Annotated in this window: 44 protein-coding genes and 1 pseudogene (2 of these 45 running past the window's edge); 24 read left to right on the top strand and 21 right to left on the bottom strand. The window is 70.8% G+C overall.

Features of this window, described 5'->3' with window-relative positions; all coding sequences use genetic code 11:
* The 3 genes and pseudogenes from ACIHAX_RS08300 to ACIHAX_RS08310 form a co-directional block, all read left to right on the top strand.
* A pseudogene (locus ACIHAX_RS08300) lies at window positions 1-386 on the top strand (SDR family NAD(P)-dependent oxidoreductase); it begins 201 nt to the left of the window's first position.
* Complete coding sequence (locus ACIHAX_RS08305) at window positions 383-886, top strand: VOC family protein (RefSeq protein ID WP_397276526.1); 504 nt, start codon at window positions 383-385, stop codon at window positions 884-886. The pseudogene ACIHAX_RS08300 and the gene ACIHAX_RS08305 overlap by 4 nt, the downstream one beginning before the upstream one ends.
* A 127-nt stretch (window positions 887-1,013) precedes the next feature.
* Window positions 1,014-1,889 carry a TIGR03619 family F420-dependent LLM class oxidoreductase gene (locus tag ACIHAX_RS08310; protein ID WP_355078038.1) on the top strand — a complete coding sequence of 292 codons (876 nt, stop codon included), beginning with the start codon at window positions 1,014-1,016 and terminating at the stop codon, window positions 1,887-1,889.
* A gap of 13 nt (window positions 1,890-1,902) precedes the next feature.
* On the opposite strand, the gene ACIHAX_RS08315 is transcribed toward ACIHAX_RS08310, so the two are convergent.
* The 5 genes from ACIHAX_RS08315 to ACIHAX_RS08335 form a co-directional block, all read right to left on the bottom strand.
* Window positions 1,903-2,760 carry a fructosamine kinase family protein gene (locus ACIHAX_RS08315; RefSeq protein ID WP_397276529.1) on the bottom strand — a complete coding sequence of 286 codons (858 nt, stop codon included), beginning with the start codon at window positions 2,758-2,760 and terminating at the stop codon, window positions 1,903-1,905.
* The gene (locus ACIHAX_RS08320) at window positions 2,757-3,536 is read right to left on the bottom strand and encodes a helix-turn-helix transcriptional regulator (protein ID WP_355078040.1); all 780 of its coding nucleotides are present in this window, start codon (window positions 3,534-3,536) and stop codon (window positions 2,757-2,759) included. The genes ACIHAX_RS08315 and ACIHAX_RS08320 overlap by 4 nt, the downstream gene beginning before the upstream one ends.
* Before the next feature lie 155 nt (window positions 3,537-3,691).
* Window positions 3,692-4,315: a hypothetical protein gene (locus tag ACIHAX_RS08325; RefSeq protein WP_364434969.1), complete on the bottom strand. Its 624-nt coding sequence runs from the start codon at window positions 4,313-4,315 to the stop codon at window positions 3,692-3,694.
* Between the two features lie 92 nt (window positions 4,316-4,407).
* On the bottom strand, window positions 4,408-4,971 hold the full coding sequence (locus ACIHAX_RS08330) for a TetR/AcrR family transcriptional regulator (RefSeq protein ID WP_397276531.1): 564 nt from the start codon (window positions 4,969-4,971) through the stop codon (window positions 4,408-4,410).
* Window positions 4,968-5,909 (bottom strand): esterase/lipase family protein, encoded by a 942-nt coding sequence (locus tag ACIHAX_RS08335; RefSeq protein ID WP_397276533.1) that lies wholly within the window; start codon window positions 5,907-5,909, stop codon window positions 4,968-4,970. The genes ACIHAX_RS08330 and ACIHAX_RS08335 overlap by 4 nt, the downstream gene beginning before the upstream one ends.
* 178 nt (window positions 5,910-6,087) lie before the next feature.
* Between ACIHAX_RS08335 and ACIHAX_RS08340 the strand changes: the two genes are divergently transcribed.
* From ACIHAX_RS08340 to ACIHAX_RS08350, 3 genes are read left to right on the top strand one after another with little or no spacing between them, the layout of a single operon-like run.
* Window positions 6,088-6,468 (top strand): inorganic diphosphatase, encoded by a 381-nt coding sequence (locus ACIHAX_RS08340; RefSeq protein ID WP_364434960.1) that lies wholly within the window; start codon window positions 6,088-6,090, stop codon window positions 6,466-6,468.
* A gap of 49 nt (window positions 6,469-6,517) precedes the next feature.
* Window positions 6,518-6,634, top strand: a complete 117-nt coding sequence (locus tag ACIHAX_RS08345; RefSeq protein ID WP_355078045.1) for an LPXTG cell wall anchor domain-containing protein — start codon at window positions 6,518-6,520, stop codon at window positions 6,632-6,634.
* A gap of 9 nt (window positions 6,635-6,643) precedes the next feature.
* Complete coding sequence (locus ACIHAX_RS08350; protein ID WP_355078046.1) at window positions 6,644-6,874, top strand: DUF6480 family protein; 231 nt, start codon at window positions 6,644-6,646, stop codon at window positions 6,872-6,874.
* 67 nt (window positions 6,875-6,941) lie between these two features.
* On the opposite strand, the gene ACIHAX_RS08355 is transcribed toward ACIHAX_RS08350, so the two are convergent.
* The 4 genes from ACIHAX_RS08355 to ACIHAX_RS08370 form a co-directional block, all read right to left on the bottom strand.
* Complete coding sequence (locus tag ACIHAX_RS08355) at window positions 6,942-7,781, bottom strand: SDR family oxidoreductase (protein WP_355078047.1); 840 nt, start codon at window positions 7,779-7,781, stop codon at window positions 6,942-6,944.
* A gap of 38 nt (window positions 7,782-7,819) precedes the next feature.
* Window positions 7,820-8,380: a hemerythrin domain-containing protein gene (locus tag ACIHAX_RS08360; RefSeq protein ID WP_355078048.1), complete on the bottom strand. Its 561-nt coding sequence runs from the start codon at window positions 8,378-8,380 to the stop codon at window positions 7,820-7,822.
* 166 nt (window positions 8,381-8,546) lie between these two features.
* Window positions 8,547-13,151, bottom strand: a complete 4,605-nt coding sequence (locus ACIHAX_RS08365) for an HAD-IC family P-type ATPase (RefSeq protein ID WP_397276536.1) — start codon at window positions 13,149-13,151, stop codon at window positions 8,547-8,549.
* 92 nt (window positions 13,152-13,243) lie between these two features.
* Window positions 13,244-14,434 (bottom strand): alcohol dehydrogenase catalytic domain-containing protein, encoded by a 1,191-nt coding sequence (locus ACIHAX_RS08370; protein WP_364434950.1) that lies wholly within the window; start codon window positions 14,432-14,434, stop codon window positions 13,244-13,246.
* Between the two features lie 170 nt (window positions 14,435-14,604).
* Here ACIHAX_RS08370 and ACIHAX_RS08375 point away from each other — a divergent pair, with 170 nt between their 5' ends.
* Window positions 14,605-16,080: an ornithine decarboxylase gene (locus tag ACIHAX_RS08375; RefSeq protein WP_364434947.1), complete on the top strand. Its 1,476-nt coding sequence runs from the start codon at window positions 14,605-14,607 to the stop codon at window positions 16,078-16,080.
* A 12-nt stretch (window positions 16,081-16,092) separates the two neighbouring features.
* The gene (locus ACIHAX_RS08380) at window positions 16,093-16,704 is read left to right on the top strand and encodes an NAD(P)H-dependent oxidoreductase (RefSeq protein WP_355078052.1); all 612 of its coding nucleotides are present in this window, start codon (window positions 16,093-16,095) and stop codon (window positions 16,702-16,704) included.
* A 142-nt stretch (window positions 16,705-16,846) separates the two neighbouring features.
* Here the strand turns inward: ACIHAX_RS08380 and ACIHAX_RS08385 are convergent, their stop codons facing one another.
* Window positions 16,847-17,347, bottom strand: coding sequence for a hemerythrin domain-containing protein (locus ACIHAX_RS08385; protein WP_364434943.1), 501 nt, complete (start codon window positions 17,345-17,347; stop codon window positions 16,847-16,849).
* A 135-nt stretch (window positions 17,348-17,482) separates the two neighbouring features.
* Here ACIHAX_RS08385 and ACIHAX_RS08390 point away from each other — a divergent pair, with 135 nt between their 5' ends.
* Window positions 17,483-17,971, top strand: coding sequence for a CinA family protein (locus ACIHAX_RS08390; RefSeq protein WP_355080571.1), 489 nt, complete (start codon window positions 17,483-17,485; stop codon window positions 17,969-17,971).
* A 7-nt stretch (window positions 17,972-17,978) separates the two neighbouring features.
* Here ACIHAX_RS08390 and ACIHAX_RS08395 read toward each other — a convergent pair whose 3' ends face one another.
* The 4 genes from ACIHAX_RS08395 to ACIHAX_RS08410 all read right to left on the bottom strand — a co-directional run bounded on the left by ACIHAX_RS08395 (window position 17,979) and on the right by ACIHAX_RS08410 (window position 20,323).
* Entirely contained in the window at window positions 17,979-18,188 is a 210-nt protein-coding gene (locus tag ACIHAX_RS08395) for a CDGSH iron-sulfur domain-containing protein (protein WP_355080570.1), read from the bottom strand.
* On the bottom strand, window positions 18,166-18,819 hold the full coding sequence (locus ACIHAX_RS08400; protein WP_397276540.1) for a HemK2/MTQ2 family protein methyltransferase: 654 nt from the start codon (window positions 18,817-18,819) through the stop codon (window positions 18,166-18,168). Before ACIHAX_RS08400 ends, ACIHAX_RS08395 begins: the two co-directional genes overlap by 23 nt.
* Window positions 18,820-18,854: 35 nt before the next feature.
* A complete protein-coding gene (locus ACIHAX_RS08405) occupies window positions 18,855-19,874 on the bottom strand; it encodes an iron-containing redox enzyme family protein (protein WP_397276542.1) in 1,020 nt (339 codons plus the stop codon).
* Between the two features lie 113 nt (window positions 19,875-19,987).
* A complete protein-coding gene (locus tag ACIHAX_RS08410; protein ID WP_355080564.1) occupies window positions 19,988-20,323 on the bottom strand; it encodes an Lsr2 family protein in 336 nt (111 codons plus the stop codon).
* A gap of 654 nt (window positions 20,324-20,977) precedes the next feature.
* Here ACIHAX_RS08410 and ACIHAX_RS08415 point away from each other — a divergent pair.
* The 6 genes from ACIHAX_RS08415 (at window position 20,978) to ACIHAX_RS08440 (ending at window position 27,685) form a co-directional block, all read left to right on the top strand.
* Window positions 20,978-22,117: an ABC transporter substrate-binding protein gene (locus ACIHAX_RS08415; RefSeq protein ID WP_355080562.1), complete on the top strand. Its 1,140-nt coding sequence runs from the start codon at window positions 20,978-20,980 to the stop codon at window positions 22,115-22,117.
* An 82-nt stretch (window positions 22,118-22,199) separates the two neighbouring features.
* Window positions 22,200-23,153, top strand: a complete 954-nt coding sequence (locus tag ACIHAX_RS08420) for an ABC transporter permease (protein WP_397276545.1) — start codon at window positions 22,200-22,202, stop codon at window positions 23,151-23,153.
* Window positions 23,147-23,998 (top strand): ABC transporter ATP-binding protein, encoded by an 852-nt coding sequence (locus tag ACIHAX_RS08425; RefSeq protein ID WP_355080558.1) that lies wholly within the window; start codon window positions 23,147-23,149, stop codon window positions 23,996-23,998. The genes ACIHAX_RS08420 and ACIHAX_RS08425 overlap by 7 nt, the downstream gene beginning before the upstream one ends.
* Window positions 23,995-25,419: a PLP-dependent cysteine synthase family protein gene (locus tag ACIHAX_RS08430; protein WP_397276547.1), complete on the top strand. Its 1,425-nt coding sequence runs from the start codon at window positions 23,995-23,997 to the stop codon at window positions 25,417-25,419. Before ACIHAX_RS08425 ends, ACIHAX_RS08430 begins: the two co-directional genes overlap by 4 nt.
* A complete protein-coding gene (locus ACIHAX_RS08435; protein WP_397276549.1) occupies window positions 25,416-26,117 on the top strand; it encodes a YcnI family protein in 702 nt (233 codons plus the stop codon). The genes ACIHAX_RS08430 and ACIHAX_RS08435 overlap by 4 nt, the downstream gene beginning before the upstream one ends.
* Window positions 26,114-27,685, top strand: a complete 1,572-nt coding sequence (locus ACIHAX_RS08440) for a copper resistance protein CopC (protein WP_397276551.1) — start codon at window positions 26,114-26,116, stop codon at window positions 27,683-27,685. Before ACIHAX_RS08435 ends, ACIHAX_RS08440 begins: the two co-directional genes overlap by 4 nt.
* 94 nt (window positions 27,686-27,779) lie before the next feature.
* On the opposite strand, the gene ACIHAX_RS08445 is transcribed toward ACIHAX_RS08440, so the two are convergent.
* Window positions 27,780-28,520, bottom strand: a complete 741-nt coding sequence (locus ACIHAX_RS08445) for a class I SAM-dependent methyltransferase (protein WP_364434915.1) — start codon at window positions 28,518-28,520, stop codon at window positions 27,780-27,782.
* Window positions 28,521-28,927: 407 nt separating this feature from the next.
* Between ACIHAX_RS08445 and ACIHAX_RS08450 the strand changes: the two genes are divergently transcribed.
* The 5 genes from ACIHAX_RS08450 (at window position 28,928) to ACIHAX_RS08470 (ending at window position 44,897) form a co-directional block, all read left to right on the top strand.
* Complete coding sequence (locus tag ACIHAX_RS08450; protein ID WP_364434912.1) at window positions 28,928-30,220, top strand: glycosyltransferase; 1,293 nt, start codon at window positions 28,928-28,930, stop codon at window positions 30,218-30,220.
* Window positions 30,221-30,308: 88 nt separating this feature from the next.
* Complete coding sequence (locus ACIHAX_RS08455) at window positions 30,309-40,292, top strand: HAD-IIIC family phosphatase (RefSeq protein ID WP_397276554.1); 9,984 nt, start codon at window positions 30,309-30,311, stop codon at window positions 40,290-40,292.
* On the top strand, window positions 40,289-42,565 hold the full coding sequence (locus ACIHAX_RS08460) for a thioester reductase domain-containing protein (RefSeq protein ID WP_364434906.1): 2,277 nt from the start codon (window positions 40,289-40,291) through the stop codon (window positions 42,563-42,565). The genes ACIHAX_RS08455 and ACIHAX_RS08460 overlap by 4 nt, the downstream gene beginning before the upstream one ends.
* On the top strand, window positions 42,565-43,656 hold the full coding sequence (locus ACIHAX_RS08465) for an esterase (RefSeq protein ID WP_364434903.1): 1,092 nt from the start codon (window positions 42,565-42,567) through the stop codon (window positions 43,654-43,656). Before ACIHAX_RS08460 ends, ACIHAX_RS08465 begins: the two co-directional genes overlap by 1 nt.
* Window positions 43,653-44,897, top strand: a complete 1,245-nt coding sequence (locus ACIHAX_RS08470) for a glycosyltransferase (protein ID WP_397276557.1) — start codon at window positions 43,653-43,655, stop codon at window positions 44,895-44,897. The genes ACIHAX_RS08465 and ACIHAX_RS08470 overlap by 4 nt, the downstream gene beginning before the upstream one ends.
* Here the strand turns inward: ACIHAX_RS08470 and ACIHAX_RS08475 are convergent.
* Both ACIHAX_RS08475 and ACIHAX_RS08480 read right to left on the bottom strand, forming a co-directional pair.
* The gene (locus ACIHAX_RS08475) at window positions 44,880-45,878 is read right to left on the bottom strand and encodes a Gfo/Idh/MocA family protein (protein ID WP_379255809.1); all 999 of its coding nucleotides are present in this window, start codon (window positions 45,876-45,878) and stop codon (window positions 44,880-44,882) included. The two genes, ACIHAX_RS08470 and ACIHAX_RS08475, sit on opposite strands and share 18 nt — an antisense overlap.
* Window positions 45,879-45,924: 46 nt before the next feature.
* Complete coding sequence (locus ACIHAX_RS08480; protein WP_356965982.1) at window positions 45,925-46,569, bottom strand: TetR/AcrR family transcriptional regulator; 645 nt, start codon at window positions 46,567-46,569, stop codon at window positions 45,925-45,927.
* Between the two features lie 169 nt (window positions 46,570-46,738).
* Between ACIHAX_RS08480 and ACIHAX_RS08485 the strand changes: the two genes are divergently transcribed.
* Both ACIHAX_RS08485 and ACIHAX_RS08490 read left to right on the top strand, forming a co-directional pair.
* The gene (locus tag ACIHAX_RS08485) at window positions 46,739-48,151 is read left to right on the top strand and encodes an NAD(P)/FAD-dependent oxidoreductase (protein ID WP_397276559.1); all 1,413 of its coding nucleotides are present in this window, start codon (window positions 46,739-46,741) and stop codon (window positions 48,149-48,151) included.
* Window positions 48,144-49,934, top strand: a complete 1,791-nt coding sequence (locus ACIHAX_RS08490) for an FAD-dependent oxidoreductase (RefSeq protein WP_397276561.1) — start codon at window positions 48,144-48,146, stop codon at window positions 49,932-49,934. Before ACIHAX_RS08485 ends, ACIHAX_RS08490 begins: the two co-directional genes overlap by 8 nt.
* A 51-nt stretch (window positions 49,935-49,985) precedes the next feature.
* Here the strand turns inward: ACIHAX_RS08490 and ACIHAX_RS08495 are convergent, their stop codons facing one another.
* Complete coding sequence (locus ACIHAX_RS08495) at window positions 49,986-50,765, bottom strand: alpha/beta fold hydrolase (protein WP_397276563.1); 780 nt, start codon at window positions 50,763-50,765, stop codon at window positions 49,986-49,988.
* A gap of 217 nt (window positions 50,766-50,982) precedes the next feature.
* Entirely contained in the window at window positions 50,983-51,396 is a 414-nt protein-coding gene (locus ACIHAX_RS08500) for a hypothetical protein (protein ID WP_355080529.1), read from the bottom strand.
* 221 nt (window positions 51,397-51,617) lie between these two features.
* Here ACIHAX_RS08500 and ACIHAX_RS08505 point away from each other — a divergent pair, with 221 nt between their 5' ends.
* Both ACIHAX_RS08505 and ACIHAX_RS08510 read left to right on the top strand, forming a co-directional pair.
* A complete protein-coding gene (locus ACIHAX_RS08505) occupies window positions 51,618-54,230 on the top strand; it encodes a LuxR C-terminal-related transcriptional regulator (protein WP_397276565.1) in 2,613 nt (870 codons plus the stop codon).
* A gap of 57 nt (window positions 54,231-54,287) precedes the next feature.
* Window positions 54,288-55,943, top strand: a complete 1,656-nt coding sequence (locus ACIHAX_RS08510) for an alkaline phosphatase D family protein (protein WP_397276567.1) — start codon at window positions 54,288-54,290, stop codon at window positions 55,941-55,943.
* Window positions 55,944-55,959: 16 nt separating this feature from the next.
* Here ACIHAX_RS08510 and ACIHAX_RS08515 read toward each other — a convergent pair whose 3' ends face one another.
* Window positions 55,960-57,102 (bottom strand): metallophosphoesterase, encoded by a 1,143-nt coding sequence (locus tag ACIHAX_RS08515; RefSeq protein WP_397276569.1) that lies wholly within the window; start codon window positions 57,100-57,102, stop codon window positions 55,960-55,962.
* Between the two features lie 76 nt (window positions 57,103-57,178).
* Window positions 57,179-57,671 carry the end of a tryptophan synthase subunit beta gene (trpB, locus tag ACIHAX_RS08520; protein ID WP_397276571.1) on the bottom strand. 749 nt of this gene lie beyond the right edge of the window, so the window shows 493 of its 1,242 coding nt (coding positions 750-1,242); its start codon lies beyond the right edge, outside the window; the stop codon is at window positions 57,179-57,181.

A 57,671-nucleotide genomic window follows, 5' to 3' on the forward strand; every position in this document is an offset into this window, starting at 1 on the left:
GGGCTCCACTGATGCGCGCGCAGGGCTCCGGCCACATCGTCAACGTGGCGTCGCCGGCCGGATTGACACCGGTGGCGCCGTCGGCCGCGTACGCGATGACCGAGCACGCGGTGGTCGGGCTCAGCACCGCGCTGCGCGTGGAAGCGGCCGCCGCCGGTGTCCGCGTGAGCGTGGCCGTGCCCGGCGGGGTCGCGACCGACATCGTCGATTCCGGGATCGACCTGCCCGGGTACTCCTATCGCGAACCGTTGCGCCGGACGCCGATCGGGATGACCGGCTCCGAACGGGCCGCGCGGCACATCCTGCGTGGCATGCGGAAGAACCGGCCCTACATCGCACACCGGTGGTGTCCGGGTCTGCTGAGCCGTCTCGGAGGCCGCCGATGATCACAGGCGGCCCGATCTTCCAATTGTGCTGGGTGGTGGGTGATCTGGCTTCGGCTCGTGAGACGTTCACCACCCGATACGGAGTCGGTGAATGGTTCACCATTCCGGAGGTCCGCTTCGGGCCCGATGCGGCCGAATTGCGCGGGGCGCCGGCCGATTACACGATCGGTGTGGCGCTCGGTTATGCGGGTGGCCAGCAGTTGGAGCTGATCGAGCCGCGTGGCGGGGTGAGCCTGTACGCCGAGCATCTCGATCGGGTCGGCCCCGGACTGCATCACGCCGCGTGGGTGCCCGAGGACTACGACGCCGCGCTCGCCGAGGCCGCCGCGGCCGGTATCGAGATCACCGCGCGCGGCCGGTTCGATGGCGTCGGGATGGAGTTCGCCTATCTCGAGGGCGGGCCGATCGGCTCGCACATCGAACTGCTGCGGTTGTCACCGCAGATGCGAGCGCTGTTCGACCATTTGATTCCGGAAGGATTCACCAACCCATGGCAGTAGGCGGCGACCCACGGCAGTCCGCGATGCCGTCGCGGCGCCACGGTCGCGCCTGCGGCAGTTCCCCTCACGTCTCGGCAACCGCCCGGGACCCGCGCGGCGCGCTCGACGCGCCAGGAAGGCAGGCACCATGCGTTTCACCTACGCCGAGACGATGACCGACCCGTCGTATTACCTCGCTCTGGCCAAGGCCGCCGAGGAGGCGGGCTACACCTCCATGGCGGTCGCCGACAGCGTGGCGTACCCGAAGGAGTCCGACGCGAAATATCCCTACACCCCCGACGGGAACCGGGAGTTTCTCGAGGACAAGCCGTTCGTCGAGGCATTCGTGCTCAGCGCGGCGATGGCGGCGGTGACCACCACGCTGCGGTTCACGCCGTTCGTGCTGAAGCTGCCGATTCGCCCGCCCGTGCTGGTGGCCAAGCAGGCCGCGTCGGTGGCCGCGCTGAGCGGCAACCGGTTCGGGCTCGGTGTCGGCATCAGCCCGTGGCCGGACGATTTCGAGATCATGGGGGTGCCGTTCGACAAGCGCGGCGCGCGGATGGACGAATGCATCGACATCGTGCGCGGACTTTCGGCAGGCGGGTACTTCGAATACCACGGGCAGTTCTACGACATTCCGCCGATCAAGATCAGCCCGGTGCCGACCGAACCGGTACCGATCCTGATCGGCGGCCACAGCAGGCCCGCGTTGCGCCGGGCCGCGCAGCGCGGCGACGGGTGGATGCACGCCGGTGGCGACGGCGCCGAATTGGACCGGCTGCTGGGCGAATTGGACACGTTGCGCGCGGAGTACGGCACCCGCAAGGACTTCGAGGTGCACGTCATCTCGCTGGACGGTTTCACTGTCGACGGGATCAAACGTCTCGAGGACAAAGGGGTCACCGATGTGATCGTCGGCTTCCGGCTGCCCTACACCACCGAACAGGACACCGAGCCGCTGGAGACCAAGATCGCCAACCTGTCCCGCTTCGCGGAGAAGGTCATCGCCCGGGTCGACGGGTGACGCCGGGTGCGGGTCAGGACCCTAGCGCGGCGGCGGCCGCGGCGAGGGTCCGCGCTCGGTAGCCCGCGCCGAACAGCGCGACGTGCACCAGCAGCGGATGCAGCTGGTGCAGCGGCGTGCGGGTGCGCCATCCGTCGGCCGGCGGGTGGGTTTCGTGGTAGGCGGCGCGGATACGGTCCAGGTGTGGAGCGCCGAAGAGGGCGAGCATGGCCAGATCGGTCTCGCGGTGGCCCGCGTGCGCGGCGGGGTCGACGAGCATCGCCCGTTCCCGCGTCCACACGATGTTGCCCGACCAGAGATCGCCGTGGATGCGGACCGGTGGTTCGGCGGGGCCGGCCAGCTCATCGATGCGATCGATGACGCGTTCGATCAGGCGGGTGCCGTCGGCGCCGAGCGCCGCCGACGCCCGAGCGAGGTAGGGCGCGAGGCGCTGCTCGGCGTACCACCGCGACCACGGGCCGTCGGTCGGGGTGTTGGGCAGTGGCAGGCTCGCGATCCAGCCTTCCCACGGGGCCCCGAACTGCTCGGCGCGGGCGGCGTGCAACGCGGCCAGTTCACGGCCGAATCGCTCGGCGGCCGCTGGGGTGGGTCCGGTCTCCTCCAGCCAGGGCAGCACCAGGGTCCGGTCGTCGGCGGCCAGGACCTGCGGCAGCAAGGCCCCCGCCGGGTCGGGCGCGGTGGCGCGCAGCCAGGACAGGCCCGCAGCTTCGGCCGCGAAGACGGATGTCGGCTCGGCCGAAGCCTTCACGAAAACGGTTCTGCCGTCGGCTGTTTCGGCGCGGTGCAGCGTCCACGCGTGGCGGGCGCCGAGATCGGTGACGGCGCGGACGGGCGCGTCCAGCAGGGCCGACAGCTGGGCCGCGCGGCTCACCGGGCGCCCGCGGTGAGCCGTTTCATGGTGTCCTCGTCGGCGGGGAAGAACGACTCGATGGCCAGTTCGGCGACGGTGACGTTCATCGGGGTGCCGAACACCGTCGTGACGCTGAGGAAGGACAACTCGTTGCCGTCGTGCTCGATCCGCAGCGGCACCACCGCCTGGTCGGGTTCGGGCACGGTGAGCTCCACTTCGCCACCGGGGTAGGACCGCAGCTCCTCGAGCAGGTCGGCCAGGTCTCTGGCGCCGGTGACCTCTACTTGGCGCGTCAGACGGGCGAGGATGTGGCCACGCCATTCGGCGAGGTTGCGGATGCGGCCGGCCATACCGTCGGGGTGCAGGCTCAGCCGCAGCGCGTTCACCGGCGGTTTCGTCAGTGCCGGATCGATGTCCGCGATGAGCACGGCCACGCCGCTGTTGGCGTCGATCATCGTCCAGTTCTGGTCGATGGCCAGCGCGGGGTAGGGCTCGTGGCCCGCGAGGATCTGGCGCATGGCGCCGCGGACGGCGTTCATGGCCGGAGTGTCCAGACCGGGCTGCGCGTAGGCGGGCGCGTAGCCCGCGGCCAGCAGGACGCGGTTGCGTTCGCGCAACGGGATCTCCAGATGCTCCGACAGGTGCACGATCATGGTGCGGCTCGGGGTGGCGCGCCCGGTTTCGATGAAGCTCAGGTGCCGCGCCGAGGTGTCGGCCCGTCCGGCCAGCTCCAGCTGGCTGAGCCTGCGTTCCAGGCGCCAATGTCGCAGCAGGTCACCTGCCGTTGGGGTAGTCACGCCCCGATCCTACGAACGGCCGGCCGTCGCGGCCATTACCTCTCGGGTAAGGGCCGCCGATACCTGCGGCGTCCCGGCCGTTCCGGTCGCCGTGCCCGCGCGGGAACACGAATGTCCGGCCGGAAGCGTGTGCTCCGGCCGGAACTCGGGCGCTGTCAGGCCATTTCGGGGACGCGCAGATGCGCGAACGCCAGCTCGAACTCCCCGACCTCGAGCACGTTGGCGCCGACCCGCTGAGTCGCCGCGCTCCTGATCCGAGTGCTGTGCTCGCGGGTGGCGTCCATCGCCTCGCGAGTCGCCCACACCATCGCGCCCACCCCTCGGCCGCTGTCCCGGTCGACGAACAGGCTGGCGCTGCAGAATCCGTCGAGCGTCTCGATCTGCGGCAGCACTTCCATCCGGAATGTGTCGATCAGGCGCTCGACCTGCCCTGGGTCGACCTGCACCCAACTGCACCTGGCGCAGGCGGCGTCGCCGGCGGGATGGTCGCGGTGCATCGCCGCGATGTCCCATTCCTCGACGCGCTCCACCTCGCCGCCGAGTCGGCGGGCCAGGCCGTCGCGCAGTTGCTGGGCCCGTCCTCTGCTGGCATGCAATGCCTCCTGCGATTCCCACGAGGTCGTAGCGATGCAACGTCCCGTCGACCGGTTCACCAGCAACGACATGCCGACCCACCCCTGCAGCTCAGGCAGATTCGACATCACTTCATCGCGGAGGTATGCGATCCCGTCGTCCATCGATGACGGCTGGGCCGCGATTGTGCTGGAACGTGCGTACACGGGCCACCTCCCGAATGCTCATGGCGGCGCCCCGGTGGCGCCACCGGACATACTCACCTTCCTCCAGCCCACGCCCACACGCAATGCCTCGGCTACCGTTCGGCTATCCCGTTGCCGCGGTGTCCGGTGGCCAGGCGTACCAAGGCCGCACGCAGGTCCGGGCGGGTCCGCGAGGCGGTCAGCTCCGCGAGCGCGATATCGGCGATCGCGGCCACGATCAGCGTCGCGACCGGTTCCGGGTCCGCCCACCCGGCGGCGGCGAGATCGTCCGTGATGACCAGCGCGGCTTGCCGATTGCGCGCCGCGACCTGCTCACCGAGGCCCGCTTCGGAGCGCGCCTGGATCAGCAGCGCCTTCGTCGCCGGCTGGGCCAGGCAGCCGTCGAGGTAGGCGTGCATACCCGCGGTCAGCCGCTCGATACCCGGCGGCGTGCCGGAGACGGTGTCCAGCACCTGGGCGAACAAGTCCTCGTGGAAAGCGTGGTGCAGCGCTCGGATGTAGTCTCCGCGGCTGGACCAGTGCTGATAGAAGCTGCCTTTGGCCATGTTCGCCTGCGCGACGATCGCGTTCACCGACAGTTTGGCCAGATCCGCCTCCCCCAGCAGGGTGCGGCCCGCGTGCAGCAGTGCCTTGCGGCCGGGCTCGGCCGACCTCACGACCCGGCCACCGAGGTGAGCGGTCCGACGATCGGCGCGACCACCGGGCATTCCACCGACCGGGCGTGCTCGGGATCCAGCGCGTCGAGCACTTCGCGCACCGCGACCGGATCGGAGGTGAGCCCGTAGTGTTCGGAGTAGTCGGTGGCGCACAGGTCCTGCAGCACGATGTTGCGGGCGTTCGGCCCGTCGAGCATGCCGGTGGTGTAGGGCGTGGCGATCTCGTCGTAGCGGCTGACGATGCTGACGAACTGCACATCGGGCACCAGCCGGGCGTCCGCTTTCAACTCCCGCAGAAACGGCGAGTCCGGCGACATCTGGCAGGGGCCGCAGTCGGCGATGGCGTCCGCGGTGCCCGGCAGATCCCGCAGGGGCTTCGCCGCGGTGTCGGCGCCGCTGAGCGTCGACCCGTGATAAGGAGCGCCCAGCCCGATGTGGCGTGCGACCTTTCCGGCGCCGCCGAGGTGGTGGAAGTAGTAGAACGGCACCGCACCGCCCATCGAATGCCCCACGACATCGACCTTCGCCGCGCCGGTGGCGGCGAGGACGCGGTCGATGAACGCTCCGATCTGGCGGGCGCTCTCGGGGACCGGCGCCACCGCGCCCAGCGCCGGACCGAACGCACCGGTGCCGTAGGTGGTGGTGTACACGCAGTAACCGGCGGCCGCCAGCAACGGCGACAGGGTCTGCCAGCTCACCGTCTCGTTGCCCAGGCCGTGCAGCAACACTACGGGATTCGGATGTGCGGCACCCGGGTGGCAGCTCCAATCGTTGGCTCCCGGCGGGGGCGCCCCCGGCGCCGCCAGCTGCGCGGCCAACCCCGCCAGATAGCTGTAGGGAACGCTCGCGGGCTCCTGCGCCCCGGCGACGGGCGCGGCTCCCAGGAGGCACACCGCGGCGGTGGCCGTCGATGCGGCGAATCGAAGCAAGGTTCGCACCTGCTACTCCTTCACTGAACACGCTATGACCGACCGGTCGGTCATAGCGTACAGGTGTCGCGGCCGGGCGGGAAGGGCGAAGCGGAGCGCCCGATCGACCGGCCTGCCGCCGCCCGGTGTGATGCTCCGTCGTGGCTCGCGCGCCACGGCATGATCGATCTGCCGTAGCCTGGGGCGGGTGACCGATCCGGTGAAACTCGAGGACTCCGAATCGCTGCGGTTGGCGCGTCTATTCCTCGGCCGCACAGTGGATCTGGTCATCGACCGCCCGTACGGCAGCCACCATCCGCGATGCGGATTCCGCTATCTCGTCAACTACGGATACGTTCCGCTCACCCGCGCCCCCGACGGACAAGAACTCGACGGGTACTTCCTCGGACCGTCCGAACCTCTGGTCTTCGCCCGCGGACGCTGTGTGGGGATCATCCACCGGTTCTACGACGATGACGACAAGCTGCTCGTCGTCGCGGACGGCAGCCCCGCGCTCGACGACGCGGTGATCGCCGACGCCGTCGAGTTCCAGGAGACCGCCGGTCACTACGTGATCATCGGCAGGTGACCGGCAGCCCCTCTCGATTGGGCACGCCGATACCGGGTAGGCCCCTGCCATGGAACTGTTGGTGATTCTCGGACTCGCGGTGCTGGTCGGCGCGGTGATCCTGTATCGCAAGAGGTCCGGCAAACGGCCCGACGCACCCGAGGCACCCGGAAACGACGGCGAGTAGGGAGCGGCTATGAACGCGATGGACCCCGACCCCGCGAAAACTCCCGACCTGGAACCCGGCGGCGGGGTGTCGCCCGGCGCCACACCACCGGACACCCCGCAGACGTCCGGTCTGTCCGCGCCGGAGCCGAGCACCCGACACCACTTCCCGGTCACCGGCGTGCTGGCGATGCTCATCGGGGCGCTGGTGATCCTGCTGTTCGTCGCCGTCGCGGTCGGGCTCGTGGTGACGATGCTGTGACCCGCCGCCACCGGCGGTCGGCCGATCCGGGAGATCGGCCGACCGTGGGGCTATCGCGCGCCGAGGGTCACAGGATCGGCCTGCCGCCGGTGACGGCGATCCGAGCGCCCGAGACATAGCTGCCGTCGTCGGAGGCCAGCATGACATAGGTGGGCGCCAGTTCGGCCGGTTGACCGGCGCGGCCCAGCGGGGTGTCGTCCCCGAAGTGGGTGACCTTCTCCACCGGCATGGTGGACGGGATCAACGGAGTCCAGATCGGTCCCGGCGCAACGCTGTTGACCCGGATCCCGCGCTCACCCAGTAGCTGCGCGAGGCTGGCGGAGAAGTTCGCGATGGCGGCTTTGGTCGCCGCGTACGGAGCCAGGGTGGGCGAGGGCATGTCGGAATTCACCGAAGAGCTGCCGATGATCGACGACCCCGGCGGCATGTGCGGCAGCGCCGCCTTCACCAGGTAGAAGTAGGCGTTGATGTTCAGCTTGACGGTGTGCTCGAACTCCTCGTCGCTGATCTCTTCCAGGGTCTCGTGCGTCATCTGGAACGCCGCGTTGCTCACCAGGACGTCGATCTTGCCGAATTCCCGCACTGCCCGGTCGATGACGGCGCGGCAGTGGGCGGCTTCGGACAGGTCGCCGGGCACGAGCACGGCTTTGCGTCCGGCCTGCGTCACCAGATCGGCGACTTCCTTCGCGTCCTCGTCCTCGTCGAGGTAGGAGATCAATACGTCCGCGCCTTCACGCGCGTAGGCGATCGCCACCGCCCGCCCGATGCCGCTGTCGGCGCCGGTGACGACTGCGGCCTTGCCGGTCAGTTTGCCGGAACCGCGGTAGCTGTCCTCACCGCAATCCGGCACCGGAGTCATCTTGGCCTGGATACCGGGGACTTTCTGCTGCTGCTCGGGAAACCCCATGTCGGTCCTCCTTCTGGCGTTTCGGGGCTGTGGGTGGTTCAGCTGTCGTGCTGGCGGCGCCAGTCGCGCACCGCGTCGCGGGCCCGGTCGAACAGCGCCAGCGGCGGGCCCGCCGCCAGGTTCGCGAGCGCGGACTCCCCCGCGTGCGGGTGCGGCCGGGTGGGCGCCACGGCCTCGGCGGCCCGCAGCGATCCGGCCATCCGCTGGAGCTGGCTGCTGGAGAACTGGGCGCGCAGCAGAGCGAATTCCTCGGCCTCCTCGTGCGCGGCGTGCTCGTCCACCGCGTCGGCGAATTCGGCGAGCCGGGCATCGAATTCGGGATGGTCCACCCCGAGGTCGTAGAGGTCGGCCAGCGCGCGTTTGGCCGCGTTCTCCTCCTCCAGCCGCGGTTGCACGATGTCGGCGTCGGCGCCGAACCGGGCCCGTCCGGCGACCGGATGCACGACCTCCTCCTCGGCGCTCTCGTGCACGGCCAGCAACCGCACCAACTCGGTGAACAAGTCCTGTTTCCCGTCGTTACCCGACTTCAGTCGCGCCAGCAGCGTGCGGATCTCCTCGTGCTGGGCGGTGAGCAGGTCGACGACATCCTGGTCGGTCATCGCAACACTCGTTTCTGTTGTCGTGGAATGCGTTCGTGGGCTCAGGTTTTCGTGCCCTGGGCGACCGGCCGCCGGGTCGCCGCGCGGACCGGGGATCATGTGCCCGTGGCGAGGCCCGTCGCCCGGCGGGTACCCGGGCGGACGGACGCCAATCAGCGCGCCGCTGCTACTCCGATTCCGGTGGGGGCAGCAGCCGCGGAACCAGCACCGCGGCGACGGTGGCGGTCGTCGCGCAGGTGGTCGCGATCCCCCAGCCGACCGGATCCAGCGGGCGGCAACCGAAGTAGCCGCACAGTCCCGGTGTCATCACCACCGCGCCGAGCACCGCACCGCTGGCGGCCGTGGTGAGCCACACCAACGGGCTGCGGTAACCGGAGACCAGCGTCTGACCCAGCTGTGTGCCGATGAGCGCGACCAGGCCGATGGTGGCGGCGCGGCGCTGCGTGCCGGTCATCCGGCCGAGGGTCCAGGCGACCGAGGCGCTGGTGGCCGTGGCGACGCCGCGCACGCCGAGCGTGTGCAGCAGGTCGGGGCCCAGGCGCGCGGGCGGCAGTTCGGCCAGCCGCTCCGCCGCGCGCTGCGCTTGGGCCTGCGGGTCGTCGGTGTCGTCGGGATCGACCGCGTCCCGTTCCCGCGACAGCGCCAGCGCCATGGCGGGGAACATGTCGGTGAGCATGTTCACCAGCAGGAACTGCCGGGTGCCCAGCGGCGCCTGGCCGCTGACGGCGGTGCCGTACAGCGTGAAGGCGACCTCGCCCGCGTTGCCGCCGACCAGCACGCCGACGGCGTCGGTGACCCGCTGCCACATGCCGCGGCCTTCGACGAGGGCGTGCAGCAGCACCAGGGGGTCGGGATGGGTGAGCACCATGTCGGCGGCGTTGCGGGCGGCGACCGAACCCTGTGCGGCCAAACCGATTCCGACGTCGGCGGTGCGGATCGCGGCGGCGTCGTTGCTGCCGTCGCCGGTCATCCCGACCACGTGTCCCGCGCGGCGCAGCGCCGCCACGATGCGCACCTTGTGTTCCGGGCTGACGCGAGCGAACACCGTGCTCTGTTCGATCAGTTCCGCACGCGCGGTCTCGTCCAGACGGTCGAGATCCGCGCCGGTCACCACCTCCCCCGCCTCGATGCCGAGCTGGCGGGCCACCGCCGCCGCGGTCACCGGGTGGTCGCCGGTGATCATGCGGACGCTGATTCCGTTGCGCTGCAACGCGGTGACCAGCGGCACCGTCTGCGGGCGCGGGGCGTCGGCGAGGCCGATGAAGCCGAGCAGACTCAGTTCGGCGACCGCCGCCTCGACGTCGTCGGGTTCGGTCGGCAGGTCGCGCCGGGCCACCACCAGCACCCGCAAGCCCTGCTCGGCCAGATCGCGAACCACCTGTTCGGCGCGTTCACGCAGGCGGTCGTCGAAGGGATGGTCGGTCTCGTCGATCCGCACGCCGGTGCAGCGCGAGAGCACCACCTCGGGGGCGCCCTTCACGATCAGCCGCAGTTTGCGGGAGGTGTGGCCGAGGGTGGCGGCGTAGCCGCGGTTGGATTCGAACGGGATCTCCTCGATCGCGTCCCAGCGGCGGGGGTCGTCGCCGAGCGCCTCGGCCGCGGCCTCGACCACCGCGCGGTCGGTGGCGTGCACGATCGGGCCCTCGGCGGGATCGGGGCAGGCGCGGGTCGCGGCCCGCAGCAGGCGGTGCGCGTGCTCGCAGTCGGCGTCGGCGGGCCACTGCTCGTCGAGATCGGCGAGTGTGGTCAGGCGCAGCCGCCCCTCGGTGAGGGTGCCGGTCTTGTCGAAGCACAGGGTGTCCACCCGGCCCAGTGCCTCGACGGTGCGGCTGGCGCGCACCAGCACGCCGTGTCGCGACAGCCTGCGGGCGGCGGCGAGCTGAGCGACCGTGGCCACCAGCGGCAGTCCTTCGGGGACCGCGGCGACCGCGACCGCCACGCCGTCGGCGATCGCGGTGCGCAGCGGCCTGCCGCGCAGCATGCCCAGTCCGGTCACGATGCCGCCGCCGCTGAGCGTCAACGGCAGGGCCCGGTCGGTCAGGCGGCGCAATTGCGCCTGCACACCGGCCTTTTCCGGCGGGATGGCACCGGCGGCGGCGCGGCCGGCCTGGGTGTCGTGACCGACGGCCACGACGATCGCTCGCCCGGTGCCGTTGACCACGGTGCTGCCTTCGAAGACCATGCAGGCGCGCTCGGCCAGCGCCCGGCCCGGGGTCGCCGCGACCTGTTTCTCGACGGTGATCGATTCGCCGGTGAGGCCGGATTCGTCCATTTCCAGATCGTCCGCGCGCAGCAGCCGGGCATCGGCGGGGACCACTTCCCCGGCTCGCAGCACGATCACGTCGCCGAGTTCGAGGAGGTCGGCGGGCACCAGGTGCTCGCGCGGTTCGGCGGTGTCGAGGTCGGCGCGGTCGATCACGCGGGCGCTGAGCTGCTCGCCTTCGAACAGGCGGAACAGCGCGTTCTCCGCGCGCTGGCGCTGCCAGGCGGAGACCAGCGCGTTGACGCCGAGCACCGACGACAGCAGCACCGCGTCCGACGGCGCGCCGAGCACCGCGGTGGCGACCGCGCCGACGCCGAGGATCGGGGTGAGCGGATCGGCGAGTTCCCGGCGCAACTGACCGGCGAACGACGCCGCCGCCGCGATGACGCTCACGCCGGGGATGCGGGCGACCGCGCCGGGCCGGGCGCGCTCGGACACCGCGAGCGGCCGCGGCAACCGGCTCAGCACCTCTTGGGGTTCGAGGGCGTGCCAGGGCAGCAACGGTGCCAGCGTGGCCGGTGGGGCGGTGCGCGCCGAACGCCATCCGGTGTAGGCGCCGGTGAGCAGACCGGTGTAGTGGGCGGCGGTCATGGGCGACGAGCGGCCCGCGCTGTCCGGGGCGACCGCGAGCAGCAGACCGCCCAGCGCCGCGCCGGACAGGGCCAGTGATCGGCCGCGTTCGCTCACCTGACGGGCCGGAGCGACGGCGGCGAGGACGCGGTCGGCCTGTGCGAGGTCGCGGCAGACCGCGTCGGCGGTCCACGGCATCTGCAGCGCGTTGTCCTCCCGCACGGCCAGACCGATCGCGACGTCGGCGTGGGCCAGCGCCTTGTGCGCGCGGGGACTCAACACGGCGACGACGTGACCGTCCTGCTGCAGAGCGCGCACCAGCCCGCTCATCGACGTGGACGGGGAGACGAATTCGTCGGCCATGGACCGCAACTCGGCGGCGTCGGCGCTCGCGGCGAGCGTCACGCGCAGGCCCGCGCTGCGCGCCCGGCCCAGCAGCGCGTATGCCCGCCGGTCGAGTTCCCGGCCGACCAGGACCCGCCCGACCGGTGTTCCGTTGTCGTGGAGTTCGCGCCACACTGGGCGGCGCGTCACACCGTCGTCGGGTTTTCCGGTCGCGGGGTGCACCAGTCTGCGGTGGCCGCCGGCCGACAGGTAGCGGCCGGTGTGGTCGGGCTGCGCGTCGTCGCGGCTTTCGCCGGTCTCGTGCTCCCACAGCAGCCGCTGGCTCGCGCTCCATACCTCGGCGACCGACCATCTCGGGTCGCTCGCTTCGGCCTCGAGGACCAGACGCCGTGTGGTCAGCAGCGATTCTCCATCGATGACCAGCGCCGACAGTCGGTCCAGCCGCCGCCACACCCGCGGGTGCAGCGTCAGCACACCCGCGCGGCCCAGCATCGTGGAGACCAGCGCGCCGTAGGCCTCGCGGCTGGCCCGCGCCGCCTTGGGGGCTCCGAGTTCCAGTGCGTCGGCCGCGCCGAACAGGCCACGTCCGCCGAGGACGGAGGTGACCGCGCCCGCCAGCGCACCCGCGGCCGTTTCGTCGGCAACCCGTTCGATCGGGCCCTGCGGCATGTCGACCACACGGTCGGGCGGGGTCAGCGGGTCGCACACTTCCGCTGGGCGGCGGTCGATCTCGGCCTCCCAGTCCTGCCATTGCACGTAGCGGGTGAGCGATTCGGTCAGCGTGAAACCGCGGTGCACCGCGTCGATCACCAGATTCGCCGTGCCCGCCGCCGCACTGTTGCCCAGGGCGTTGCCGATCGCGTTCGCCGTGGTCAGCACCAGATCGGTCCGTGGACGGCCGAGCTGATCCTCGAGCCGTTTGCGGAGGCGGGGCTGGGTGTCGACGAAGGCGGCGGCGGCGCGCAACACACGGGCGGGTCCGCGCAACGGCAGCACGGCGCTCATGGCGGACAACCCGATCGCGCACACGTCGCCCGCGACCTGGATCCCGGCCGCCAGCAGCGGTTCCCGGTCCCCCGGGTGCTCGCAGCCGCGACTCCAGTCCAGATCGCCGACCGCGGTATCGGTCTCGACGGATTCGATGGCCGACACCAGGGCGGGCAGGTCGGCCGCACCGTGCTCGAGAGCGGCCACGACGCGGCCGGTCACCGCGTTCACTCGCCACCAACGCACATCGCGGCGGCGGTCCAGCGTCCGGTGCAGCGCCTCGGTGATGTCTCCGCTCCTGCCGGAGTCCAGGCCGCGCACCTCCACGGTGACCCGGTCCTCGTTGAGCGCCACCCGGCGCCGGGAGCGCAGCGCGTGCGGGTCGATCAGCGCGGCCAACTCGTCGCGCAACTCCTCGTTACTGCCCAGATTCAGCAGCGACACGCCTGCCCGTGCGCCCGCTGCCACCGCCTGCACCGGCGCCTGCGCCGCCTTCATTCCCACATCGACGGCCTTCTCCACGCTCGCGCGGGCCATCTCCGCCGCAACGGAGGTCGGCGCCTCGAGCCACCACGGTGAGACGACTCCGCGTAGTAAGAAGCTCATACACGGCAGCTACCCAGGCATGCGCAGAGCAAACCGTCCGCGGCCGCGGTGCGGGCACCGCGGCCGGGTCCGGTGCGGACCCGCTCCGCCGGTCAGTTCGCGGTCGGGTCGAGCACGATCTTCACCGCGCCGTCGGTCTTCTGCTGGAAGGTGGCGTAGGCCTGCGCCGCATCGGTCAGTGGGAGGCGGTGGGTGGCGAAGGTGTCCACGCCCAGCGGGTCGCCGTCGCGCAGCAGCGGCATGATGTCGTCGACCCACCGTTTGACGTTCGCCTGGCCCATCCGCAGCTGGATCTGCTTGTCGAACAACACCCGCATCGGCAGTGGGTCGAGCATGCCGCCGTAGACGCCGATCACCGAGATCGTGCCGCCGCGACGGACGATGTCGATGGCGGAGTGCAGTGCCGCGAGCCGGTCGACGCCCGCGGTGTCCATCACCTTCTGGGCCACGAAATCGGGCAGGAACGCCGCCGAGCGCTGGGCCATCGACGCGATCGGCGACCCGTGGGCTTCCATCCCCACCGCGTCGATCACCGAGTCGGTGCCCCGGCCGTCGGTCCAGCCGCGGATGATGTCGCCGAGCGGCTCGTCGACGGCGTCGAGGTCGATCACTTCCATGCCGCGCTCGGCCACCCGCGCCAGCCGCTCGGGTACCCGGTCGACACCGATGACGCGATAGCCGCGATGCGCGGCCACCCGGCAGGCCATGTCCCCGATCGGGCCCAGACCCAGCACGGTCACCGATCCGCCGTCGGGCACCCCGGCGTATTCCACGGCCTGCCACGCGGTGGGCAGCACGTCCGACAGGTACAGGAAGCGGTCGTCGGCCGGTCCGTCGGGCACGGTGATGTGGGTGGCGTCCGCGTGCGGCACCCGCAGATACTCGGCTTGGCCGCCGGGCACCTGCCCGTAGAGCTTCGAATAGCCGAACAAGGCGGCGCCGCAGCCGTATCGGCGGACCTGCGTCGTCTCGCACTGGGTGGGCAGCCCGGTGCGGCACATGTAACAGGCGCCGCAGCTGATCTGGAACGGGATGACCACGCGGTCACCGCGTTCCAGCCCGGTGACGGCCGAACCGGTCTCCACCACACGTCCCATGGGTTCGTGGCCGAGGACGTCGCCGTTGCTCATGTAGGCGCCGAGCACCTCGTACAGGTGTAGGTCGGATCCACAGATGCCGGTGGAACTGACCTCGATGATCGCGTCCGTCGGGGCCTCGATCCGAGGATCGGGCACCGTCTCCACGGCGATTTTGTGTCGCCCTTGCCAGGTCACTGCCTTCATCCGCGCGGCTCCTCGGTCGGGGTCGGTACTTTGTCCCCGGTCCTACCCGGACACCTGTGCCCGAAACGACCGCGCCGGGGTTTGCCGTGGGGCAACACCGCAGGCCACGGCTCGGTGCGCGGCGGGTACACCGGATGTGTGCCGCCGCGGATTCGGGGTAGGCGGTTGCCGTGGACCATTCACGAGCTCCCCTGCTGGAAGCCCTCGCCGACTATCACCGGCTGGGCCGGTACGGCTTCACGCCCCCTGGGCATCGGCAAGGACGCGGAACCGACGAACGCGTCCTGGACGTGATCGGCCGCGACGCCTTCGGCTCCGATGTCCTGGCCGTCGCCGGGCTCGACGACCGACTCTCGCGCGGTGGCTATCTGTCGCGCGCCGAAGCGCTCATGGCCGACGCGGTGCGCGCGGAATCGGCGTTCTTCTCCACCTGCGGCAGTTCGCTATCGGTGAAGGCGGCCATGATGACGGTGGCGGGCGGTCACGACGGCGGCCTGCTGGTGGCGCGCGACAGCCACAAATCCGTGGTCGCCGGGCTGATCTTCTCCGGTGTCCAGCCGCACTGGATCACCCCGCGCTGGGACGCCGAGCAGCATTTCGCCCACCCGCCCTCGCCGCGGCAGGTTGCCGAGGCGTGGGAGGAACACCCCGACGCCGCGGGCGCGTTGATCGTGAGCCCGAGTCCCTACGGCACCTGCGCGGACATCGCCGGCATCGCCGAGGTCTGTCACCAGCGCGGCAAGCCGCTCATCGTCGACGAGGCGTGGGGGGCGCATCTGCCGTTCCACGACGACCTGCCGACCTGGGCGATGGACGCCGGGGCGGACCTGTGTGTGGTCAGCGTGCACAAGATGGGCGCCGGTTTCGAGCAGGGCTCGGTCTTCCACGTCCAAGGCGATCTGGTCGACACGATCAGGCTCAGCGAATGCGCGGACCTGCTGATGACCACCAGCCCGAACGTGCTGGTCTACGCCGCGCTCGACGGCTGGCGCAGGCAGATGGTCGAGCGGGGGCAGGAACTGCTCGGTTCCGCGCTGCGCGTAGCCGAACAGGCCAGGCGCCGGCTCGCCGAGATCCCCGGCATCAAGGTGCTGGAAGACGAACTGCTCGGTGTCGAAGCCTCCCACGACCTCGACCGGTTGCAGGTCCTCATGGACGTGTCCGGTACCGGGGCCAGCGGTTATCAGGCCGCTGACTGGCTGCGCGAGCACCGCCGCATCGACATGGGATTGACCGATCACCGCCGGTTGCTCGCCACGCTGTCGCTCGCCGACGACAAGGACACCATCGATGTCCTGGTCGACGGCATCGCCGCGTGGCGCGACCAACTGAGCGATCCGCGGCCGCCACGCATCCGGTTGCCCTCGCCCGAGGACCTGCAACTGGACTCGGTGATGCTGCCGCGCGACGCGTTCTTCGGCCCGGTGGAGACCGTGGACGCGCGCGACGCCGTCGGCCGGATCGCCGGCGAACAGATCACGCCCTATCCGCCGGGCATTCCGGTGGTCATACCCGGCGAGCGCATCGACGCCGCCGTCGTCGACTACCTGCGCACCGGGCTCGACGCGGGCATGAACGTCCCCGACGCGGCCGACTCCCGGCTGCGCACGATCCGCGTCGTCGCCCGCGATCGAACCGAAACGTAGGAGGTTTCTTTCATGGCCGGACCGACCGCGCTCGCCCTGGTGTGCACGCTGAAGAAGTCCCCCGCCGAATCCAGCAGTGATGTCATCGCCCGGCAGGTCCTCGACGAGCTGGCCGAACACGACGTGCAGGGCACGGTGCTGCGGCTGGTGGACTACGACGTGCTACCCGGAGTGACCGCCGACGAAGGCCCCGGCGACCAGTGGCCGTCCATCCGCGAACGGATCGCGGCGGCCGACATCCTGCTGGTGGCCACCCCCACCTGGGTCGGGCACATGTCGTCGGTGGCGCAGCGGATGCTGGAGCGATTGGACGCCGAACTGTCCGAAACCGACGACGCGGGTCGTCCCGCCATGGTCGGCAAAGTGGCCACGGTCGCGGTCGTCGGCAACGAGGACGGCGCGCACAAGATCGTCGCCGACCTGTATCAAGGGCTCAACGACATCGGATTCACCATCCCGGCACAGGGGTGCACGTACTGGAACGATCAGGCCATGGGCGGCACCGACTATCAGGACCTCGACTCGGTGCCGAAGGCGGTGGCTTCGGCGACCGCGGCGCTGGCCAGGAACGCCGCGCACCTGGCCCGGGTGCTCGGCGCCCAGCAGTACCCTCCCGCTGAATGATTCCCACGCCCGTGGGGGGGGGGGGGGGGGGGGCCGCGGCGCCGGCCCGCCCCGGCCCCCCCCCCCCCCCCCCCCCCCCCCCCCCCCCCCCCCCCCCCCCCCCCCCCCCCCCCCCCCCCCCCCCCCCCCCCCCCCGACCGGATCAGGCCAGCACGGCGTCGACGGCCTTCTTCAAAGCCGACGGCTGCGCGGGCGAGGTCGGCGCCTTCTTCCTGAGCTCTTGCAGCCGCGCCCCGATCTCCTGGAGCTGCTTACGTCCCAGGCGTTCCCGCACCTTCGGGAACCACTCGTTCTCCTCCTCATCGATATGGTGGTCGACGTTCTCGATCAGCACGGTGGTCTTGGCGGTGAAGTGCTCGTCGTCGGGCTTCATCGTCGCCAGCTCGCTGACCAGCACGTCGGCGACGTGGTGCTCCTCGTAGGACTCCAAGATGTCGTCCTCGAGCTCGGGGACGAGCTTGCGCACCTCGGGATACATGCACTCGTTCTCGAGATAGGTGTGCACGGTGAGCGCCGCAATGATCTTGTTCACCACGTTCGCCTTGGTCCGGATGGCGTCGTCGCCTGCTTTCTCGAACTCCCGGAAGAGTTTTCGGATCGCCTTGTGGTCGTCACGAAGCAGCACGATCGCGTCGGTGGTCATCGTTTTCTCCTTGCGTCGGGGCCGGTTCTCTGCCGACATTCCCGGCGCCGCGCCCCCGAAACCGCGACGTCCGCCGCGCGGCCGGACCCTCGGCGGGTCGTATGGTGAGCCGCGGACAGCACAGGAAGGACGAAGATGCCCCACGCCGATGACTACGCACACGAGCTGGCCGAATTGGCGCAGCGCTCGGAAACCACCGTCGCGGTCGCCGAATCGCTCACCGCGGGCAGGCTGTGCGCCACGTTCGGCGCCGCGCCCGACTCTTCCACCTGGTTTCGCGGCGGCCTCGTCGCCTACAGCTCGGAGGTCAAGCGAACGGTTCTCGGGGTGCCCGACGTGCCGGTCGTGTCACGTCCCGCGGCCGAAGCGATGGCCACCGGTGTCCGGAGCCTGCTGAATGCCGTTGTCGCCGTTGCCGTCACGGGCGCGGGCGGTCCCGACCCGCAGGACGGACAGCCGCCGGGCTCGGTGTGGTTCGCGATCGCCACCGAGCACGACGTGCGCGCATGGCACCATCAGTTCGACGGGGAACCGGAGGACGTGCTCGAGCAGACCACCGCCTGCGCGGCCGAGGCGCTGCTCGACACCGTGCGCGACCTGCGCTCGGACCGTTCGCCGAAGTGACCCGCGGTCACGACGAACGGCGATGCTTACGGTGGCTGGTGTCGCAGAACGGGTAGTTCTTCGAGCGCTTACACAGGCACAAGGCCACCAGGAACCGGTCGGAGCGCACCGTCCGGCCGTCCGCGGTGACGAACTCGACCGGGCCCTCGATCAACGCGGGGCCGTCGGCGGTGAGCGTCACTCGCCGCCACTGCTCATTGCCGGATTCGGTCGGCACGGATCACCACCAGATCTTCCATACGCTGGCCGGGTCCGATCAGCCCGGCCGATTCCAGCCAGTCCGCGCGGCGGCGCAGCACCGGCCCGAACGGCACGGTCGCCCTGGCCACGACAGCGGCCTTCAATTCTCGCTCGCGTAGCTGGGCCAGCGTCGTATCCGGATCCGACAGCGCCGAATGCACGATCAACGCGACACCACGCGGTTTCAGCAGGGCGGGCAGCGCCACGCACAACTGGTCGAGGACCGCCCTGCCCCCGGAACCCGCGTTCCACGCGCGAGCGATGCCGCGCGTGTGGGCCCCCACGGGGGCCGGGACATACGGCGGGTTGGCCAGCACCAGGTCGAAACTGCGCCCCCCGAGGACCGCGGTGAAATCGCCGCGCAGCGCCTCGGCCTCGATACCGCGCATCCGGCAGTTCAGCCAGGCGGACACCACCGCGGCCCTGGACACGTCCACCGCCGTCACCTTCGAGGCTCCCGCGTACGCGGCGGCGACGGCCAAGGCGCCGGTGCCGGTACACACGTCCACCGCGTGCCCGCCGCTCGGAACACCCGCCTCGGACAGAGCGCGGACGAGCAGCCAGGTGTCCAGCTGCGGCGGATAGACACCGGGGGGTCGAATCAACATCACATTCGCCGGATAGCCCGCCCAGCGGTACTCAATCACCCCCCGCTGACCGTCCCGCTGCCGGTTTCCCGCAACGAGCTGCGGCCCGCGCGCCAGGCGTCGAGCACATGATCGGCGAATCGGTCCTCGAGCAGGTTCGTCACCTGGATACCGAATACCACCGACTCGGTCAGCTCGGGCTCCCGCCGGAGCAGATCGCCGATCACGCCGGTGCGCATGACCTGCTCGTGCACCGCGTCGGCTTCGACGTGCTCGCGGTAGAACAGCAGACACGCGGGGTCGGCGGCCAAACGTTCCAGCGCCTCCACCAGGCGCCGCGCGCCCGGCGGCGAGGTGATCTCCACCGTGGCGAAATGCCCCACCAGCGCGCCCCGCCACGACCGGTGCAGCCCGAACAGCGACATCATGTTCATCAGCGCGAGCATCGGCGCGGGCACCACATCCAGATAGTGCAGATAGTCCGGGTTGAGCCCGGCGCCTGCCAGCAGATCGGCATACAACTGCGCGTGCACGCGCTCGCCGCGCCCGCCTCCGAACTCGTCGAACTCGACCGCCACCAGCGACGCCTTGGCTTGGCCGCGCAGCCGGGGAATCACCCAGGCGTAGGGGTCGGCCTCTTTGTGGTGATAGATCGAACGGTGCACGAAGTATTCGCGCATCTGCCACCATTCGCTCTCGTCGCGCAGGAAACGGCTCAGCCCCTCCGGGTCGGCGGGCGTCACCAGCAACCGTTCCAGCTCCGCGTCGAGATCGTCGCCACCGGGCACGTCCTCGCGCAGCGCGCGCAGGAATCGCTGTTCCAGCGCGGCGCGCAGCCCAAGCAGACCCGGGTCCCATTCCCATCCCGCGTCGACGGCCGCGAAACCGTGATAGTGCAGTTCGTAGCAGGTGTGCAGCGCCAGATGCAGGTCTTCGCCGTACGGGTCCACCGAGCCCGGCACCGGCACCGGCACCGAACCACCTGATCGGCTGCCCAGCAGTTGCACCACCGCCTCCGACAGCTCGCCGCGCGGGCGGGGCAGGTCCTGCTTCGGAGCGCCTATCGTGACCGTCATACCGATCGTTTACCCCCGTCGAGCGCTGTTATCGCGGCGCGGCGCGGTAAGAATGCCGTGGCCGTCCCCGCAGACGCGAGGACGGCCACGAACCGAGACGAACTGTCCCGGAGCTACCCGTTCGCCTTCTTGTACGCCTCGACCACCTCGGCGGAGATACGTCCACGCGCCGAGACGTCGATGCCGTTCTTGCGCGCCCACTCCCGGATCACCGTGGCTTGTTCCCGGTCGTTCGCCGACCGCATGACACCGCCGCGGCCGCGCCGCGCACGGCCGACCTTGCGGGCATACGGAACCCATTGTTCGAAGAATCCGCGTAACTGACCGGCATTCTCCGTCGACAAGTCCATCTCGTAGGCCACGCCGTCCACGGCGAAAGACACGGTTTCCTCGGCCTGAGACTTGCCGTCGTAGTCATCGACCAGTGTCACGACGACCTTGCGTGCCATACAGATAATCCCTTCACGGTTACCGAGCGCGTGCAGTCGAAAAAACAATCGTAGCCAGTAAATAACAGATCGGTTCCGCCCCCGGAACACCGGGGTCCCCCTCGCGGCGCAGGACGGTTCGCGGCGCACAGCTATTGCGGCAACCGTCGAGCCTCCACATATTGCCCGCGCACCCGGCGCAGTGGCAAACCGCCCTGCCAGGACGAGCGCGACCGGACAAAGACACGGTGGCGGGCTATCGGTGACCGATGTGCGCAATCGACATTCGCACGCTGCATTTCCTTTTTCGAGCGGCAACGCCATCGGCCGAAGCGGCTCCGGCCAGCCGAACAATCCACGCGATCCCGCCGTCGGCGACGGTGCCGGGCAAGACGACACTGGTCGGTCGCGTCGGTGAACCGGACCTCCGAAGCGGGACAACGCGCGAGATCGATGGCATCCCACCCGAATTGCGAACACCACCGCCTGCGCTTCCCCGCGCCGCCGCTGCGACGACAAGGCAGCCGAATTCGATCGCGCTGACGCGAAATATGTCTCCGCGAAGGTGTTGCTGCCAACCTGAGAGCCTCCGGCGCTTCGGCTGATCGGTGCGCCCTGCCCGCCGGAATCTCGGGCGCGGTGAACCGTCGGCCAGCAGGGAAAGGCATCGAGCACATGGCAGACAACGACGATCAGCACGCCCCGGAGCAGGGCGGCGAGCCGGACGACGCGCTCACCGCGCCCGCGGACCCGCCCGCCCAGGTAGATCCGGAGGACGAGGATCTAGCAGCACCGGCGGAACCGGACACTCCCGCACTGTCGCGGCGCAAGCTGTTCGCGGGCGCGGGCATCGCCGCGGCGGTGGTCGCGGGCGGCGGCCTGGCCGCGTGGCTCACCACACGCCGCACTCCCGGCGCCGGAGGGGTGAACCGCGCCCTGAAGATCGGCTACGGCGGCGGCGTCTGCGAGGCGCCGCTGTACGTGGCGCATCACGAGAAGATCTTCGAGAAGCACGGATTGAACGTGCAGATCGTCAAAACCGGCGGCGACGAGATCAAGGACGCGGTGGGCGCGGGCAAACTCGACGCGGCGCCGGGCATCTTCTTCTCCTGGCTCAAACCGATCGAACAGGGCATCGACGCCAAACTCGCCGCCGGGCTGCACGAGGGCTGCCTGCGCATCGTGGTGCCACCCGACAGCCCGATCAAGTCCGTCGCCGAGCTGCGGGGCAAGCCGATCGGCGTCGGCGCGATCGGCGATTCGGCGATGTCGTTCTTCTCGTTGGACCTGCTCGACGCGGGCATCAACCCGAGCGAGGACATCGACTGGCGGGTCTTCGCCGCCGACCAGCTGACCGACGCGCTGGTGCGCGGGGACATCGCCGCGATCGCGGCCAGCGACCCCAACGGGCTGCTGCCCACACTGAAGGGCAAGGCTCGCGAACTGACCAACAACTCCCAGGGCACCAACCGGCAGCTCTACTGCTGCGCGACCGCCATCAACGGGCGGCTGCTGCGCGAGGACCCGGACGTGGCGCGGGCGCTGGTGACCGCGTGGGCCGAGGGCAGCCGATGGGCGGGCGCGAACATCCCGCAGACCGCGGCCATCGAAGTCGACAACAAGTACGTCGCGGCGGACCAACCGACCATCGAAGCGATCCTGAAGACCTACGGGTACAACCCGTCGGCGGCGCGACTCGAGAGCGAGATCACTTCCGGCATCGCCAAATTCGCCAAGACCGGCTACCTGGACCGCAAGACCGATCCGAACGCGCTGGCCGGCAAGGTCTACGCGGATCTCGGGCTGAACTGGTGACGCCGCGATGACGACAACGGCCGACACCGCCCCCATCCGGGCCGATTCGACCTCTCCTGCGACGCGGCCGCCGGGAACCGCGGTGACACGTTATCCGCCGACGCTCGGCTTCGCGCTCGCCTGGGCGGTGTGGGCTCTGACCGCGGTGGTGACGCTCGCGGTCCCGGACGGACTGGACGTCGCGGCGCCGCTGGCGGCCGGAGTGCTGTTCACCGCCTGGACGGCGGCGCTCACGGTGTGGGCGGCCTACGCCTACCGCGACCGCGCGGCCACCCTGCGGCTGCGGTACTGGACACCGTGGATCGCGGTGCTCGGCGTCTGGGCGCTGTTCTGGGAATTCGCCACCGCCAAGACCGGGTGGCTGCAACCACCGCATTTCGCGTCGCCGCAGCAGATGCTGCTGGTGTTCTACAGCGACGCGGGACTGCTCGCGTCGAGCACGTGGCACTCGCTGCTGCTGCTGGCGGTCGGGTTCGTCATCGGCGCGGTCGCGGGCCTGAGCACCGGCATCGCTCTCGGCTGGTCGAAACTCGCTGCCTACTGGGGTAATCCGGTGCTGCAGACCGTCGGCCCGGTGCCGGCGGGCACGCTGCTGCCGGTGGTGCTGGTGCTGTTCCCCACCACTTACAGCGGCAGCATCTTCATGGTCGCGTTCGGTGTGTGGTTCCCGGTGGCGGTGCTCACCCGCGCGGGCATCGCGGGGGTCGCGCGTGGCTACTTCGATGTCGCGCAGACCCTCGGGGCGTCCAAGCATTTCCTCGTCTGGCGGGTCGCGGTGCCCGGCGCTCTGCCGAGCATCTTCACCGGACTGTTCATGGGTCTGGGCGCTTCGCTGGCCGCGCTGGCCGTCGCGGAGTTGCTCGGCGTGAAGAACGGTCTGGGCTGGTACATCCAGTGGACCAAGGGGTGGGCGGCCTATCCGCGGATGTACGCGGCGATCGTGATCATGGTGGTGGTGTGCCGCACGCTCATGCTGCTGCTGTTCCGTGTCCGCAACCGCGTGCTGGCCTGGGAGAAGGATCTGGTGCGATGGTGAGCGGCGCGGCACGCGGCAGCGCGGTCGAGATCGATGCGGTCTCACATCAATTCGCGGTGGCGGGCGCACGCCCGCGCAACGTCGTCGAGCGCCTGCTCGGGCGGCCCGCACCCGAACCGACCCGCGCCCAGCAACTGGGCCGGCTGCGGGTGCTCACCGACGTGTCCCTGCGGATCGAAGCGGGGCAGTTCGTCGCGTTGCTCGGGCCGTCGGGGTGCGGCAAGTCGACTTTGTTGCGATTGCTCGCGGGACTCGAGCGGCCGTCGCGGGGCGTGCTGCGCGCCGACGGTGCGCCGATCGAGGGCCCGGATCCGCACCGGGCGTTGATGTTCCAGGATCCGACATTGTTCCCGTGGCGGACCGTGGAGCAGAATGTCGCGCTCGGACCGCAGGCTCGCGGCACCCTGGCCGAGGACCGGACCCGGGTGGCCGAAGCCCTCGCACTGGTCGGTCTCGACGGTTTCCGGGACACGTATCCGGCGCAGCTGTCCGGCGGGATGGCGCAGCGGGTGGCGTTGGCGCGGGCGCTGGTGAACCGGCCGCGGCTGTTTCTGCTCGACGAGCCGCTCGGCAAGCTCGACGCGCTCACCCGCGCCACGCTGCAGACCGAGATCGTCCGGCTGTGGCAGGAGGACGGGTTCACCGCCGTGCTGGTCACCCACGACGTCGACGAGGCGTTGCGGCTGGCGGACCGGGTCGTGGTCTTCTCCGCCCGGCCCGGGAAGGTGGTGCGGGACGTGCCGATCGCACTGGCCCGGCCCCGCACGCATGATGATCCGGAATATCTGCGGCTGCGGGGCGAGATCCTGCGGCTGCTCGGCGAGACAGGCAGGGCCGTCGCATGACCGCAATTCACCCGCGCACGAGCGGGGTCTTCGACTCCGTCACCGACGCGATCGGCAATACCCCGCTGGTCCGGCTGAACCGGGTCACCGAGGGGATCACCGCGACGGTATACGTCAAACTCGAGTACCTCAATCCGCTGGGCAGCGTGAAAGATCGCGCCGCGCGGTCGATGATCGACGCCGCCGAGGCCTCCGGTGAGCTGCGGCCCGGCGGCACGGTCGTGGAGGCGACCTCCGGCAACACCGGCATCGCGTTGACCGCCATCGCCGCGACACGCGGCTACCGCACGATCGTGGTGGTGCCGGACAAGACCAGCCAGGAGAAGCTCGCGCTGCTGCGCGCCTACGGCGCACAGGTGCGGGTGACCCCGGGCGGGCGGCCGGCCGATCATCCGGAGCACGTGCGCACGGTCGCGACCCGGCTGGCCGCCGAGATCCCGGGCGCGTGGTTCGCCGGGCAGTACGACAATCCCGCGAATCCGGCGGCGCATCACCGGACGACGGGTCCGGAGATCTGGGCCCAGACCGGCGGGCGAATCACCCACTACGTCGCGGGCGTTGGTACCGGCGGCACCGTCACCGGCGCGGGCGAGTACCTCAAAGAGGTGTCCGGGGGCGCGGTCCGCGTGATCGGCGCCGACCCGGAGACCTCCGTCTACGGCGGCGGCGACGGTCGTGCCTGGTACGTCGAATCCGTCGGACACTACCGGCATCCCGACACCGAGGACGACCAGTGGCCCACCTCGTATCACCCCGCCGTCGTGGATCACATCGAGCGGATCGGTGACCCGGAGGCGCTGGAGGTGCTGCATCGCCTCGCCCGCGAGGAGGGGCTGTTGCTGGGCGGATCGTCGGGAACCGCGATCGCCGCCGCCCTGCGGGTCGCGCGGACACTGCGGTCGGACGACGTGGTGGTCGTCATCGCCCCGGACTCCGGTCGCTCCTATCTCACCAAATATTTCGACGACCAGTGGCTCGGCCGTTTCGGCTTCGCGCTGCGCGACCGAGTGACCGGACCGACGGTGGCCGATGTGGTGGGCGAGGTCGCCGGAAGTCCGCGCACCATCCCGTCGGATGCGACCGTCGCCCACGCTCGAACGCTGCTCGGCGCGGCACCCGCACTTCCGGTGCTGTTGCTGCGCGACGAGGCCGGACCGGTCGTGGTACCGGAAATCCTCGGCGCGGCGGTCGCGACGACGCTGGCCGGTGCGCCGGACGACGACCCCGTCATCGCTCATCTGGCACCGCCGCTGCCGGTGGCGGGCACCACGGAACCGCTGACCCGCGCCGCCGCCCGGATCTCCGGCCATTCCGGGCCGGTCGTGGTGGCGCACGAAGGGCGGGCCATCACGCTCGTCGACGCCGCGCGCATCACGGCCGCGGCGCGGGAACTCGGAGAACGACAGGGAGGTTCGCAGTGAGACGTCTCGCCGCCACGGCCGCGATGGTGCTGGCCGGGCTGTGCGCCGGACCGGGAATCGCGGCCGCGCACGTCACGGCCGGCGCACCGGACGCGGCCCCCGGCGGGTACAGCGTGGTCACGCTGCGGGTTCCCACGGAATCCGAGACGGCGGGCACCGTGCGGCTGGAAGTCGGCCTGCCTCTGGACCATCCGCTCGCCGTCGTACGCACCGCCACGACACCCGGATGGGATGTGTCGACGCGCCGCACCACGCTACCCGCGCCGATCGACAACGGGCACGGCGCGACGGTGACCTCGGCTGTGTCGTCGGTGACGTTCACCGCGCAACCCGGGTCCGCCGTGCGGCCGGGGGAATTCGGGGAATTCCGGCTGCTGCTCGGTCCGCTGCCGGATGTCCGGGAACTCGCGCTGCCCGCGATCCAGACCTACAGCGACGGCACCGTGGTCTCCTGGATCGAACGCAGCACCGACGGGACACGGCCCGACAAACCGGCTCCTGTGGTGCGTCTGAGCGCCGAATCCGGCCACAGCGGGCACCAGGCGCCCGGCGCCACCGCGGCGGCGTCCGCGCAATCGCCTGTAGCGGGGCAGAATTCGGATTCCGGTGGATGGGTCGATTGGATCGCGCTGGTGGCGGCGCTCGGCGCGCTGGCTCTGGCGGCGGCGCCGTTCGTGCGCGGCGCGCGCAGCCGGTGACCGTCCTGGCACGCGTACTGCTGGCCGGGCTGTCCGCGGTCGCGGCCGTATTACTGGCTCCGTCGGCGGTCGCGTCGGCGCATGCCGTGCTCGTCGCCACCGACCCCGCGTACGGTGCGACCATCCCGGACGCTCCGACGCGGGTGACGGTGCGTTTCGACGAACCGGTGACGGCGGCGGGCGCCGGTGTCACTGTCTCCGACAAGGACGGCCGCCGGGTCGACACCGAGGCGGTGTCGGCCGCCGACGGCGGCCGTGCCGTCGTGGTCGGAGTGCGGCCCGAGCTGCCCACTGGGACGTACCTGCTGAGCTGGGTGGTGCTGTCCGCGGACGGTCACACGGTCAGCGGTTCCAGTGTGTTCGGTATCCGGGTGCCGCCCGACCTGACCCTCGGCGATCCACCTCGTGATCCGATCGCGGTCACCGCCGACGGCGTAGCCAGGATGCTCACCGCCGTCGGATATCTCGGTGTGGTGCTCGCGGTCGGCGTCCCCGGGGTGACGTTGCTGGTGTGGCGTGCGGGGACCAGGACGGCGCTGGTCGCGCAACTGACCGGGATCGGGTCGGCCACCGTCGTCGCCGTCTCGCTGCTCGCGCTCGCCATGACACCGGCTCGCCTCACCGGCCCCGACGGCTGGGCCGATCCACAGGTGTGGGCGCAGGCTCTCACATCCTCGCCGGGTGTGGCGGCCGTGGTGCGCGCTGTCGGCGGTGCCGGGCTCGCGGCCGGTCGGTCGCGACCGAAAGTGATCGCCGTCGCGGGAGCGGTGATCGTCGTGGCGACGGCGGCGTCGGGCCACGCCCTGGCAGGGGGAGACCGACCCGCCGCGTTGTTCTCCACCGCGGTCCATGTGCTCGCGATGGCGTTGTGGGTGGGTGCCGTCGTGCTGGCCCTCGCGGTCCGGCGGCGGCCCGACCGATCCGCCCTGCTCCCGCGCTTCGGCCGCGTCGCGATCGCCGCCGTCACCGCGCTCGCGCTGACCGGCGTCTATCAGAGCCTCCGCTCGGTCGACCCGCTCGCGGCACTGTGGACGACGTCGTGGGGTCGGCTCCTGCTGCTCAAATCGGCGCTGGTGCTCGCCGCGGCCGGTGTGGTGCTCGCCGCGCGACGAATCGTTCGCGGCCGCGTTCCGCACTCGGCGCTGCCCCTCGAATTCGTCCTTCTGGCGGCCGTTCTGGTGGTGACCGGCGTCCTCGCGGGCACGACACCGGCCAGGGACGCCTACGACCCGCGGATCACGGTGACCGCCGACCTCGGCCGGGCACGAGCCGAGGTCACCGTCGACGGCGCCGGTGCGGGCGAACAAGAGCTGACCGTCCACCTGCGCGACGCGAGCGGAACTCCGATCGACGCCTCCGCCGTCACCGGCCGACTGACCCGTACCGGCGATGCCTCGGGCCCCATCGACGTTCCCTTCCGACGGATCGAGCCCGTCGAACTGGGCCCGCACTATTTCGTTTCCCAACCGGTGCGCGTTGCCCTCCCCGGCTATTGGCAGTTGCGGTTGACCGTCCTCCTGGACCGCACCACCGGCTATACCGCCACCGTGCCTTATCGCGTGTGGTGACGGGATCGGTACGCCCCAGCGCGTTCCGCGCGTTCGACTCACGAACGGCGAGGACACGTCGCCCCGGACGACGACGCAACCCGCAGCGCCGGGCTCAGCCGCCGGGCTTCTGCCAGACGGAGACGTGTCCGCGGCTCTCGCTGGTGAACGGTTCGCGTGTCCACCCGTCCCACCGCGCATCCAGCCGCAGGCCGGCGATCTCGGCCATCAGGTCCAATTCCGCGGGCCACACGTAGCGGAACGGAATCGATCGGTAACTGCCGCGTCCCTCGACGACCTCGATGTAGTTCGAACTCATCGTCTGCGTGGCGATGTCGTACTCGTCGTAGGCCCATTTCGACGATCCGGTCCGAGACAGCACCGTGTTGCGGCCGGGCGCCAGCCCGCGCAGTCCGGGCATCATGACTTCGACGACAAAGCGGCCGCCGGGTCGGAGGTGGGCCGCCGCGTTGCGGAAGCAGGCGACCTGACCCGCCTGGGTGGTCACGTTCATGATCGTGTTGAACACCAGGTAGACCAGCGAGAATCGTGACGTCAGCTTCGTAGACGCGAAATCTCCGACGGTCACGGCGATCTCGTCGCCGCCGGCCTTGGCACGCAACCGGGCGAGCATCGCGGGTGACGTATCGATGCCGTGCACGGGAACTCCGCGCGCGGCGAGCGGCAAGGCGATCCGCCCCGTTCCGATGCCGAATTCCAAGGCCGGGCCATCTTCGGCCGACTCTGCCAAAAAGGTCACCGCCGGGTCGACGACGCCCGGCTCGAACATCGCGGCCGAGGACTCGTCATAGCTGGCCGCGACCTGCTCGCCGAAGTAATCGTCGGTATCGCGCATCCGGGCACCGTAGCGCGCCGGATCCGCTTGACGCCCCTTGTTTTCCGGTCGGCTCGGCCGTGGGTTCCCGGGCCGCTACCTCCCAGCACTGAGAAGAACGCACCCCGGTCCGCGCCTAGTCTGGACGACGCCCGGTCGAGCCGGGATACTGGCCTGCGCCGGTTTCGCGGAACCGACCACGCCGGGTTCGGCGCGGTCCGTCGGCTCATCGTTCGAACGAAAGGACCAACTCTCGATTCTGCAGACAGGCAATCGGCCCGTTGAGAACGGCGGGGGGCCGAGTACCGTTCCGAACTCTGTCGAGCGAGCGGACGTCCGCGGGAGGCGGACCCCGACAACGAACCAGATGTCGGCCGATTCGTGGGATTCGGCCGGACGAGCCCAGTGCACGAGCGGAAGTCGATAGTATGCGTGTGGCCTTGTTGCCCGCAGGTACCCGGGGCGATCATCAACCATATCTCGCGTTGGCGCAGGAATTTCGCGCCCGCGGTCACGAGGTGGACATCACCGCCACCCGCAATCAAGCGCAGATCGTGCGCAACGCGGGCTTCGAACCCCATGTGATCCCCTTCGACGCCGCGGAACTGCTCGAGACGACCGCGGCCAAGCGGGCGCTGGCCTCCGGCAAGACGCTGCCGTTCGTGCGCATCATGCTCGACACGGTGCGGATCATCGAAGGTGAGCGCGGTGTCGCGATGCACGAGGTACTCCTGCGCGCCTGCACGTCCGCGGACGTCGTCGTCGCCTGCGCGTCGACGCTGCCGTGGGCGATGGAGTTCCGCGAGAAGACCGGGACGCCGGTACTGGGCTGCCTGCCCTATCCGCTCGAACGCACCGATGAGTTCCCGTCGTCGTTCATGGCGAAGAACATGACCTCGTCGCGCACGCTGTCACGGGCGAGCTACAGCCTGTTCGAATGGTCCTATACGTTCCTGTATCGCAAGGTCGACCGGCAATTGCGCCGTCACATGGGCCTGCCCGGCAGGCCGCGCAATCCTTTCCGGCGCCTGCGTGCGGAGCGGATACCGCTGGTCCACATGGTGAGCCCGATGCTGTTGCCCAAGCCGCACGATTGGCCGGACCGCGCGACGATCGTGGGCGCTTCCGTTCTGCCGCAGCCGCTGCGTGACGCCTGGGGCGAAGCGGTCATCGATCCGGAGCTCGACGCGTGGCTGGGCGAAGGGTCACCGCCCATCTATTTCTGCATGACCGGAATGCCCGTGCTGGATCCGGTGGAATGCCGCGAGATGATCGCGACGGTCTGCGCGCGCTTGGGCGCACGGGCACTCGTCACGGTGAAAGGCGAGGGATTCCCGAAAGGGTTCAGCGCCGACCGCAGCCTGCTGATCATCGATTCGTTCGACTACGACCGCGTCCTGCCGCGGTGCGCCGCGGTGGTGCACCACGGCGGCAGCGGCAACACCCATGACGTGGTGCGAGCGGGGATCCCGGCCGTGGTGATCCCGGTGCACAGCGATCAATTCTTCTACGGCTGGCGCATCGCCGCGCTCGGCATCGGAGCGACCTTCCCGTATCGCACGATCACCACCGATCGTCTGCATCGCGCGTTGGCGCAGGTCTTGACGCCCCAGGTGCGGCAGCGAGCGGCAGAGGTCGGCCACACGGCCGCGAAGGAGAACGGCGTGCCCGCGGCGGTCGACGCCGTCGAGAAACTCGCCGCCGCGACCCCCCGACCATGAGCTGCCGGTCGGCCGCCGCGGACCGATCGCGGCGGCGACCGGCGAGCGCACGACAACCGTGACCGTCGAGTTCCGAAGGTTGTACCGCATGACCGATTACCGTTCGTTCCTCGATATCCTGCTCACCCGCGGCGAGACCGTGCCCGCCGCGACCGCGTACCGCTTCTTGCGCACCGGCGACGCCGACGGCCCCCTCGACGACATCACCTATGCCGGGGTGTCTGCCCGGGCGCGGGCGATCGCCGCCGCGTTGCAGGATCGCGGCATCCGCCGGGCTCTGCTGCTGTACCCGTCCGGATTGGATTTCATCACAAGCTTTTTCGGCTGTCTGGCCGCGAACGTCGTCGCCGTGCCCGCCCCGCTGCCGCAGCTGGACCCCCGCTCCCTGCGGCGGTTGCGGCACCTTGTCGCCGATGCCGGCGTGGACGCGGTGCTCACCACCGCCCAGGTCCGCGCCGACGCCACCGCGCCGATCGAGCACCTGCCCGAACTGGGCGAGCCGTCCTGGCTGGCGACCGACGAGATCCCCGACGACGCGGCGGCCTTGTGGCGCAGGCCCGCCGTCGGGCCGGACTCGGTCGCCTTCCTGCAGTACACCTCGGGTTCGACGAGCGCGCCGCGCGGCGTCGTGGTCACCCACGCGAACCTGCTGCACAACGAACGCGCCATCGCCACGGCACTGGGCCATACGCCGGATCTGCTGGCTTCGCTCACCGACGCGCTGTTCGTCAGCTGGCTGCCGATGTATCACGATATGGGGCTCATCGCCCCCGTGTTGCAGACGATGTTCGTCGGCGCGAACGCGGTGCTGTTGTCGCCCAAGGATTTTCTGCAGCGCCCCGAGCGCTGGCCACAAGCGGTCTCCGCGTTCGGCGCGCACACCAGCGGCGGCCCCAATTTCGGCTACGAGCTGTGCCTGCGCCGCATGACTTCCGAACAGATCGACCGCCTCGACTTGAGCTGCTGGAGAGTGGCGTTCAACGGTGCGGAGACGGTGCGTCCGGCCACGGTGCGCCGGTTCGCCGACACCTTCGCGAGTACGGGATTCCGGGCGGAGTCGTTCCAGCCGGTCTACGGCTTGGCCGAGGCCACGCTCATCGTCAGCGCCGCGCGGCTCGGCGCGCCGCCGACGGTGATCCTGCCGCCCGGCCGGTCCGAGCTGGTCGGTGTGGGGCGCCCGGCCGAAGGGCTGTCGATCGTCATCGTGGATCCCGACCGGCACACCGCGTGCGCCGACGGCGTCGAGGGCGAGATCTGGGTGACCGGAACCAGTGTCGCCGCAGGGTATCTGGGCAACGAGACGGCTACCGCCGAGACCTTCCATGCCGGGTTGGACGATGACGATCGCGCTTACCTGCGCACCGGCGATCTCGGATTCTTCTCCGGCGGTGAGCTGTTCGTCACGGGCCGGCGCAAAGATGTGCTGATCATCGACGGCAAGAACCACTACCCGCAGGACTTGGAGTCGACGGTCGAGTCCGCGCACGAGGCCGTCCGCCCTGGGTGCGTCGCGGCGTTCTCGGTGGACGGGGGCATCGACGGAGAGCTGCCCGTGGTGGTCGCCGAAGTGCGCACCGAGGATCCCGCCGAGCTCGCCGACGCCGAAGCAGCGATCCGCGCGGCGATCGGCGCGGAACACGCGCTGACGCTGCGATCGGTGGTCCTGATCCGGCCCGGCGCCCTGCTCAAGACCAGCAGCGGCAAAGTTCAGCGACAAGCCTGCCGCGCGGCGTATCTCGACGACGAGTTCGCGCCGGTGTCCCCTGTCCGCGGCGAACTCGACGAGGTCGGTGCACCGCCGGGCGCACCGCGAGGCGAGGTCCTCGGCGCCGAGGAGATGCGGAGCTGGCTGGTGGAGATCATCGCCCGGCTGGCCTACCTCGATCCGGCGCGCATCGACGTGCATCGGCCGCTGGTCGAATTCGGTCTCGGCTCAGCGGATCTGGTGGAACTCGTCGTGGAGCTCTCCGACCGGGTCGGGCGGAGTCTGGACACCAACCTGTTCTTCGAGCACCCGACCATCGCGCAAGTCGTGGCGGCGCTGCACGATACCGCAACCGAGGACGCGCCCGTTCCGCAGCAGGAGCGCAGCGACGACGCCATCGCGATCATCGCGATGGCCTGCCGGTTTCCCGGCGGCGCCGACGATCCGGAAGCGCTGTGGCGCCTGCTGGACGACGGACGCGACGGTCTGTCGGAGGTGCCGCCAGGACGCTGGAGCGTCGACGGGCTCTACGACCCGGATCCGGCGGCGGAAGGCAAGGCCTACACCTTCCGCGGCGGCTACCTCACCCAGGTCGACCAGTTCGACGCCGCGTTCTTCGGCATCGGCCCGCGCGAGGCGGCGGTGATGGACCCGCAGCAGCGGCTCATGCTGGAGCTGAGCTGGGAGGCGATCGAACGGTCCGGCCGCGACCCCAGACAGCTGCAGGGCAGCACGACCGGGGTGTACTTCGGGGTGTACAGCACCGGTTATCTCGCCGACCCCGCTCCGAGCCAGTTGAACGGGCAGGTCGGCACCGGGCTCTCCCCGAGTGTGGCCTCCGGGCGGGTCGCGTACACGCTGGGTTTCCACGGACCCGCCGTCACCCTCGACACGGCCTGTTCCTCATCGATCGTCGCCATGCATCTGGCCGCGCAGGCGCTGCGCGCGGGCGAATGCGATCTGGCCCTGGCCGGCGGCGCGACGCTGCTGATGGGACCGACCGCGCACGTGGAGCTGTGCAAACTCGGTGTGCTGTCGCCGTCGGGACGGTGCGCGCCGTTCTCGGCGGGCGCGGACGGCACGGTGTGGGCCGAGGGCGCCGGTCTGGTGCTGCTGAAGCGGCTCGACGACGCCCGGCGCGACGGCGACCGGGTGCTGGCCGTGGTCCGCGGCTCCGCGGTCAACCAGGACGGGCGCAGCCAAGGTATCAGCGCGCCCAACGGATTCGCGCAGGAGCAGGTCGTCAAGGCGGCGTTGCGCGCCGCCGGGCTGAGGCCCGCGGATCTGGACTACGTGGAGGCGCACGGCACCGGCACCGCCCTCGGCGATCCGATCGAAGCACGCGCCTTGGCGCGCGTCTTCGGTCCCGACCGGGAGCCCGAACGCCCGCTCGGCGTGGGTTCGCTGAAATCCAATGTGGGCCATACCCAAGCGGCGGCCGGCATCGGCGGCGTCGTCAAACTGGTACTCGGGCTGCAACACGAGCGGATACCGGGGATGGCCCATGACGGGCCGCCGACGTCGCAGATCGATTGGGACGGTAGCGGTTTGGCCGTGCGGACCGATTCGGCGCCGTGGCCGAGAGGCGACCGGCCCCGCCGCGCCGGAGTGAGCGCGTTCGGGCTCAGCGGCACCAACGCCCACCTGATTCTCGAAGAAGCGCCCGCCGTCGACGACGAGTCCGGCCCGTTCGACGACGAGCCGGGCGATCGCGGGATCGCGCTGCTGCCGATCTCGGCACGCAACCGGGTCTCGCTGCACGGTCAAGCCCGACGCCTGCTCGATCACCTCACCGAAGATCCCACACTCGATCCCGCACCCGTGTCCCGCTCGCTGGCTCTGCACCGCACGCCGTTCGAATGGCGGGCCGTCGTCGTGGCGGGCGAGCGGGGCGGAATGCTCTCCGCACTCGCCGATCTGGTCGAGCACCGAGCGGCGCCCGATGTGGTCGTGGGCGCGGACGCGGCGCTCACCGCGGGCAAGACGGCATTCGTCTTCCCCGGGCAGGGCGTGCAGTGGGCCGGGATGGCACGTGACATGCTGGCTCGCTCCGAAGTGTTCCGCGCCGAGTTCGCGCGCTGCGACGAAGCGTTCCGGCACCGCACCGGATGGTCGCTGGCGACCGCGCTGTTCGGTCTCACCGCGGCGCAACTGGGCGACTTCACCCTCGTGCAACCGCTGCTGTTCGCCACGATGGCGGCGCTGGCGGCCACCTGGCGGGACGCGGGCGTCATACCGGATGCCGTGATCGGCCACAGCCAGGGCGAGATCGCCGCGGCCTACGTCTCCGGTGCGCTGAGCCTCGACGAAGCCGCCCACGTCGTCGTGACACGCAGCCGCCTGATGGCCGGCATCACCGAGCAGGGCGCGATGGCGATGATCGGCCTGCCCGCACAGCGACTCGAAGAACGGCTGGCGTCGGACACAGCGGTATCGATCGCGGCGATCAACATCCCCCGCTCCACGGTCGTGGCGGGAGCGCGCGAGGCGGTCGAGGCGCTCGTGCGCGAACTGGAGGACGAACAGGTCGACGTGCGGATGCTGGCCGCGGGACCCGCGCTGGCCGGGCATTCCGCTCTGCTGGAGCCCATCCGGCGGCAACTGCTCGACGAACTCGCCGGGGCGGCCGCCGCCGCGCCGGTCGTTCCCTGGTACTCGACGGTGCTGGGCGGGCGGATGACCGACCCCGCCGACAGCGACTACTGGTACCGCAATGCGCGGGAACCGGTCCGGTTCGCGAGCACGATCGAGCGGATGATCGGCGACGGATACCGGTATTTCGTCGAACTCGGCGTGCATCCACTGCTGACCACGGCGGTGCGAGCCGTCGCGGAGGACACCGGTCACGAGGTCGTCGCGGTCGGCTCGCTGGTGCGTGACCAGGACGGTCCGCGCAGTCTGGCCCGCGCCCTGGCCGTGCTGTGGGTGGCCGGCCACGACCTCGACTGGACCCGCCTCACGCCCGCGCACGGCCGCGTCGACCTGCCGACCTATGCTTTCGACCGGCGGCGGTTCTGGACCGAATCGGTGTCCGAGGACGCCGCGGCGCTGGGTTTGCGGTCCGCGAGCCATCCTTTCGTGGGCGCTGTTGTGCCGCAACCGGATTCCGGCGGTGTGACGCTGACCGGCCGGATCTCCCTGCGGACCCATCCGTGGCTGGCCGAGCATGCCGCGCCCGCCGCGGTCGTCCTGCCCGGCACCGCTCTGGTCGAACTCGCCATCCGCGCCGGTGACGAGGTGGACACCGGAAACGTGCGCGAACTCGTGCTGCACGCCCCGGTGGTGCTCACCGAGGAGGCCGCGGTGCAGATCCAGGTGGTGGTCGCCGACGCCGACGCCGACGGTTGCCGACCCGTCTCGATCCACTCGCGACTCGAACGCGATCTCGACACCTCGTGGACATTGCACGCCCGCGGGATTCTGGCGGCGACGGACGAGACCGATTCCGGCGGCCTCGATGCCGACCGGTGGCCTCCGGCCGGGGCGACGGCCGTCGACGTCGAGGACATGTACGCGCGACTGTCCGATCGCGGGCATCGCTACGGGCCGCTGTTCCGGTCGGTGCGCGCGGCGTGGCGGCGCGGCGGGGACGTCTTCGCCGACGTGGCGCTCCCGGAGCACGCCCACGGCGATGCCGCACGCTTCGAGATCCATCCCGCGTTGCTCGACTCCGCGCTGCACGCGGCGCTGCTGCTGGGCGCGGACGAGAGTGGTTCGGCGCTGCTGCCGTTCGCCTGGACCGGCGTGCGCTTGCATGCCTCCGGCGCGACGGCGTTGCGGGTCCGGATCTCGCTCGACGACTCCGGCGGGGTGCGGGTCATGGCCGACGATCACACCGGACAACCGGTCGTGTCGATACGGTCGCTGCTCCTTCGGCCCGCACCCGAGGCGCAGCTGCTCGACAGCGCGTTGTCCACCGCGCACCGCACCTTGTTCCGGCCGGAGTGGGCGGCGCTTCCGACGCCGATGACGCCGCGGCCGGTCACCGCCGTCGCCTGGTCGCGGCTCGGTCCGCACGAGCCCGCGCCGGACGCGGTGATCATCGAAGCCGCTCGAGGCGATTCGATCGATACGGTGCACACGGCGGTGCGGCGCGCGCTCGCAGGACTGCAGGCGGCACTGGACGATCCGCGACTCGCGGCGGCGACCATCGTGGTACGCACCCGCGGGGCGATGGCGCTGCCCGGCGAGGACATCGAAAACACTGCGGGAGCGGCGGTCTGGGGCCTGGCCCGCACAGCGCAGTCGGAGAACCCCGACCGCATCGTGCTGGTCGACAGTGATGACGCCGAGGTCGACGTCGCGACGGTGCTCGCCTCCGGTGCGGCACAGGCGCTGGTGCGTGACGGCGTCCTGTTCGCGCCGCGTCTGGTGCGTCCTCCGGTGTCCGGTGGTGCCGCCCCCGATTTCGGCGACGGTTTCGTACTCGTCACCGGAGCGCCGGGGCGGCTCGGCTCGCTGCTGGCGCGGCATCTGGTGCGGGCGCACGGGGTCACGAAGCTGTTGCTCGCCAGCCGCCGCGGCGCCGACGGCCCCGGCGCGGAGGACCTGCGCGCCGAGCTCACCGGCCTCGGCGCTGACGTGGTCTTCGCCCGCTGCGATGTGGCCGACCGTGCCGCGCTGGCCGAAATGCTGCGCGGACGCACACTCAGCGGCGTCGTGCATGCCGCGATGGTGCTCGACGACGGCACGCTGGGCTCGCTGACGCCCGAACGTCTCGAAGCGGTGCTGCGGCCGAAGGTCGACGCGGCGTATCACCTGCACGAGCTGACCTCGGGCATGGACCTGTCGTGCTTCGTGCTGTTCTCCTCGGTCGCGGGCCTTCTCGGCAATCCCGGGCAGGCGAACTACGCCGCCGCCAACGCCTACCTCGATGCCCTCGCCACCCATCGCGTCGCCCGAGGCCTGCCCGCGCGGTCGCTGGCGTGGGGTCCGTGGAGCCTGGACATGCACGAGGTGATGGCGGCGGCCGACATCCGGCGCATGGAACGCTCCGGCGTGCGCCCGCTCGGCGCGCGTGACGGCTTGGCCGCCTTCGACGCGGCGTTGCGACGGAACGAGCCGGTGCTGGCGCCGCTGCGGATCGATGCCGACGCGATGCGGCGCGCACCGTATGTTCCGCTGCTGCTGCGCGGGGCGATCCGTCCGCCCTCGCGCCGAACGGTCGTGCACCGCGACGCCGCCGACCCGTCGGTGCGGTCCCGGTTCGCCGAGCGGCTGCGTGGATTGCCGCCCGGCGAGGCGACCGCGATCGCGATCGACGTGGTGGCGCGCCGGGCCGCCGACGTGCTCGGGCACTCCGGTGCGGAGGCCATTACGGCGGACCGGTCGTTCCAGGGGCTGGGCATGGACTCGCTGATGGCGGTGGAACTGCGCAACCGGTTGCGCGACGACACCGGCATCCTGGTGCCGCTGAGCGAGATCTTCGCCGGTCGCAGTCCCGCCGCGCTGGCGGAATATCTCGTCGGCGAGGCGGCGCGCACGCAGACGGGCGAGCCCGCCGCGCGCCCGGACGACCAGGACGTCCCCGAGGTCGTCACGCTGCCCGTCACCCGCGATCTGATGCGGCTGCTGCGCACGGCCCAGCAAGGCATTCCGAGCGTCGCCCAGACCGGCGGGCTGGCCATGCGCTTGCCCAGGACGGTGGAACACGCCGAACTGGACGCGATTCTCGATCGCCTCGCCGCGCGGCACGCGGCGTTGCGCACGGTGATCGTGCCCAGCGACGAGCACGGCACCCGGTTGCAGGTGCGGTCCCGACCGGGCGGGCCGCTGTTGCGCTCGTCGGCCGTCGATCGGCTCGATCACGCCGTCACGCGCGTCCGGTTCCGCGAGCTGATGCGCGAGCCGTTCGACTTGGCGGAGGGGCCGCTGTGGCGGTTCGAACTGCTGAGTTCCGATTCCGGCGAGCAGGAGCTCGTCTTCGGAGCCCACCACGGTATGTGCGATGTCCAGTCGATGGTGCTGGTCGCCGGAGAGATCGGCGCCGAGTTGTCCGGCGCCCAATTCCCGGACACGCTGTCCAACAAGGACATGCACGATCTGCTCGCCGCCCAGGCGCCGCAGGCCGAGCCCGACGCCGAGTGGCGCGCGGAATTCGCCGGATGCCGCCGCCTCGAACTCACCCTCGCCCGGCCCAGGCCTGCCCAGCGCACCCATCGTGCGGGCGAGGTGCTGCTGGAGCTGCCCGCGGGGCTGCGCGAGCGGGCGGCGCGACGCGCTCGGGAGCTGGGTATCACGCCCGCGGCGTTGTTCCTCGGCACGCTGACAGTGCTGCTCGCCCGGCGGCAGGACACCGATCGTTTCGCGCTCGCCGTGCCGGTGGACACCCGCATCCACGCCGACGCGCCGACCGCGGTCGGCTACTTCGGTGTGCCCGTGCCGTATCCGGCGGCCGTCGAGCCCGGCGAGTCGATCGACGACCTACTGCGCAGGACCGGCGACCGGCTGCGGCGCCTGCTGGTGCCGGGAGCGGGTTTCTCCGACGTGCTCGCCACGCTCGCCGCGGAGGGCCTGTATCGGGACAACGCGCCGCTGGTCGAGGTGTACTTCAACTATCTGCGGGCCGATGCGCCGGTGCACCGCGCCGACCTGATTCCGGTGGGCACCGGATACTCCGATCTCGACCTCATGGTGGCGGTGCTCTCCGGAGCGGACCGCATCTGGTTCACCTACAACGCCGACATCATCGATGACGCGAGCTGCACCCGGCTCGGGCGCGACTACCTCGCGCTGCTCGAGGAGGTGGTGGAGCGTCCCGGGCTGCCGGCGCGCCCCGCGCGTCCGGAGGCGCCGCGCGGCGTCGCGTTCGCGGCCACGTTCGCGCTGGGCAAGCTGCCGGATCTGTATCGGGCGGCGGCACACGCTCACGGCATCGACGGTCCGACCGTGTTCGAGGCGCCGTACCACCACGTGCCGGCCGGGCTGCGCGACCCGTCCGGGGTCTTCGCCCAACCGTCGACCGCCCTGGGCATCGTGCTGTTGCGCGCGGCGGACCTGGAGCGATTCGGACCGCTCACCGACGACGATCTCGATGAACTCGCCGCCCGGTATCCCGCCGCCGTCCGGGAAGCGGCCGAACGCGCGCGCGTTCCGATCATCGTCGGCGTCCTCCCGTCGCCCGAACCCGATGGGCGACCAACGCGGTGGGACCGGCTGACCGCCGAGCGGCTACGGGAGATTCCCGGCGTCGCGGTTCTCACCGAAACCGACTGGACTCGCGACCACCGGGTGGCGCATCGCTTCGACGCGCAGACCGACGCGCTGGCACACCTGCCGTTCACCGAGGAGTTCCAGGCGGCGGTGGCGCTGACGCTCGCCGCCATCGCCCGCACAGCCCTGTTGCCCGCGCCGAAGGTCATCGCCGTGGACGGCGACGACACACTGTGGAGTGGCGTGGTGGGTGAGATCGGCCCCGCGGCGGTCACTTTCGATCCGCCGCGGCGCTCGCTGGCGCGGCGGTTGCGGCAATGGCGCGCCGCGGGCACGCTGCTGGTGCTGATCAGCAACAACGACGAGGACTCCGTCCAGGCGGTGCTGGACCGCCCGGACAGTCCGCTGCGCGCCACCGATTTCACCCTCGTCTGCACCGGGTGGGACAGCAAGACCGACCGGCTCGAGGCGGCGGCGCGAACGTTGGGCCTCGCGCTGGAGGACGTGGTCTATCTGGACGACAACCCGGTCGAGATCGCGAAGATGCGTTCCCGCCTGCCGGAAGTGCTCGCGGTGACCTGTCCCCCGATCGAGGAGCTGACCGCGTTCCTGACCCGGTTGTGGCCGGTGACACCGGTGGCGGTGACCGCGGAGGACGCCGGCCGTGCGGAGTTCTACCGGTACGAGCGCGAACGCGACCTGGCCAGGGAGCACGTCGATTTCGCGCAGTTCCTGGACCAACTGGATCTGGAGGTGACCGTCGAGCCGCTGTCGGACCACGGCTTGACGCGTGCGGTCCAACTGGTCCGCCGCACCAGCCAATTCGCGCTGGGCGCGAGCACCGACCAGGATGTCGACCGCTGGCGGGAGGACGGCGAGGTGTGGACCGCCGCGGCGCGCGACCGGTTCGGCGACTACGGGACGATCGCCGTGCTGGCGGTGGACACCGACGCGACCGCGCTGTGGGTGCGCGGATGGCATCTCAGCTGCCGCGCCCTCGGCCGCGGCGTCGAGGAACGCCTGCTCGGCTGGCTGGCCGACCGCGCGGCGGCGCTGGACCGCGCGACGGTGCGTATGACCGTGCACCGCACCGCGCGCAACGTGCCCGCCCGCCGGTTGGCCGCCGCGCTCGGCGGCGGCGACATCGACAGCGAACGAATCGAGGTCGACGTGCCGCTGGATCGCCTGCGCACGTTCCGATCCTGGGCGCGATGACCATGGCCGACAAGGAGTTTCCTGTGCGCAGTCCGAACGGCGGGTACCCGCCGCCCGCCGAGCGAGCCGATCGGCGCGACCTCGCCGAGGCGATCGAACGCGGCGGCGGTCTGGACGTGTCCGCGTTGCTGGCCCGCGCGGGCGGCGACGTGGCGACCGCGACGGCGGCGATCGCGCGTCCCGGCGCGTGGGACACCGACTCGCTCACGGCGGCGGTCATCCAGGTGGCCGACCGCTTCACCGTCGAACCTCTCGGGCCGGACACCGATTTCTTCGACGGCGGCGGAACATCCGTCGCCGCGGTGCGATTCGTGGCGGCGCTCGCCAGGGAACTCGACGTCCACTTCGAGTTGGACGACGTGTTCGCCGACGCGCGGCCGCGCAGGCTGGCGCAGCGCTGGCTGGGCGCGCGAGCGGAAGCCACCGAACGCGAAACGCCGTCGCCGGTGGCGGATACCGTGGACGACGAACTCGCGCAGCTCATGGCCGACGTCGCCGGAGCCGACCGGCTGCCCTTCACGGACCCGCCGGAGCGGGTCGCGCCGCGCCGCGTTCTGCTCACCGGCGCCACCGGCTTCCTCGGCAGCCACCTGCTGCTGGACCTGTTGCGCGGCAGTGACGCCCACGTCGTCTGCCTCGTTCGCGCGCGCGACGACGCCGACGCCGTGGACCGGCTGGCCGCGGCGTTGACGCGTTTCCTGCTGCCGTGGTCGCCGGAGGTGCGCAGGCGGGTGACAGTGCTGCCGGGCGACCTGCGTGAACCGAATCTCGGCCTCTCGGAGAAAGCGTGGGCCGCGCTGGCGGACGAGATCGACGCGATCGTCAACGTCGGCGCGGCGGTCGACTTCCTGCGTGGCTACCGGTCGCTGCGCCGCGGCAACGTGCTCGGCCCGCTGACCCTGGCCCGGCTGGCGGCAACCGGACGACCGAAACCGTTGCACCACGTCTCCTCCATCGCGGTGTTCAACGAGCTCGGCATCGCCTCGATGGGCGAGGACGATCCGGTGGCGAACATCGGCAAACTCGTGATCGGCTACGACCGGACGAAATGGGCGGCCGAGGCCGTCCTGCGGCGCGCCCGCGAACACGGACTGGTCGTCACGGTGCTGCGCCCCGGTGGAATCGGCGGGCACCGCGAGACCGGCGCGCACAATCCGCGCGACCTCAACAGCGGCATCATCGCGGCGCTGTCGCGGTTCGGCACCGTCCCCGCGCTGCGCAATCTCCATGTGGCCCCGGTCGATTGGGTGAGCAAGGTCGCGGCGGCGATCGTGTGCGCGCCGACGGCGTGGGGCCACAACTACCATCTCACCGGCACGCCGACCACGCTGGAGCAGATGCTGGGTGAATCGGCGGCGATCGGCATGGACATGCGGGTGCGGCACTGGGCCGCCTGGTGTGACGAGGTGGTCGAGCGGATCCGCACCGAGCCGGTCCCGGAGCTGGAATCGCTGGCGCAGGTGCTGGGCAGCCCTACCGCGCGTCATCCGCTGGAGACGATGGCGTCCGTTCCGGCCGCGACCGACGAACGCACCCGCGCCTTCCTGCGCGCGCACAACCTGCCCCAACCGGTCCGTTACGGCGCCCGGTCGCAACACAAAACGCTGGAGATGCTCGCGGGCACCGGCCTGGCACGGCTGCCACGGCCGGAGGACCCACCGTATCTGTGGTTCGCGGAGACCCTGGTGGGCACGATCGGGCCCGTCGACGCGGCGGCGGACACTTCCTGCACGCTCAACCTGCGGCTGTCCATCGCGAGCACCCACCAGCTGGTGGCCGGGCGCACGGTCGATGTCGGGGGCGAGCTGCGGTGCGCGCGTCTGCACGACGGCCCGCTCACGGTATCCGGTGTGGCGTCGGTGCGTCCGCACGACGGCATCCCGATGCGGCACGGACTGAAACACCCGCTGATGCACTACCGGCTGTCGCTGCGCGACGCCGATGGCGGGACGTGGTGGCTGTCGGGCTACAAATACGCCGAAGCGCGCCGCACGATCATCCGGCAGGCACGCACGTTGACCGTCGAACTCGGCCGGGAGGACCAACCGGCGAGCCTCGCGGGCGAGGTCGCGGTCCCCCTGCACACCTACCTGCACGATCAAATCGACGGCATCCAGGTGGATCCACGCCTGTCCGAACGCCAGCGGCGGACCGCGAAACTGTTGTGGCTGAGCTGGTTCGGATCCCAGCTCGGCAAGGGCCTACTGGAACCGGCGCTGCGCGTGGGCACCGAACTGCTGGATCTGCGCCGCAACGCGAAGGAGTCGCGCTGATGCTCACCCCCACCCGGCCCGGAGCCGCACCGGTCGTGGAGGAGATCCCGTTCCGCACCGCCGACGGGACCCTGCTCGGCCTGCGGCGCGTGGTCGTCGACGATCCCGAGCGGCCCTCGGTTCTGTTGGTCCACGGCCACGGCGTGTCCTCGGAGATGTTCCTGCTGCCGGAGATCCGCACGATCGTCGACGCTCTCGTCGACGCCGGATACCAGCCGTGGCTGCTGGACTGGCGCGGCAGCTGTCGGCTGCCCTACAACGCCGCAGGCCCGCGTTTCAGCTTCGACGACGTGGCGCTCTACGACCTGCCGGGAGCCGTCGAGGAGATCCGCGGACGCATCGGCGACCGGCGGTTGTTCGTGGTCGCGCATTGCGTCGGCGCCCTGGCGCTGTCGATGAGCATGGCCGCGGGACTGGTGCCCGGCCTCGCCGGAGTCGTCGCCCAAGGCGTGTTCCTCACTCCGAAAGTGAGCGCCGCGGTGCGGATGCGCGTGCTCGTCGGCGGCGAACTGCTCGGCTCCCGCGTCCATCACCTCGAGTCCGATTTCCGCAAAGTCGGGCTGTGGTCGCGGAAAACGCTTTTGTACGCGCTGCTCACCCGGAAAGGGGAATGCACAGACCCCACCTGCCGGATGGTCCACGGCGGCTGGGGCATGGGTGCCGAGCTGTTCGTCCACGACCATCTCGATCCGCGCACCCACGACCGCTTGGCGCAACTGTTCGGGCCGGTCCCGGTGCATGTTCTGCCCCAGTTGCGGCGGATGGAGCTGGCGCATGCCGTGCAGCGCTGGAACGACAACGACGACCGCTACCGCGTGCTACCGGAGAACGCGCTGGACCACGCCGACCGGATCGATTGCCCGGTCCTGCTGTTGTCGGGCAGCCGCAACGAAGTCTGGCTCGACTCCAACAAGCTGTGCCACGACGTGCTCACCGCACGGCACCCCGGGCTGGATGTCCGCTACGTCGAGATCCCTTCCTACGGCCATCTCGACACCTTCCTCGGACGCGGCTCCGCACTCGACGTGTACGGGCACATCCTCGAATTCCTCGACGGCTGCTCCACACCCCGAACGCGGGATACGGCGTGAGCGAGCCACCGGGCGACGGACGTTCGCTGCGCATCGCGATGTTCGCGGATTTCCACCCCGCCACCCTCGGCGGCATCCAGACGTCGATGCGCGCACAACGCGCGGCGCTGGAGCGGCTCGGGCATCGCGTCACCGTGTTCACCATTCCCCCGCCGGAGCCCACACCGCCGGACTCCGGGATCGTCGTTCTCACGACCACGGGCGGAATGAGCGTGAACGGGTATCCGGTGGCGCTGCCGACCCGCAGGAACGCGCGCCTCATCGACACGGTCTTCGCCGAGCGCGGTTTCGACGTCGTGCACGCGCAGACCACCTACGGCGCGGGCATCGCCGGATTGCGCGCCGCGCGCAGGCACGGACTTCCCGTCGTCCAGTCCATGCACAGCCGCGACGATTCCTTCATCGAGCGCAATTCGCCGTTTCCCTACCTCGCCGCCCTCACCATGCGCGTGCTGCACGGCGGGTTCGTCGGCTTGCGCAAGGAGCTGCCGCGCCTGCCGGAAAGCCGAACGGCGCGGCACGCCTGGCGGCCGCTCGTCGCGCAGGCACAGGCCGCGGACCACGTCGTGGTGCCGACACGGCATTTCGCGCAGCGGTTGGCCGCTCACGGGGTGGATCGGCCGCTGCACGTGGTGTCCAACGGAGTCGACGACGATCTGGTGCGCGCCCTCCCGGAGCGTTCCCGCGACCGGGGTCACCGGCTGCGGGTGCTGTGGTGCGGTCGCTTCTCCGCGGAGAAGCGACCGTTGGACGCCGTCGAGGCGGTGCGCCTGGCCGAGGGCTGCACCCTGGACATCTACGGTGCGGGAGCGCTGGAAACGCGCCTGCGCTCGGCCGTCGACCGGCCCGGCCTGCGTGAGCGAGTCCGGCTGCACGGCGAAGTGAGCCAGGCGGAGTGCCTTACGGCTATGCGTGCCAACGACGTGCTGCTGTTCCCGTCCGCCGGGTGCGACACGCAGGGCATGGTGCTGCTCGAAGCGGTCGCGGCCGGGATTCCGGTGCTGCACTGCGACCCCGACGTCACCGAAACCGTCCCCGAAGGCGGCGAATTCCGTGCGCGCGACGCCTCGACGGACGCGCTCGCCGAGGCGTTGCGCCTGCTGGCGCAGCAGCGGGACCGGCTCGACGCCATGCGCGAGGTGCTGGCGCGGCACGCGGATCGGACGCTGCAGTCCCGGTTCACCGAACGCCTGGTCGCGGTCTACACCGAGGCGATCGCCGCGTCAGGCCGGTTGCCGTAGCGGCAAACCCGCGGCCGCGTAGATCGCGTCGATGACCGTCATCGTCGCCACCGCGTCGTCCGGCGCGGTGAGTACCGGCTCGCCGTGCCGCACCGCCGCGACGAAGGCGTCGAGCTGATAGGCGTAGGTGCTGCGGCGCGAGACCTGCTCGGTGCGACTGCCGCGCTCCGAACGCACCGACAGCCTGCGCGGCAGCTGCGGCGCCACCGGATTGAGCAACCGCAGTTCACCGCGTTCGCCCACCACTCGCGCACCGATGCGCAGCACGTCCGACGACCACATCGAGCAACGCAGCCGTCCGGTGTGACCGGAAGGAAAGCGCAGCTCGGCGCTCATCGCGCGGTCGATGTCCTGGCCACGTAATTTCGCCGTCGCCGCGACGACATCCGGATTCTCGCCGCCGAAGACCCGCGCCATGTGGACCGCGTAGCAGCCCGCGTCCATCAGCGCCCCGCCTGCGAGGGTGTAGTCGTAGCGGATATCCGAGAACCGCGGCAGCGGAAAGCACATCGCGGTGTCCACCCGCACCAGCTCGCCGAGTTCGCCGGAGGCGATGATCTCCTCGGCCCGCCTGGTCATCGGGTGGTAGCGGTAGTGGAACGCCTCCATGACCACCCGGTCCGACGTCGCGGCCAGCGCCGCGATCTCCCGCGCCTCGGCGGCGTTGGCGGTGAACGGCTTCTCGCACAGCACATGCTTGCCCGCCGCGAGCGCCTCCTTGGTCCACCGGCCGTGCAGACCGTTGGGCAGCGGGTTGTAGACCGCGTCGATGTCGGGTGCGGCGATCAGTGCGGCGTAGCTGTCGAAGACCCGCGCGATGCCGTGCTTCCTGGCGAACGCGCGTCCGCGTCCGGGCTCGCGGGCGGCCACGGCGGCGACCACCACGTCCGGGCTCGCCGCGGCGGGCCGCACGAGAGCCGCGGGCGCGATGCGTGCGGCGCCCAGGATGCCGATCCGCAGGGGCGGTCCGGGTTGCGTCATGGGCGCGACTGTAGCAATGGGACCGCTTGTGCCGCCGAGTGATCCGTCAGGAGGACGGTGCGTCGCCGTATACGGTCAACCAGATGGCGCGGCCCAGCGCCTCCGCCAGTGCGTCGTCGGTGACTCCCGACCCGGACGAGAAGCTCGCCGCGATCGCCCGCTCGACCATCGAGGTGAGCACGATGGCGGTGGCCTGCGGGTCGATCGCCGGGCTGATCCGGCCCTCGGCCAGGTCGGTCTCCAATCGCGATCGCACCACTCGCACGAACTCCGCGACCCGCCCGCGCCAATACGCGCCGACGTCACGGTCATAGGCGGCCACCTCGCTCAGCGCCAGCAGCAGGGAGCGGTGCTCGCGGAAGCCCGCGATCATGGTTCGCACGGCAGCCACCACACCGGCCTGCCGCCCGCTGTGCTCGGCGAGCCACCAGCGCTCGGCGGCCTCGAACAGATCGGCCGTGGCCAATTCCGCCATCCTGATCAGCAGCTGACTCTTGTCCGGGAAGTACCGGTAGAACGTCGACCGTGCCGACTGCGACGCGGCGGCGATCCGGTGGACGGCGATCTCGGTGTAGGGCGTGCCATCGGCGAGCAACTCCTCCACCGCGGCGAGGACACGTCGTTCGAATTCCGCGCGCCGGTCGTCGACCGGTTTCCGCGCGCTTCTGGGGACTCGGGTCAGCGAGGGCATCCGGCTCCTCTCTGCGGCGCGGCGGCCGCCTTACTCGGCTGTGCCGGTCGGGTGCGTCCCACCATGGCGTCCATTCTGCCGACACGGCACCGATATTGACATTCGGGCACCCACGGCTCACGATCGATCGGACACAGTGTCCGAGACTATGCGACCGAGGTGTTCGGGGATGCGCGGATCCTCCGCTCCGGCAATCGAGTACACCGACGTGGTGGTGGTCGGCGCGCGCTGCGCGGGCTCCGCGGCCGCCATCGCGTTCGCCACGGCAGGGCGGGACGTCGTCGCGCTGGACTCGGCGCGCTTTCCGTCCGACACCCTTTCGACACACCTGCTGTGGCCCGCGGGCCTGGCCGAACTGCGCCGCGTGGGCGCTCTCGAGCGCGTCCTTCGGCTCGGCGCGCCCCCGCTGACCACGGCCTTCGCCGATGGTGACGGCCTTCAGGTCCGGTCGTCGTTCACACCGGTGGACGGCATCGGCCACGCGATGTGCGTGCGGCGCACCGGATTGGACGCCGCGCTGGTGGCCACCGCCGTCGCGGCCGGAGCGCGGATCCGAGAGGGCGTCCGGGTCACCGACCTGGTGTGGTCCGGCGGTCGCTGCGTCGGCGTCCGCTACACCGAAGCCGGTGGCGTGCACGAGGTGCGCGCCCGCTTGATCGTCGGGGCGGACGGCCGCCGCAGTACGGTGGCCCGGCTCGTCGGCGCCGCCCGGCCCCGGTTGTCCGCACCGAGCGGGCGGGACTGCTACTTCGCGTACTGGCACGACGGCGCAACCGACCAGCGGCACGTCGCCGCGCAATGGCGTTGCGGTCCCGACCTCGGCACCGCGTTCCCCTGCGACGACGGTCTGCTGCTCAGCCTGGTCCAACCGCCCGCGCAGCCTCCCGAGCCGGGCGCCGGTCGGGCCGAGCGCCGGTATCAAGAGGCCATCGACCGACTACCGGGTCTTGGGCTGCGGCTGCGCGACTGCCGCAGAGTCGGGCGGGTGCGTGCGGCCACCGGCCTGGCGTCCTACTTCCGGCGCTCGACCGGGCCGGGCTGGGCGCTGCCGGGTGACGCGGGCCATTTCAAGGACCCGGTGACCGCGCAGGGCATACGCGACGCCTTGCGCTACGGCCGGTTGCTCGGCGAACTCGCCGCACCCGCCCTCGACGACACCGCGCATCTCGACACCGCCCTGACGGCGTGGGAACAGCTGCGCGATCGCGAGTGCCTAGGCGTCTACCAGTGGACCAACCGCCTGGCCCGGGGCACGGCGATGCGCCCGCTGGAGTTCGAGCTCTACCGCAAGGCCGCCGGCGACCCCGTGCTGGCCGACCGGGTCACCGAAGTCTTCTCCCGCACCATCGAACCGAAGGACGTCTTCACTCCCGCACGCGCCGCAGCGTTCGCGGCGGGAGCGCTGCGCGACTCGTGGCGGGCACCGTGGCCCGTCCTCGCCGACCTGGTCGGCGAATGCCGCGACACGGTCTCCGAACGAAGGGAAGCCCGGGCCTTCACCAGCACCGGGCCCGCCGACGCCATCCCGTCCCGGCCGCCGCAAGACAGTCTCGCGGCATCTTCAGGAGATCGACATGCATGACCCGCGCCCTCGGCCGACCCTGGACCTCACCCGCCGCGACCTGCTGCGCGGCGCGCTCGCGGCCGGAATATCCATCGCCGCCGCCCCCGCCCACGCCGCACCACCGGGAGTACGCCGAACGCCAGGACTACGCACCGGCGGAAAGTCGGTCGCGGTCCTGGGCGGCGGAGTCGCCGGGCTCTCGGCGGCACACGAACTGATCGAACGCGGCTATGAGGTCACCGTGTACGAACCGGCGTTCCTCGGCGGCAAGGCACGCAGTATGGGAGTGCCGGGCACCGGCGCCGACGGCCGCGCGGACCTGCCCGGCGAGCACGGCTTCCGGTTCTTCCCCGGCTGCTATCAGAATCTTCCGGACACCATGCGCCGAATTCCGTTCTCCGGCAATGCCGATGGCGTGGCGGGCAACCTGGTTCGCGTCGAGGGTACGGTCGCGGGATTCCGCGGCAGGCCGCCACTGTTCGCGCCGGTCGATTTCGGGGGCATCGACCAGCTCACACCACAGCGCATACAGAACACGCTGATCGGCGCCTTCGGCTTCATCCCCGAACTGCCCCCGGCCGAACTGGCGTTCTTCGCCAAACAGATGGCCGTCTGGTTCACCTCGTGCACCGAACGGCGGTTCGGGCAATGGGAATACGTGACGTGGGAACAGATCCTGCGCGCCGAGGGCAAGTCGGCGGCCTACCGCGAATATCTCGTCAGCGCCCTCACCCGCATCACCGTCGCGGCCAAACCCCAGTCGAGTTCGGCCCGCACGATCGGCACCATCGGGGAGGCCCTGGTCCTGGCGGGAACCGGGGCGATCCCGCAATACTCCGCCGGTATCGACCGTATTCTCAACCGCCCCACCAACGAAGCCTGGATCGATCCGTGGGTGACGCACCTGCGGTCGCGGGGCGTGCGATTCGCGCTGGGGCAGCGGGCGACACAGTTGGAGCTGCGAGACGGCCGGATCGCCTCGGCAACCGTCACCGATCCCAGCGGCCGCTCCAGCGCGGTCACCGCGGACTGGTATCTGTGCGCGATGCCGGTGGACAAGGCGGTCGCGCTACTGAGCGACGAGATCATCGACGCCGACCCGCATCTGGCGGGCATGCGCGAACTCCGGACCGATTGGATGGTCGGCATCCAGTACTATCTCTCCCGCCCGACCGAATTGCCGGAAGGCCACATCGCCGCGCTCGGCTCGCCGTGGGCGCTCACCGCATTGCGTCAAGCGCCGATGTGGGTAGGCGACTTCGCCGCCCGGTACGGCGACGGCACCGTGCGGGAATGCCTTTCGGTGGACATCTCCGACTGGGACTCCCCCGGCATCCGCTTCCACCGAACGGCCAAACAGTGCACCGCCGCCGAGATCGCCGAAGAGGTGTGGGCACAGCTGAGCGAATGGCTCAACACCGGCACGGGCTGGCTGCGTCCCGAGGACATCCGCTCCTGGCATCTGGACCCCGGAGTCAGCTGGACCGCGAGCGGCATCCACAACGAAACCCCACTGCTGGTCAACACCGTCGGCTCCTACGACCATCGCCCGGAGGCCCGCTGCGCTGTGCCGAACCTCTTCTTCGGCGGCGACCACGTGCGCAACAACATCGACCTCGCCACCATGGAGGGCGCCAACGAATCCGGCCGCGCCGCCACGAACGCGATCCTCGATGCCGCCGACGATCCCGCGCCCCGCGTCCCGGTCTTTCCCTTGGTGTCCCTGCCGGTCTTCGACCCGTGGAAACGCATCGACGCCGACCGCTACCGCGCCGGACTGCCGCACCTGCTCGACGTGTGAGCGGCCCGCTCCCATGGAGCCTGAGCCGCGGCCGCGTGAATCAGGGCAGCCCTAGGATGCCTCGGCGGCGGTCATGCTCGTGGTGGTCAGGATCGTCTGTGCGACCAGCTCGGGGTCGTCGATCATCGGAACGTGCCCGGTGTCCGGCAGAACGGAGAACGCGGCCTCGGGCAGCCGCGCCCGCGCGATCGGTAAGTGGACCTGTGCGGGCAGCACACGATCGTGCTCCGACCAGGCCACCGTGATCGGGCACGGCAACGGGTCCAGCGCGGCGATCTGTTCGTCGGTGCCGAGCAGATCAGCGGTGACGGTGCAGCCGAGCAGGTCCCGGAGGAACGTCATGGCCTGCGCCGCGCAGGCGCGATCACCGTGGACGGCGATGTTGCGCAACGCCGTTCGCCGCACCGCCGCGCTGCGCAGGCCCACCGGGGCGAGGAAGCCGAGCAGCCGCCCGGTGCTCACCTCGCGGGCGATGCGGCGGGTCGCGGCCGAACGGCTTCGGTCCCCGGCTTCCCAGAAGCCCGCTGGCGAGAGCGCGCAGACGGTCTCGGCTCGCCCGCGCCGGGCCAATTCGATGGCCATCCAGCCGCCCAGCGAATTACCCGCGAGGTGTACCCGGCGCAGTCCGAGCCCGTCCAGCCGCCGTTCGATGTCGTCCACCAAGTGCTCGACCCGCGCCGGACGCCGCAGGGCCTGCGGTCCGCCCCGATGCCCGACCGCAGTCGGCGTGATCACCTCGTGCCGCGCGGCGAGCAAGGGTGTGACGTCATCCCACACCCGTTCGGACATCGTGACACCGTGCAGGAGAACGAGCGGGGGCTTGCTGGGCATTGGCGTCCCTTCGAATTCGTAGTGCGGTCTCGAAGGTGGATACCACAACCTCACCTATGGGGGCAGCGGAAACCCCGACTTCACCGGGCGATCGCCGGAGTTTGCTCTCCGCAACGCTGCCCGCCGAGCCGGTATCGCCGCCACCCCCGTCCCACCCACACCGGCGGACCACGATTCCCGCACGCCGGTGTATTGACATGCCACAATGTTCGCCCGGTCAGACGGCTTCCGGACGCCAGGTGGCGACCGCCCAGATCACGACGATGTTCAGCGCGATCACCAGGATCGACCACGCCGGGTAGTACGGCAGCCACAGGAAGTTCGCGATGATCGACAGCGCGGCCAGGCAGATCGCCACCACCCGCGCCCAAGTCGCACCGGTCATCAAGCCCAGCGCCGCGATGACCAGGAGGATGCCGAGCACGATGTGGATCCAGCCCCACGTCGTAGTGTCGAACTTGTAGACGTAGTCGGCGCCGACGACGATGAGTTCGTCCTCGGCGACGGCGGAGATCCCCTCGAAGATCGACAGCACACCGACGGTGAGCAGCAGGATCGCGGCCGCGATGGACGTGCCCGCCGCGATGCCACGGCGAACGGGGTGTGCCTCCGGTTCGGTCATGTGCGTCATCGGTCGCCCCCTTTCTCGGGAAGTAATGGACGCCTTCCGAATCTCCACCAGTCGCCCCGTCCAGCACTTCACCCGTTTCGGATGACTCCGATATTTCGTGTTCGCGCGAAATGAAAGTTCCATAACGACGACACACGATCTGATCGAGCGGACTTCGCACCGGGTATGTTCCGCTACCGAGGCGCGGTAGTGATCTGCCAGCACACGGCCCGGGAGGCACGGTGACCACATCGCACGTCCCCGCTCTACGCCGCATCCCCGCCGCGGCGCGGTCCGCTGCCGAAATACCGGCGTTGCCGTTCACCCCGATTCCCCGGCCCGATCTGTACGCCGCCGCCGACAGCAGGTCCGGCACCGGGCACGTACTACTGCTGCGCGCGCCCGCCGGGACCGGGAAGTCGGTGCTGGCGGCCGACTGGGCGGCCCGGCACGCCGCGGGCGGATCCGATGTCGCCTGGCTGACCGTCACCGAGCAGCTCGACGACGCGACGTCGCTGTGGACGGTGCTGCACGAGCGGTTCGAGATCGCGACCACGACCGACGCCTGCCCCCCTGCCGCGTACGCCGCAGCGCTCGTCGAGACACTGGCCGCGCGCACGACGCCGACGATCCTCGTGCTCGACGACGCTCATCTGCTCACCGATCCGCTCCTGCTCGCGGGTATCGAATATTTCCTGCACCACGCGCCGCCCACCGTCACGACGATGCTGTGCGCCCGCTCGGCTCCGCCGATCCGCTGGCACGTCCTGGAACTGCACGCGCGGCTGACCCGCTGGGGCGCGGGCGAACTCGCCTTCACCGCGGACGAGATCGACGCGCTGTGCCGCCACCACGGGTGCGAACTCACCGGCGCCGAACTCGATGCGCTCGGCGCCCTGACCCGGGGCTGGGCCGCGCTCGTGCGCATCGCCGCCATCCATCTGGCCGCCGGATCCGACGACCGCGCCGCGGCGCTCGCCGTTCTCGCCCGCCCGGCGCGCGCGGTCACCGATTTCCTGCTCGGGGAACTCGTCGAGGTACTGCCGCCCACGCTGCGCCGGTTCCTCACCTGCACCAGCATTCCCGTCGCGTTCACCGAGCAGCTCGCCGACGAACTCGTGGGCGGCGGTGCGGGGCACTCGCTGCACGAACTCGACCTGATCGGCTTCCCGATCGACTCGGTCGTGCGCGACGGCGACGTCTGGTTCTCCTGTCATCCGCTGGTGCGCGCCTATTTCTTCGCCGAAGCTCGCCGCCTCGGGCCGCGCGTGTGCGCGGAACTGCATCGCCGGTCGGCCCGCTGGTTGCGGACCGCGGGGCTGCCCGAGACCGCGCTGCCGCATCAGCTCGCGGGCGCCGACCACGAGCAACTGTGCGAATTCTTGTCGGCGTGCGCGCTGCGCATGGTGCTCGACGGCACGGGCCGGACGCTGTTCGATCATCTGGCCCGTTCGGCGCCGGCGTTGCTCGACGACCCCTTTCTCTGGCTGGTGCGCGTCGTCGACGCTCTCGTCGCGGGCAGCGCGGCCGCCGCGGTGGCGTGCCTGGACACCGCGGCGGCGCGGCGCGCGGCCAAGGCCTCCTTCGCCGACGCGAAGCGGCTGGACGCGCTCACCCTCGCCGCGACCATCGACGTCGCGGCGACCACCGGGGCGGTGCTGCCCGAGTCTCCGGAGGACGTCGCGCCGACCGGCGATCCCGATCTCGACGCCTACACCGAGATCCAGATCGCCACCGCCTTCGTCGCGGGCGGCGCGGTCACGCGCGGAGAACAGTTGCTGCACTCCGGGCTCGCGCTGGCCGAGCACGCGGGGCGCCCTCGCCTGGTGCTGCGTGCGCTGACCCGGCTGGCGTTCGCCGCCGACGCCGTCGACGCCGCCACCGCGATGCGGGACCGCGCGGCGCGCGCGCTGGCGATCGCGGAGGAACACGGGCTGCTGGAGACCACTGACGCCGTCCAGGCGACCGCCGTGGCCGCCTACGGCGCCTACCTGCAAGGCGAGACGCCGGGCGCGGCGCAGATCGCGTCGGTGCTCACCGAGCGGGTCGACCACGACGGATCCCACGGTCCGGTCGCGGGATGGCGCGCGCACGTCGTGGGCCGCCTGCTCGAACTCGAGCGAGCCGAGGAGCAGTCGGCCGCGGTCGACGCGCTGCGCCGCGGCCTGCTCGTCCTGCTCGAGCACAAGGCGGTGCCCGCGGCGACCGGCAGCCTGATCCTGCCGGTGGTGTGGGCGCTGCTGCGCGTACACGATGCCAGGACGGCGCAACTGCTGGTCGAACGCGCCCGCGGTATCGTCGGCGAACTGCCCGAAGTGCGGTTGGCCGATGCGGCACTGCACACCGCGGCCGATCGTCGCAAGGCGACCTGCGCGGTGCTCGAACCACTGCTGGACCGCGCGGGCGAGCTGCGTCCGGTCAGCGCGGTCACCGGGTGGCTGCTCTACTCCGCGGCACAGCACGAGTCCCGCGCTCCGGCCAAAGCCCTCGCCGCGCTGGAGAACGCGCTGGGTTCCGCGACGCCGCACCGGCTGCTGCGGCCGTTCCTCGACGTGCCCGCCGCGATGCCCTTGCTGGACAGCTACGCGGGCCGTCTCGGCCGGGCGGAGAGCTTCGCGGAGTCGATCCGCCGTCATCCCGCGGCGCGGCGCAGGCCTGCCTACCCCGCCTTGACCCACACCGAGATGACCGTGCTCAAGCAGTTGCCCTCCGGTCGCACCGCCCAGCAGATCGCCGAGGACCTCGGCGTCTCGGTCAACACCGTGAAGACCCACCTGCGCGGCATCTACGGCAAGCTGGGCACCAATTCCCGCGTTGACGCGCTGCATCACGCTCGCCGCGGCGGCCTGCTCTGACGCCGCATCCGCTCGCGCGACGCCTTCCCGTCGCCGTACGCGGCTTTACGCTGATGTATGGCCCTCTCACGTCGGGAACTGTTCCGGTTCGGCGCCGCGGGGTCTGCCGCGGTCCTGGCGGGCACCGCAGCGGCGGGTAGTGCCCGTTTTCCGGCCCCGCGCCGGCTCGGCGATCCGTTCTCGCTCGGCGTCGCGTCCGGCGATCCCGCCCCCGACGGTGTGGTGCTGTGGACGCGGCTGGCCCCCGACCCGCTGGCGCCCGACGGCCTCGGCGGCATGCCGCTGCACCCGGTCACGGTCGACTACGAGGTCGCCGACGACGAGTACTTCCGCCGCGTGGTGGCACGTGGATCGGCGGTGGCCACTCGCGCACTCGGCCACAGCGTGCATCCGGAGGTGCACGGGCTGACCCCGGATCGCTGGTATTTCTACCGGTTCCGGGCGGGGTCGGCCGTGTCGCCGGTAGGACGGACCCGCACCGCCCCGGCGCCCGGCCAGGCCCTGGCGCGGCTGCGCTTCGCTTTCGCCTCCTGCCAGTCCTGGAGTTCCGGCTACTACACCGCCTACGAGCACATGAGCCGGGAAGACCTGGATCTGGTCGTGCATCTGGGCGACTACATCTACGAGCGGGCCTGGCTGCGTGGGCGGGCGGGCGTCACGATGGGTCCCCGCTTTCGCGACGAAGCCGTCGACCTGCCCGGCTATCGGCTGCGCTACGCGCTCTACAAATCCGAGCAACCGCTGCGCGCCGCGCACGCCGCGTTCCCGTGGCTGGTCACCATGGACGACCACGAGGTCGACAACAACTGGGCCGGTGACGCGCCCGGCATCGGCCTCGACATCTGGCGGGTGCCCGCCCTGTTCCGCGGGCGCCGCGCCGCCGCCTTCCAGGCCATGTACGAGCACCAGCCGCTGCGCCTGGCGCAGTCACCGTCCGCGGCGGGCATCCGGCTGCATCGCCGTTTCCGGTTCGGCGACCTCGCGGAGATCACCATGCTCGATACCCGCCAGTACCGCACCCCGCAGGCCTGCGGCGGCGCCGTGGTCAGCGGCTGCGCCGAGCGCTTCTCCCCCGACCGCACGATCCTCGGTGCGGCACAACGCGATTGGCTGATCGACGGTCTGACCCACTCCCCGGCTCGCTGGCAGGTCCTCGGTAACCAGGTGGGCATGAGCCAGAACGACTCCGACCCCGGTCCGCGGGTCGCCGTCTCCACCGACGCGTGGGACGGATACGTCGCCGACCGCAACGCGGTGCTGGGCGCCGCCGCGGCGCGCGGCGCCGGAAACCTGGTGGTGATCACCGGCGACCGGCACGAGAACCAGGCCGCCGACCTGCGGCGCGACTACTCCGATCCCGGATCACCGGTTGTGGCGGCGGAATTCACCGGTACCTCGATCACCAGCAACGGCGACGGAGTGGACCTGAGCGACAAGGGCCGCGGTCTGCTCGCGGCGAATCCGGACGTCAAGTTCTTCAACGCCCAGCGTGGGTACGTCCGGGTGGAACTCGATCACGGGTTGTGGCGCAACGACTTTCGTGTCGTGCCCTATGTCCGCTATCCCGGCGCGCCGATCCGTACCCGCGCCAGTTACATCGTCCAGGACGGCATTCCGGGTGTCACCGAGGCGTGGAGTTCCGGCGATTCCCCTGCGCCGCCGTCGGCACCCGATGCCGTCGGCCGCGCCGACGCCGAGCCCGGCCCGCGCTGACCCGGCGCCCCGGGGTTCACCCGGTCGCCGACTCCGCACGCAGGATCAGCACGGTGATCTCGCTCGGGGCGAACACCCGCAGCTGCGGACCCCAGAATCCCGTGCCCCGGCTGGTGTAGAGCTGAGTGCGCTCGCCGTGGCGGCTCAGCCCGGCCACGACGGGCTGCTCGAGGCGAACCAGATAGTGGAACGGCCAGATCTGGCCGCCGTGGGTGTGGCCGGAGATCTGCAACGCCACTCCCGCGGCCGCGGCCTCCGCGACCTGCCTGGGCTGGTGGGCGAGCAAGACGACCGGAACGTCCGGGTCCGCCCCTGCGAGCGCGGCGGGCAGGTCGGGGCCGTGACCGGTCAAGCCGATGCCGGTTGGGTCGTCGATGCCCGCGATCACCAGGCGGTCGTCGCCGCGGCGCACGACCTCGTGCTGATTGTGCAACGGCTGCCAGCCGAGTGCGGCCATGTGCTCGATCCAGCCCTGCGCGTCACCGAAATACTCGTGATTGCCGGTGATGTAGAACCGGCCGAGTTCGGCCTCGACCTTGCCGAGCGGATCGACCTGCGCGTGCCGCTTCGCCACCGATCCGTCCGCGAGGTCGCCCGCGTGGCAGGCGATGTCGGGCCGTTGCGCGTTGACCACCTCGACCACGCGTTCCGACCAGCGCAGCCGGTTCAGCGCGGCGTAATGGGTGTCGGTCACGACGACCACGCGCAGTCCGTCAAGCGCGGAGCCGAGACCTGGAATCGCGACATCCACCGTGCGTACCCGCGGCACCCGGCGCGCCTCGATCACACCCCACACCACCAGCACCGTCGCGGCCGCGAGCACGCCCGCCGCGACGATCCGCGAGCGAGCCGGGTCGTCCACGCCCGCGACGCTCAATCCCGCGCGCGCCAGATTGCCCAGCACCGACCAGCTGAACAGCACCCACATGACGCCCAGCAAGGTGTCGCCGACGATCGAGGCCGCGTCCGACTGCACGGGCCCGTGGCCGAGATACATCGCCGCGGGCAGGCACGCGAACCCGAGCAGGAACAGTGCCGAACCCAGCCAGAACAGCGGGCCGGATTCGTCGGTGGTCGCCGCAACCAGCGTCCACCAGGGCAGCAGGAACAAGACAGCGGGAATCGCCAGGAACAAGATCAGGCGGGGCACAAACTTCAAGAGGGCTCGTCCTCGTGCGCGGGTGTAGCGCGCGGTCCCTCTCCGGCGCCATGGGCGCTTTCGACCATAGCAGCGGTCATGCCACACCGAGCCGCTCGGCGGCCACGGTGAGATCCTTGTCCCCGCGGCCGGACAGGCACAGCACGATCAGCGAGCCCGCGGGAATCTCACCGCGGTCGGCCATCTCCATCAGATAGCCCACGGCGTGGGCGGATTCCAATGCCGCGAGGATTCCTTCGGTATGGCTGAGTGCCTGCATGCCGCGCAGCGCCACCGCGTCGGTGGCGGCCCGATAGGTCACCCGTCCGCTGTCCTTCAAATGGCTCAGCTCGGGACCGACACCCGGATAGTCCAGTCCCGCCGCGATGCTGTGCGTCCGCGCGATCTGGCCGTCCTCGTCCTGCAGCAGATAGCTGTAGGAGCCGTCGATCTCACCCGGGCTGCCCATGCAGAGGGTCGCCGCGTGCTCGCCGGTGTCCACCCCCCGCCCGGCCGCTTCGACGCCGATCAGCCGCACCTGTGGATCGTCTGCGAACGGATGGAAGACCCCGATCGCATTGCTGCCGCCG

Origin of the sequence: Nocardia sp. NPDC051929, from assembly GCF_044548645.1 — a bacterium.
Taxonomy (GTDB): domain Bacteria; phylum Actinomycetota; class Actinomycetes; order Mycobacteriales; family Mycobacteriaceae; genus Nocardia; species Nocardia sichangensis.

Excerpts from the sequence above, each read along its gene's own strand:
- ACIHAX_RS08305 (WP_397276526.1), top strand. The coding sequence starts at position 383 with ATGATCACAGGCGGCCCGATCTTCCAATTGTGCTGGGTGGTGGGTGAT.
- ACIHAX_RS08310 (WP_355078038.1), top strand. The coding sequence starts at position 1,014 with ATGCGTTTCACCTACGCCGAGACGATGACCGACCCGTCGTATTACCTC.
- ACIHAX_RS08345 (WP_355078045.1), top strand. The coding sequence starts at position 6,518 with ATGGAACTGTTGGTGATTCTCGGACTCGCGGTGCTGGTCGGCGCGGTG.
- ACIHAX_RS08350 (WP_355078046.1), top strand. The coding sequence starts at position 6,644 with ATGAACGCGATGGACCCCGACCCCGCGAAAACTCCCGACCTGGAACCC.
- ACIHAX_RS08355 (WP_355078047.1), bottom strand. The coding sequence starts at position 7,781 with ATGGGGTTTCCCGAGCAGCAGCAGAAAGTCCCCGGTATCCAGGCCAAG.
- ACIHAX_RS08360 (WP_355078048.1), bottom strand. The coding sequence starts at position 8,380 with ATGACCGACCAGGATGTCGTCGACCTGCTCACCGCCCAGCACGAGGAG.
- ACIHAX_RS08365 (WP_397276536.1), bottom strand. The coding sequence starts at position 13,151 with ATGAGCTTCTTACTACGCGGAGTCGTCTCACCGTGGTGGCTCGAGGCG.
- ACIHAX_RS08370 (WP_364434950.1), bottom strand. The coding sequence starts at position 14,434 with ATGAAGGCAGTGACCTGGCAAGGGCGACACAAAATCGCCGTGGAGACG.
- ACIHAX_RS08380 (WP_355078052.1), top strand. The coding sequence starts at position 16,093 with ATGGCCGGACCGACCGCGCTCGCCCTGGTGTGCACGCTGAAGAAGTCC.
- ACIHAX_RS08385 (WP_364434943.1), bottom strand. The coding sequence starts at position 17,347 with ATGACCACCGACGCGATCGTGCTGCTTCGTGACGACCACAAGGCGATC.
- ACIHAX_RS08390 (WP_355080571.1), top strand. The coding sequence starts at position 17,483 with ATGCCCCACGCCGATGACTACGCACACGAGCTGGCCGAATTGGCGCAG.
- ACIHAX_RS08400 (WP_397276540.1), bottom strand. The coding sequence starts at position 18,819 with ATGTTGATTCGACCCCCCGGTGTCTATCCGCCGCAGCTGGACACCTGG.
- ACIHAX_RS08405 (WP_397276542.1), bottom strand. The coding sequence starts at position 19,874 with ATGACGGTCACGATAGGCGCTCCGAAGCAGGACCTGCCCCGCCCGCGC.
- ACIHAX_RS08410 (WP_355080564.1), bottom strand. The coding sequence starts at position 20,323 with ATGGCACGCAAGGTCGTCGTGACACTGGTCGATGACTACGACGGCAAG.
- ACIHAX_RS08415 (WP_355080562.1), top strand. The coding sequence starts at position 20,978 with ATGGCAGACAACGACGATCAGCACGCCCCGGAGCAGGGCGGCGAGCCG.
- ACIHAX_RS08425 (WP_355080558.1), top strand. The coding sequence starts at position 23,147 with ATGGTGAGCGGCGCGGCACGCGGCAGCGCGGTCGAGATCGATGCGGTC.
- ACIHAX_RS08430 (WP_397276547.1), top strand. The coding sequence starts at position 23,995 with ATGACCGCAATTCACCCGCGCACGAGCGGGGTCTTCGACTCCGTCACC.
- ACIHAX_RS08445 (WP_364434915.1), bottom strand. The coding sequence starts at position 28,520 with ATGCGCGATACCGACGATTACTTCGGCGAGCAGGTCGCGGCCAGCTAT.
- ACIHAX_RS08450 (WP_364434912.1), top strand. The coding sequence starts at position 28,928 with ATGCGTGTGGCCTTGTTGCCCGCAGGTACCCGGGGCGATCATCAACCA.
- ACIHAX_RS08455 (WP_397276554.1), top strand. The coding sequence starts at position 30,309 with ATGACCGATTACCGTTCGTTCCTCGATATCCTGCTCACCCGCGGCGAG.
- ACIHAX_RS08460 (WP_364434906.1), top strand. The coding sequence starts at position 40,289 with ATGACCATGGCCGACAAGGAGTTTCCTGTGCGCAGTCCGAACGGCGGG.
- ACIHAX_RS08465 (WP_364434903.1), top strand. The coding sequence starts at position 42,565 with ATGCTCACCCCCACCCGGCCCGGAGCCGCACCGGTCGTGGAGGAGATC.
- ACIHAX_RS08475 (WP_379255809.1), bottom strand. The coding sequence starts at position 45,878 with ATGACGCAACCCGGACCGCCCCTGCGGATCGGCATCCTGGGCGCCGCA.
- ACIHAX_RS08480 (WP_356965982.1), bottom strand. The coding sequence starts at position 46,569 with ATGCCCTCGCTGACCCGAGTCCCCAGAAGCGCGCGGAAACCGGTCGAC.
- ACIHAX_RS08485 (WP_397276559.1), top strand. The coding sequence starts at position 46,739 with ATGCGCGGATCCTCCGCTCCGGCAATCGAGTACACCGACGTGGTGGTG.
- ACIHAX_RS08490 (WP_397276561.1), top strand. The coding sequence starts at position 48,144 with ATGCATGACCCGCGCCCTCGGCCGACCCTGGACCTCACCCGCCGCGAC.
- ACIHAX_RS08495 (WP_397276563.1), bottom strand. The coding sequence starts at position 50,765 with ATGCCCAGCAAGCCCCCGCTCGTTCTCCTGCACGGTGTCACGATGTCC.
- ACIHAX_RS08500 (WP_355080529.1), bottom strand. The coding sequence starts at position 51,396 with ATGACGCACATGACCGAACCGGAGGCACACCCCGTTCGCCGTGGCATC.
- ACIHAX_RS08510 (WP_397276567.1), top strand. The coding sequence starts at position 54,288 with ATGGCCCTCTCACGTCGGGAACTGTTCCGGTTCGGCGCCGCGGGGTCT.